Below are 53246 nucleotides of genomic sequence, written 5' to 3'. Positions count from 1 at the left end.
ACTCTTCCCGGCCATGATCCACATCCTCACTCAACGAGTGAGTCTCCATCAGACCCGGGGCGGTTCAGGCCAGAGTGCGCGGGTCTGCTGCACCGATAGGTGACAGTTCGGTCATGCGGCCTGACTGGCCGGTGGGGTCATGATGGTCTCGTACTCGATGGGGGTCAATCGGGACAGGCATCGTTGGCGACGCCGACGGTGGTAGGTCCGTTCGATCCAGGTGACGATCGCGGTTCTCAGGTGCTGGCGGGTCGACCAGGTCCGTCGGTCGAGGACGTTGTTCTGCAGCAAGCCGAAGAAGGATTCCATGGCGGCGTTGTCGCCGGCGGCGCCGACTCTGCCCATCGATCCGATCATGTGGTGCTGATGGATGACGCGGACGAACTTCCGTGATCGGAATTGTGACCCGCGGTCGGTGTGGATCACGCAGCCTGCCACGTCACCGCGTCGGGCGACGGCATTGCGCAGGGCGTTGACGGCCAGGCGAGATTTCATTCTTGAGTCGATGGAGTAGCCGACGATCCGCCTCGACCACACGTCCTTGATCGCGCACAGGTAGAGCTTGCCCTCGTCGGTGCGGTGTTCGGTGATGTCGGCCAGCCACAGCCGATTCGGACCGTCTGCGGTGAAGTCACGTTTGACGAGGTCGTCGTGGACCGGCGGCCCCGACCTACCGTCCTTGCCTCGCCGCGGCTTGCGGCTGAACGCGCTCCACCACCCCATGCCGGAGCAGATCTTCCATGCCGTGCGCTCCATCGGTTGTCCGGCAGCGCGGGCCTCGTCAGCCAAGAACCGATAGCCGAACTCCGGATCGTCACGATGTGCGTCGAACAACGCGTCCGCCCGGTATGCCTCGGCCAGCTCGGTGTCGGTGACCGGGCGGGCACGCCACCGGTAGTAGGGCTGTCGAGCGATGTTCAACACCCGGCACGTCACCGCGACGGGAATCCCGTCGGCGGCGAGCTCGGTCACGAGCGGGTAGAGCCTTTTCCCGGCGAGTTCGCCTGTGACAGATACGCCGTCGCGCGGCGCAGGACCTCGTTCTCCTGCTCCAGCAGCTTGATCCGCTTACGGGCTTCACGCAGCTCAGCCGACTCGGCCCGACTCGCACCGGGCTTGGTGCCTTCCTCGATCTCGGCTTGGCGCAGCCACTTGAACAAGGTCATCGGGTGAACCCCGAAGTCCTTGGCGATCTGCTCGACCGTCACGCCAGGCTCACGGTCACGAGCGACCCTCACGACATCGTCGCGGAACTCCTGGGGGTTAGGGCTTGGGCACAGCGACATCCTCCCAGCTCACCAACACGGCAAGCCAACTCAGATGTCACCTAACGGTGCAGCAGACCCTTCAGGGCCAACGCGCCGACACTGGCGGAGATCAGCAACCGATGGGCAGCCGCAGCACAACCGCAGAAACACCAGCGAGCGCGAGGCGCCTGGTGCCAAGCCAGAGTCCGATCACCGAGAGGTCGATGAGCGATACGATGCAGGATCTCGACGCTCCGCGGGGCGCACTCGAAGAGACGACCCCTTGACGTAAAGACAAGTGGGACTTGTCCCCAAGCGTCGTTATCGCAATTCACTGACCTGCAAGAACAGGGAACCTCCAGCACAAAGCGGGACAGTTCAGATTCGTTAAATGCGGTTTACCCACTAACGGCATAGTGAACTCTCCCGATTTTCTCCTTCTCCTTCAACCACCGTAGCCGCGATTCGGACAAACACAGCGGTCGAGCAACGCGCGCTCATGCCGAAAGCGGTAGATCACATCGGCCACAGGCAGCCGAGCGGCTCGTTCCACGCCCAGCTCTGCTGTTCCGGTTCACGAACGACCTTGTACGTGTGGACCGGGCCGGCGTCTCCCTCAGGCCGCTCCAATATCCGGAAGACCCTGATCATGCCTGGCTGGCAGTCGAGAACGCTGGGCGCGCCCTGCACCTTCCATTCGGGGTGGTAGATCCCGTCCCCGGCGCTGACGTAGTGGTTGTACTCGTAGCCAGGACACTTGTTGGCGGCGTTGTTGTTGGCGCAGAAGTGGTCATAGAGCGGGTAGATCGCGCCGGGCTGCGACGTCTGGTCCGCGTAGCCCCAGCCGAGGTCGGCCACCCAGTGGTCGTAGCGATCGCCCGGGAAACCCTTCTGCCGCAGGAGGAACCGGGGCACCGTTGTCGGCCTTGTACAGCGACAGCACCACCGCGCGGTGCGTCGGGTAGTGGATCACCACGGCTCCACCGTCCACCGGGGTGTCCGGTGGGGGTTCCTGGGCGTGCACCAGGTAGTCGCGGTGCACCAGGTCCGCCTGTGGGTCGCAGGTCAGGGGCGCGACGGCGGCGCACGCGGCCTCCGGCGACATGCCCACCACGTTCGGCACCCGGTAAAGGCTGCCCTTCGCCACGGTCAGTGCGACCACGTCGCCTGACCGCACCGTCCCGCCGGGCGGTGGCTGCTGCTCGTAGACCACGCCGGGTGGTTTGCCGGTCACCTGCTCGGTCGCGCCCTCGACCACCTGGCACCGCACCGTCGGGTAGGTCTGGGTGAGTGCCCCGCACGCCGTGGTGCCCGCCTGGTTGCTGTAGTCCGCGAGCAGCGCCTTGTCGTGGTAGCCGACGACGACCTCGTCACCAGTCGACGCCTCTTCCCCGTTGCCGGGGGTCTGTTGCTTGACCACGTCCAGGTCCTGCGGCGTGTCCTCCCGTGGCCGCGGTACGCACACCAGCTTGGCGCCCTCGATCAGGTCGCAAGCCGCGGCGCGGTACTGGCCGACGACGTCGGGTACGGCGGTCGGGCCGTACTGGCGGACGACGACCCTCGACACCTTGGGCACCCGGGTTCCCCGCGGGCGGCTCGACCGGATTGGTGGCGACGGTGTCCGCCCGCCCGCCGGTACCGACCGCCACCGGCACGCAGTTGAGGTCGGCGGCGCGGATGCGTTCGCGCGCTTCGGTCAGCTCAGTACCCGGCTCGATCGCGGGGACTTCAACGGTGGGGGCCGGTTCGGTGTCGGAGGGGCCCGCGAAGGCGGAGGCGGTTCGCTCCGCGGCGGCTGGTCGGGGGCCGGTGACTCCGTGGGCTCGTCCTGGTCGTCGGCGTCGCCCAGTCCTTGGGTGCCACTGAGGCCGGCTGCCTCGTCCTTGTCCGTGATGGTCGCGATTCCGTCCTTACCACCGTCACCGCGGCGCGGTCGAACTGGTCGTTCGCCCACACCTGGCCGGACCGCACCTCGAGTGAGAACGTCGGCGACTCACCGGCACTTCGACGTCCGGGAGGCTGCGACCGGTCCGGAGATCCCGGACGTAGAGCAGGTGCCTGCTGTAATCGGGGATGTAGGCCCGATCCCCTGCCTGCACCGGCTGCCCGAGTTCCTCGGCGGGGAGATCGGCGAACTCGCGCTGTGCACCGGTCTGCGCGTCCGCCGCGACGAGACCGCGCTCCTCGGTGTCCAGCACCAGCACCCCACCGGCCGGGGCCCCCTTGGCCGAGTCGAGCAGCACATCGTCGTCGCTCGCACACATCGCGCACGAGGCTGCCTCCACCCGTGCCCCCTCCTCCCGACCGCCGGATGACCCCCGATCGGGACCAGAGGCATGCTAACTCCAAATCGGGCACATGGGTTCGATACATGCGCCAAAGTGGCCACTCAGACACCCTGCGGATCAGGATTTGACTCTGACGGGCATGGCTCCGATAATCGCGAACACGTGTTCGATGACTGGCTTCCCTCGCCGCCGCATCGGTGAGTTGGAGAACCAGATCGCCGACGGGCAAGACTGCCACCCTGACGGGCCCTCGTCCGGAGCCTGCCAGGGATGGGGCCATCCTGACCGCGGAATTCCTCGCGGAGGCAGGAAACAACCTGGCCGTCAGAACGGCCTGCCCCGCCAGCGTGCCGTGCACGAGCATGACGGTCTTCGCGACGACCTCGGCGCTGATGGACACCAACTCGTCGGCGGTCGCGTGCGCGCCGAGGCCGTGGCGACCTCCCACGCGTTCACGGAAAACCCGTACCGGAAGCCCGCCGGTTCCCGATAGCTCAAACTCACCGCCGCGTTCGGCCTGATCCAGCAGCTTCGCACCAACCCCCAAGGGTCGCGGCTACGAACCTTTAACCAGATCGGGATGCATCGACTTCAACGCTGCATATAGCGCGATTCGAGAGATATCGCTGACCGGTGCCGCTGGACCACTTCCGTTCGATCCCGAGAAAGAGTGCGAGCGGAGCAGGTCGAGGCAGGACTCGCTGTTGAACGGGATCGCATCCAGTTTGACGTTTTCGCCCCGCCGGAAAAACGCCTTGACGCCGTTCGCGTCGATATCAGGCAGAATAGCGATAGTGATCAGGTTGACGAGCATTTCGGACCACTCGGTCGCAATCGCTACGAGACGCAGTTCAACGGCATCTGCTATACTCTCGGGAAGGTTGAGTTCATCACGTTCTGACAAACAACGCCTTGCGGTGCGACCCGGATGAGGGAGACCTTCTCCCTTTTTGTCCTGGTCCCAGTCAATGCTCTCGCCGACGGTTATCATCCAGGTCGACGGTTCGGTTGCAACATGACGCCCCCTGCGTGTGAGAAAGAGCATGTTGTCTTGCCCGGACAGGACGACCAAGTGAACGTCTAGCCGCCTCGGCATATGCATCAAATCGATCTGGCCGTCAAGCACTCCATGCTGGATGCGCGGCACTGAACGCTTCGTCGCCTCGGACAGCCAGTAGTCCGAGTGCGCCAAATCGAGGGTGAGAATATCACCTTGATCGATTACCGGCGCATGCCAGTCCATGAGGTGGGCTTTGCGACGGTTGGGTACCGGTGCGGCGCTGGATCTCATGTCGGCCAGGATGAAGGATGGTAGCGATCGCGAGTCCACGACCGATCCGGAGTCCTGGACTATAACGTCATCTAGGTTCAAACCCGCGTATCCACATATCGCGGAGTCGAGAACGATAGATCCGGCTACTAACTCCGCACCGAGGTTGATCGCCGTGGCGCCGATCTCGTTCGCCAAGCCAAACTCCCTCAAATCGACCGAGTGCGATCCCGTCTCTGTCGTATTCAACTCGTGCTGTTTGGCAACCGGTTGTCGCTGATCGTCCGTAATCGCGGCGAATATACGTTGGCGTTCTTTAGCCTGCTCGACGTCCGGGTTGTTAATGGACAGCCGCTGTCGGCCGATCCGCTGCCGCAGGTCCTGTATCTCGGATTCTACCATCCCTCGCCTCTCCTCGACCATGCGTGGCAACTTACGGGTCGCATCCGCCAAGCGCACCTCGAGTTCTGCGAGAACCCCTTCAGGTGTGATGGTCCAAGCAAGATGCTGACGAAGTCGGGCGAGTCCCAGATCGAAGTCGCTGAATTCTATGTACTGACGAGAACCGAGACGAAACGGCATCTCCGCGTCGGGGTCCAAGCGCAACGGGATGACGGGCTTCCTGTATTTTAGTGCCCGGCCCCATTCCTGCTTGCATACGGACTCGGGTTTGACGCTGTCGTGACTCATCACAAACAGCAACCCTCGACAGGTGCGCAACGCGTCCGCAATCTGTTCGTCCCAATCCTGACCGGGCCGGAGCGCACGTTGATCGAGCCAGACCGGATAGGATGGCGGGCCAGCCTCCAGAGCGTCAGCCAACCGTAAGGCGACCTCCCTCCCGTCCACAGACGAGTAACTGATGAAGAGGGGCCCGGCAGCCATGACGTCTCCTCAACTCTGATAGCGCAATCTAGCAAGGTTGCAGCTAGTCTATAGAAGCAGCGACCACTTCCTGTGTGCGAGCATACGTACCGGAGACTCAGCATCGGCCGAGGTCAGCGAAACGAGGTGTTCATGGTCGACGTGCCTGATCCGCTGTTCGGGCCACTGGAGATGGCGGCAGTATCGCAGGTACTCAGCTCGGGACAGCTTTGGCGAGGCAATGGGGCGGGCTGGGGAAGCGAGCGGGAATGGAGCGACGTCGCCGTCGCCGACCGTCTGGAAGATGCGGTCGCGGACAAGCTCGGCGTCCACTACGTCCATGCTGTGAATTCTGGTACGTCTGCTAACGAGGCCGCCATAGCTAGCCTGGGGCTCGCACCGGGCGACGAGGTGATCTGTCCGGCAGTCTCCCCTGTGTTTGTCCCGTTCTCGATTCTCGCCGCCGGATGTGTTCCAGTGTTCGCCGACGTCGATCCGGAGAGCTTGCTCGTAGATGCAAATACTATTGAAGCAGCCATCAGCGGTGGTACCCGCGCGGCGGTGGTCGTTCACATTTGGGGGATGCCGGCACCTATGTCCAGCATCATGGCGATGGCGGAGCGAACGGGCCTTAAGATCGTGGAGGACTGCGCACAGGGATTTGGCACGAAAATTTCAGGTAAGCCCGTGGGAAGTTTTGGAGATGCCAGCTGCTGGAGTTTTCAGCAGTCGAAGCACATTTCATGCGGCGAAGGCGGCTTTTTCGTTTCAAAAAGTGCTGAGGGGTATGCACGAGGAGTGCTGTACTCAAATGCTGGCATACCGAACTTTCGGTTCAACGTAGACGGTTTTCGGCCGGACAACGTCGCACCGGAGGCTCGCGGACACGTTCAATTCGGACACAACCATCGCATCAGTGAGTTGCAAGCGGCGGTCGCAATCGCCCAACTGTCCCGTATTGAAGAATTCAACCGACGACGAGCTGAACTGGTGAAGCTCGTCGTCGCACACCTCGAGCAACGGGGGAACACCACACTGCGAGTCCCGGCGGTGCTTCCGGATAGTAAGGTCTCATACTGGCGATACCCCATCTTGGTGCCAGCCGGGCGCGGGACGTTCAAAGGTGTTTCGTACCTCGAGCCAGTATTCACGCAGATGCACAAGGAACGAGTGACACCGTTCGGAGTCCCGATTCCCGAGTACGTCGGTTACGGCCGTGGCGAGTGCCCTGGCGCGGAGCTCGGAGTTTCTCAGACCCGTGCCGTACCAATTCATCACGGCTTGACAGACCGAGAGCTGCGAGACACACTAGACTTGTGCCTGGAAGGCTTATGACACATCTACGATGCTTTGGTCAATGATAGGGCTGCAGCGGAATGCGCAACCGCTTTGATGTGGTGATAATCGGTTCCGGTCCGGCGGGTGTTGCCGTCGCTGAACGACTCTACGAGATGAATGCTACGGCAACCATCGCAATCATTGAACGTGGCCCGTTTCTTTTGAGCAGTCACTTCTACGACTCGGGGGGATCGATTCATGATCGAGATCACTTCATGGCACGTCATCGTTTCTGCCCCTGGGATGGCGATCTGAGTCAAGGGGGCGCACTACTTCCCGCACTAGGCGGACGCGGGATTGTCGGCGGCAGCCAATTGCACCGGTTCTACGCAAACGATTTCACGTTGTGGAAGCAGGGACAATGGCGGATCGGGTGCGACGATTTGGATCCGTATTTCTCCGAGGCAGAGAAACGTTTGTTCGGTTCCACACGATGCGTGGGATATTCTCAGGACTACGCTTGTGCGGCGTTGGATCGGTTCGATGCACAACACCCTCCCTGTGGACCGGACCCTGGTGGCATTGATGGTTTGGATTTCGGCGTTGCCCACCGGAGTTCAGCGCGGCGAATCGCTGCACTTGTCGAAGTGGATAGCCTCTCCGCTCAGCCACGACTCTCAGTGTTCAGTGAGCTCATTGCAGCGAGGCTCGTACCCAGTTTCAGGCAAAAGCAGCGCATTTTGTATGCACGTTGCGTGCCCAGTAATCGATTGGACGCGAATGAGATAGACATCGCTGGTGACGTTTTTGTGCTTGCAGCCAGTCCGATCGAATCAGCGCGTCTGGTGCTCGCTTCGGAACTCGAAGATACGACTTCGCGCTCGTCGGCAGTGGGTCGATACCTGGCGGAGCACATATATTGCCGCGGCTACCTTGATTCGTCCGATTCTTCGGATCTCAATCAGGGACCAATCAATATATTTATTCCTCCGCCAAGTTTAGGCCTCGACGATCGCTACCAGATCGAAATCAGGTCGATGACTCATGCCGACCCTTCGCAGAAAGTCGTACGTATTACCGGTTCCGCCGCGATGGATCCTTCTCCGGAAAACCGCGTTTCAATCATTCCGGATCGCATGGACAGTTATGGCATACCGAGAGCGTTTACTTTTTTGCGGCCAACGGAAGCAGATCGGCGGCGCGTTTCGTCGATGTTTGCCATGCTGACCGAGGTTGCTTCGTCGCTTGGGGCGAAGTGGTTGTACCCTCCAGTCAGTCTCCCGTGTGGCGCGAGCTACCATGAGTCCGGCACTTTGCGGATCTCGTCGTCGGAACAGGAGAGTGCCGCGGCGGAGGATGGTCGCCTTTTCGGCACCTCAAATGTCTTTGTGGGCGACGGTGCGGCCTTCGCCAGCGTGGGGGTTGCGAACCCGATCTTGACCCTCACAGCGATGGGTTATCGGCTCGGCGATCGTCTCGCCGGAATCACGTAGCCCATCAGTCCGTGCCGTCTGCCACCCCCGCCACCACACTCACTTCCGGTGTCGACGACCCCGCGATCACTTACCGCGTCGTGGGTGGTGTCGCTCGACAACTCTGACCCCGTGGCCTTGCATAGTTCTCGCCAGCACCATCGAATTCCACCGCGTGCCGGCCATCCTCCTGCAGCATCACGTCACCAAGGCCGAGAAGCGTATTGGAAGGTCGCCGCCGACGTATCTCTCCACGCCAGTCCCTGTCTCCGCACATTTCCTGACCTACGATTCGACGCGCTCGTGTTGGTGGCAACAGCTGGCCGACAGACCGCCCTCGACACCCTTTCACCGATGCTCGTCCGTTACCTTCGACCCACCTCGGCCGTCCACCTATGCGGACGAAAGCGAACTCGGATCTTCGCTTCACGTTCAACGTCGCCGCGCACAAGATCGTCGTCTACTTCCCGAGCTATGCCCACAGCGAGCACGTGCAGCCAGGCCGTATCCCGGGCATGGTCGGCACTCCGACCCCTGAACAGCAGGTCATTACTGCGAATGTGAAAGAGCGCGTGTTCCGGGCATTCAGACACTCCCTCGAGATAACGCGAAATTCTTCTCCTTCCGGCTGGTTCGTCGGGTTGAGCGCGGAGAGATCTCCCACACTGTCGGCACCTCGACGGATGCTACACAGATCAATCAGCACAGGGTGCTGGGCGCTCTTCGATCCCGTATGGCATGAACGACTTGACACAGGCACGTCAAGCCGACGAGGAATCCTCAGTGTCGTTCGTGCCAAGTCTGGCCATCCACCCTTCGTTCTGGATGGAGATGATCCGCTCGCAAGTCACTACGAACTCCTCGTCGTCGAGGTGTCCGCCGACCGCACGGAGTGTCGTGAGCCGCTCCAGTTCGTCTGCCGTTCTGGTGAACTCGATCTGCTGGTACTCATACCGTGATGCTGCCGCGTGGGCAGTCACCGCGGCTGCGACCGTGGTGAAGACGCCGATCCATGCCGACACAGCTGTGGACGGCAGCACCGCGACCACCGCCGCCAACACGGCGGCCGCTCCGCTGAGCGTGACTTCGAGAACGTGGGTGAACTGGACCTTGCGGGCCATCTCCCGCGCCTTCGGCAGGTAGTAGCCGTCGAGTTGCTTGACCACACGTTCCTTCGCGTAGCTGTCGACGTCATGCACCGGAGGCAGCGAGCGATCGACCGGGGTCAGCCCGGTCGTGTGCCTGACGATGTCGTCAACACTGCGCATCAGGTCATCGAGTTCGTGTAGCGCCTTTTCGTCACGGTCCGGGCCGTCGAACGGCCGGGCCCCAGCGAGATAGGTGTACACATCGGCTTTGATCGCCTCCGACACCGATCGGGCCCTCGTCCAGTCCCGGACGACCGTCGGCGAGCCGCCCCGTCCTGCGAGTGAGGCCAGTGCCAGCGCGACCGCCGCGCCGGCCGCCAGCACGCGGCTCAGCGTGCCCTGCGCCTGCGCGGCCCCGGTGCCGAACACGGCACCCAGGACGATCAGCAGCAACGTCGCGGACCTGGCCCACGTGATCCTGACTTTGAGCCGGTTCGCGGCCTGGGACCAGACGCTCTGCCGCTGCCACAGCAACGTGATTGCGACATCCGAGTTGATCATGCGCACATCATGCTACGTGAAACCTTTGTTTCTCGATGCTCCATTTTAATGAATTTGACATGGATCGTAAGGAGCAGCCGACCGGCATGTCCCCACCCACAGCTACACAGGTCGCCAACAGCACCCAACCACAACTGTTGTTATCAAAACATGATACACGCAGTTTGCAGTCCCGATCTCCACCTCTGCTTCGCGTGTTCCTCGGCTTGGCCACCCGCATCACCACCTGGCCACACGTCACACGACTCTGCTAGGACCTCTTACAGGCGACGCCAGCGTACAAGCCGTCAAGCCGAGGCTCTTCCACGTCATCGGACAGGTCAGGCCGCCACTGGGAGGTGGTGACCAGGCCTGGCCCGATCAGCTCGAAGTCACCGAACAGGCGCAGCACCTCCTCCCGACCGCGGGGAACACGTTGCTCTGGGGACTGTTCCAGGATCGGTGTTTTCGGCCCGACACGCCGGGCGGAGGTCCGGCGGGATGGGCACTGTGAGTGATGACATCGGATCTTGTGAGTCCACGCAAGCGTGACAAGCCGGCGCGGGAGCTGTCGCCGGAGCAGGCCGCTGCGGCGGCGATGGTGGCCGAGGCCAAGGCGCGAGGGCTGGCGTTGACCGGCCCGGACGGCCTGTTGAAGCTATTCACCAAGAAAGTGCTGGAAACCGCGCTTAACGAAGAGATGACCGAACATCTCGGCCACGAGAAGAACCGAGCCGAACTCGAGCGCGAGTCGACGAATGTGCGGAACGGTAGCCGGTCCAAGACTGTGGTCTCGGATGCCGCGGGCGAGGTCGCGATCGCTGTGCCACGGGACCGGGAAAGCACGTTCGAACCCCAGATCGTGAAGAAGAGGCAGCGTCGGCTCACGGATGTGGATGAGATCGTGCTGTCGTTGTATGCGAAAGGGATGACCACCGGGGAGATCTCAGCGCACTTCGCCGAGATCTACGGAGCATCGGTCTCCAAGGAGACGGTCTCGAGGATCACTGACAAAGTCGTCGCAGAGATGAATGAGTGGGCCAGCCGGCCACTCGACGCCGTTTACGCGGCGGTGTTCATCGACGCGATCCACGTCAAGGTCCGGGACGTGTGCCGCTCGAAAGTCATCGTCGCTGGTAGAGCGAGGGCCTCAGCGTGTTGAGAGCATGTCCGGGTGATCGTGTCCCTGCTGTACAAGCTGACCCGGAAGCTGCTGACCATCCCGTCAGCGGTGCTGCGTAGCGAGGCGGCCAAGGACGCCGAACTGCTCGTCTTGCGGCACGAGAACGCCGTCCTTCGTCGGCAACTCGCGCGTCCGGTCCGCTATGAGCCCGCCGATCGGTTCTGGTTCGCTGCCCTGTCCAGGGTGGTGAATCGTCGCCGATGGCGGGAGGTCTTTCCGGTCAAGCCGGGCACCCTGCTCGCCTGGCACCGCAGACTCATAGCCCGTAAATGGGACTACTCCGCCCGTCGATGCACCGGACGCCCACCGACACGAGCGGCGATCAGATCACTCGTGCTGCGGCTCGCCAGGGAGAACCCACGATGGGGTCACCGCCGGGTCCAGGGTGAACTGGCTCGGCTCGGCCACCGTGTCGCCCCCTCGACGGTCTGGCAGATCCTGCATGACGCAGGTATCGACCCAGCCCCCCGTCGCACCGACCCGACCTGGCGGGAGTTCCTCACGCCCAAGCCGAAGGCATCATCGCGGCGGACTTCCTCCACCTCGACACCGCACTCGACAAACGGCTCTACGCGCTCGCGTTTCTCGAGCACCACACCAGGCGCCTGCACATCACCGGCGTCACGCCCCACCCGACCCGGGAGTGGGCGACCCAGCAGGCCAGAAACCTCGCCGCCGACCTCGGAGCCCGCATGGAAGCCCTACGCTTCCTGCTCCGCGACCGCGACGGCAACTACAGCCGGACGTTCGACGCCGTCTTCCACGCCGACGACCTACGCATCATCAAGAGCGCACCACAGGCACCGCGGATGAACACCTACTGCGAACGGGTCATCGGCACCCTCCGACACGAACTCCTCGACCACATCCTGATCACCGGCGAGAGCCACGCACGGTATGTCCTGAAGACCTACGAAGACCACTACAACCGGCACCGCCCCCACCAAGCCCGCGACCAGCTACCACCCGAGGCCCAGCAACACCCCGTCGCGGTACACGACCTCGACACCCAGAGAGTGCTCCGCACCCGCATCCTCGGCGGTCTCATCAACGAGTACAGACAGGCCGCCTGACCAGCAACGATGACTATTCGAGCGGCACAGGCCGAGGCCAAGGCTCGAGGGTTGGCGTTGACCGGCCCGGACGGCCTGTTGAAGTTGTTCACCAAGAACGTCCTCGAGACCGCGCTGAACGAGGAGATGACCGAGCATCTCGGTCACGAGAAGAACCGGGTCGAGCCCGAGCGTGAGTCGACGAATGTGCGGAACGGCAGCCGGTCGAAGACTGTGCTCTCGGATGCCGCGGGCGAGGTCGAGATCAACGTGCCGCGGTCGCCGCCGAAGCAGGGCGCGACCAGGACGACAAGCCTATGCGCACCGTCATGCGCCGCATACGACACAGTTGAATCCGACAGCTCACCAGCAGTCCGACGCCGTACCCGAAAGCACGCTCGGACGCGCGTGAGCGACACGCTGCCGCGATGTCCGAGTGGACACAACGACGATCCAGGCTGTAACTGTTGGAGCGCTCGGGCGCGTGTCGCAAACGTTGCAGGGCAGACCGACCGAGCGGGTGGTGACGGTGCTACGGGAGCTGATAGAGCCGAGCGATGTCTCCACCATCGGCTCGGGTCGCGGATGATCCGGCGTGCGGCCAACCAGGTGCAGGAGCTGGACGGGGCGGGTGGTGCCGCTGCTGCGCAAGACCGCCTTCTGGGCTTCACTTCCCGATGATCGGCAATTCCACCAGGTTCTCCGGCCACCTGAAGACGACCTGGCGCGCGTTCCCCGCGACCGACCGTGTAAGCGATTTAACGTACTCGTCGACGAGCTGAAAGTAGCCGCCGATCGCCTCGGACGACGAGGCGCCGGTGCGCACCATCAGCGCGGCACCGGACACCGAAGCCACCTCCTGCACTACTCCGGGGTCGGCGTCACCGATTCCCACCGAAAAGATCCGCGGACCGCCGGCAATGCTGCGCGTCTTCAACTTCTCCAACGCCGCCGACCAGGTGAACGACTCATCCAACGGCCTACCGTCGGACAGGAAAAACACAGCAGGCCGAAAGACGCGGTAGCTGTTGGCTTTCAGCGCGACCACGTCTTGGTGCAGCAGGGCGACAAGATGCTGGAACACGGCTGCGTAGTGAGTAGCGCCGCCAGCCAACAGCCGAGGGAAGGCCGAAATCCGATCGGCCGCCGTCAACGGCAGATCGACGGACACCGCGGAGGAGAACGATACGACGCCAAGATGCACGACATCGGCAAGCAAAGGGTCGGCCAGGATGTTCTGCCAAGCGTCGATCAACAGATCGTTCATAAGGCCCATGAGGGGGGCCATAGAAGCCGAGATGTCCACCACAAGGTAGACCGGTACAGCTGTGGAATCGGGGGAGTCCGCCATCTCATACCTCCTCGACGGGGAACGTGGCGCTACGCCCGTCAGGCGACTGCTGGTCGTGGTGGTCGATACGCGAGGCGCTCAACTGCCCCTGCTGCGACTCGTTCAGCCGGACCTGCTTGAGGACATTCCGGCCACTGCCAAGGCCAACCTGCACGGTGATGACATTGCCGCCGTATTGGAGTGGGGGAAGTACACCTCTGAATACCAGGTTCGTGGAGGATCCGCCCTTCATACGATGGGGCAGATCGCTCACGGTGGCCCCCAGCCAGTTCGTCCACGCGGCCTCGATGTCGACCTCGCTGCGGCCGGAGTTGACCACCTTGATCTGGAGCCACCACTCCCCACCGCGGTTCGCGATGTCGCAGTCGCTGATAGCGACCCGCGGACCCGCAGCTCGGTACGTCAGCACGCTGACCACGAGAGAACCGAGGCTGACCACGGCCGCTCCCATCGAGATGGCCAGGGGCAACCATGCTGAAGGCACTACCAGCCTCCCTGATTGTCCATCCGAACATCCGGCGAATCATAAAGCGAGCTCGGCGTGCCCTCACAGCTGGCATCCCTCAACAAGGCGTCTACAGACTGCAGGGGGACGTCAGCAGTTCAGCTGGCGCGACTCTCGACCACGCCCAGCTCTGGCGGCGGTCGGTGCGAGCTGTGAGTAAAGAAACAGTCTCACCGGCGCCACCCGCAAGGATCGATTCATCAATACGAATACGCGTCGATCGAATACGCGTGCCTGCCAGTACGCTGCCTCACTTGCTATGCCCAGACCTAGACATCCCGGCCGTCCGCCCGCCCCGCGGCGTACCAGTCCCGCACTCGGCTCCACACCCCGTGCCCGGACAGATAGGTGTTCGCCGCGACAACAATCGCGGCACCTAGGCCCACCGCCATAGCACCAAGCAGGACCTCCCCGTCGACCATCACCCATATCCCCACTAGCATCCACGCCGCCCCCGCGACCATCGCGCCCAGCCCGACAATCACCGGCCGTCGACGGCCGCGCCCCACGGCCATCCCCACCGCCCCGACCGCGATCAGGACCATCGCGACGGCGAGCAGAACGATGCCGTGCGCAGCCGCGAGCACTCCCATGAGCGCGAAGAACACGCCGAGCACATGGAGGACCGGCACCTGCTCGTCGTCCAACACCACCCGGATCACGTTCTTCGCGTCGTCGACGACCGTCCCGCCCCCCATTACCGCCGTGACGCCGAACAGCATGAGGAACACACCCAAGGTGATAGTGAAGATCCGCCCGCCGCCCGTCATCTCCGCCGAGATCCCTTCGGCCACGGACACGACACCCAGGCCCACCAAGACCACCGCGCCGAGCAACACCAGCCGGTCGGCCGGGTTCAAGGGGATCACTGTCGCAGCAAGAGTGGCGAGCGCCGCGACCAGCACGGCGATCCCCGAATGACTCGCGTTCACCAATGTGGCCGTGACCACGGCAGCCACTGCGATCAGCAGGCAGCCACGGACGACCCAGACCACGAGCGCGAAGCCCGGCTTAAACTCCCGCCGCAGCCACACGGCGGCCGCCAGGACCGCGACGAACGCCGCCAGGATGGCAAGGCCGCGGTACCCGATGTCGTTGGCGACCAGGTTCCCGCTGATGTCGACCGCGTACGCGCCGAGCCCGCCTGTTATGCCCGCGAGCAACGGCACGGCACGGGACCTCGGACGCGTCGACTGTCCCTCCGAACCTCCCATCGACCCAGATTACCGGGGCGAACGGGAATTACGGCAGCTTTCAAGCAAGCGCGCAGGCCCTCGCAGACCGAGGGCGCGGCGTGCACCAACCCAGCGGTCACAGTCCCGTGCCCGACACGTACTCGCCGGTCATCCGCTCCTCGTCGACCCGCTCGTCGTCGAGGCCCGCAGCGCGTTCCGCCGCCCCCGCCCCAGCGCGGCACCCGGACCGCCGAGTTCACCCCGTCGCCAGCGCCGACCTCACCGATGACGAGCTCCTCGCCGCGTGCGGGGAGCTGCGCACGGATCCGCGGCACCGAATAAGCCAAGCAGTCGGTTAGAGGCCGCCGACGTGGCGGCAAGGCCCGCTATACCTGCCTGCACCGGACGACGCCGAGGTCGCGCAAGCTCCGGCCTCCCGCTCTGACCGTCGCGGCCGGGCCCGCCGTCCGGCCCTAGGTCGTGGATGAACCGACTCGGCCTAGATCGGCGCGCGACGATAAGGTGAACCCAAAACGCCCCGGTGACGTTTCCGCGCGCGGTGCTGGACGAGTTGGGCAGCCAAGGGCTGATCGACTGGTCGCGCGCAGTCCTGGACGGAGCATCCGTCAGGGCCAAAAAAGGCTCTTGTGAGCTATGTGTGGGTGCGGTCAGGTAGTTCGGGGCGGTACCCACCCAGTGCCAGGAGCGCGAGGGAGATCAGGGCGTCGGGATGTTTGAATCCGAAGGCCAGGCGGGTGAGTAGCCGGATCTTTGTTCCGTACCGGGTTTGATGGCGACCATCAAGCCTGGATGATGAGGAGCAATGGCCCCACCGAAGAAGTACCCAGACGAGCTGCGTGAGCGGGCGACCCGGATGGCCGTGGAGGCCCGGCGGGACCCGGCGTCCGCGACCGGGGCGATCAAGCGGATCGCCGACCAGCTCGGGATCCATCCCGATGCGTTGCGGACCTGGGTCAAGCGCGCGGAGGTCGACGCCGGGGACCGGCCGGGCACCACGACCAGTGATGCGGAGCGGCTCGCGCAGCTGGAGCGGGAGAACCGTGAGCTGCGGCGGGCCAACCAGATCCTGAGGTCAGCGGCCAGTTTCTTCGCGGCGGAGCTGGACCGTCCGTCGCGATGAAGGTCGAGTTCGTCGACTCCCAGCGGGAAGAACACGGTGTCCAGCCGGTCCTGCAGGCGCTCGCGCAGACGCCCGCCGAGATCGCACCGTCGACGTACTACGCGGCCCGCTCCCGCCCGGAACCGGCCCGTGCGGCACGGGACCGGGAGCTGACCGCGACGATCAAGCGGGTGCACGAGGACAACTACGGCGTCTACGGGGCGCGCAAGGTGTGGAGGCAGCTGAACCGGGAGGGCGTCGACGTGGCCCGGTGCACGGTCGAGCGGCTCATGCGCGAGAGCGGGCTGCGTGGCCTGCTGCGCGACAAGTCCCCGCGCACCACGAGACCCGCAGTGGAGACCGGCAGGCCCGCTGACCTGGTCGAACGTGACTTCACCGCGACGCGTGTCAACGAGCTGTGGGTCGCGGACATCACCTACGTGCGCACCGCCGCCGGCTGGATCTACGCGGCGTTCGTGCTGGACGTCTTCTCCCGGATGATCGTGGGCTGGCAGGTCGCCACCAGCCTCTACACGGATCTGGCCCTCGATGCGCTGCAGATGGCGATCTGGCGCCGCCGAGCCAGTGGCGCGGACCTGGCCGGGCTCGTGCACCACAGCGACCGTGGCGTTCAGTACCGGGCGGTGCGCTACACCCAGCGCCTTGCCGAGGCTGACGCTGTCGCCTCGGTCGGCTCCACCGGCGACAGCTACGACAACGCGATGGCCGAAGCGTTCAACTCGTTGTACAAGGCCGAACTCGTCCGCAACAAGGGCCCGTGGCAAGGGATCGACGACCTTGAGATCGCCACCGTCGAGTACATCGACTGGTACAACAACCGACGCCTGCACGGCGAACTCGGACACCTGCCGCCCACCGAGCACGAAGCACTACACGCGATGACCCAGCCGGTCACCGCAACCCTGGAAACCAGCTAATCCAGTCTCCATCAAACCCGGTACTTGACACCGGTCGGCACGGTGAGCAGCTGGCTCTTAACCAGCGGGTTCGGGGTTCGAGTCCCTGGCGGCGATGCGAGACCAGCATCGGCACATCGAGGTCCCGGGCCCGCCACGACGGTCGGTGGGTGCCCAGATAGAACTTCGTCGCCGCACCATCCGGTGGGCGAAGCGCAGGGCTGCCAGCGTCAGGACGGTGGTCACCACCTTGCCCATGACCTGGCTGAGCACCGCGACGAAAGCTGCCGAAGGCCAGCGGGACGAACAGCAGGCTGTCCGCCACGCCGCCCACCACGTTCGACAACCCGACACCTAAGAGGCGCTGCCTGTTCTGGACGACGGACCACAGAACAAGACATCCGGCTGCTCGTCTTCGAACGCTGACTCAGCCGGGGAATTCGACCGCCGCGGCCGGGTCGACCTGGTCGCAAACGGGCTTGTCCTCAGGCCGCCTGATGTAGTCACAGGCGAACGAGTGATCGTCGGGCGTCCATAGATCGACCCTGGTGAAAACTGCGCCGTACTGCGGGTCAAGCGTCACCTCGGCGACCGGCCCCACAGTCTGGTCAGGTCGGATCGACTGCAGTAGGTGAGTGAGCGGGACGTCGATGACGATCGTCAGGGACTCGGCGGCTGTAATGAACCGCTGCGGAGAGAACGTGAGAAGGCGACGCCAGCTAAGCGACATGCCATCGAAGTGTCCGCGGCCGACCAGTGGCTGTCTGAACTCGGTCCCGCTCATGCGGATCGTGCCATGCACGCGGCTGGACCCGTCGTACCCAGGAGCACCGGCGTCCATGTCTCGCGAAACCACGAAGTGCCACGGACCGCCATCACCCCAGTCATGACCGTTCCTGACATCGTCCACGAACACGTCGATCTGCCGGATCAGCACGTCGTCCGGGTCGGTGTTGCGCACGGTCACCGTGATCCGGTCGACGTCGGCGGTAAACGAGTGCCCCACCGACATGACGTCGAGAACGCCCTGGTGAGAAGGCATCTCGTCTGTCGGCACGCCCTCCGGCATGACTGGAGCGTCCCATTCCTCCCCGTCGGGGGCAGGCGCGCGCCGCGACCGGTCTCCGGTTCCCGAGGTGCCGGTCGGCCCGGGCCAAGCCGTCCCGGCTGACGGCCGTTCGTGGGAGGGACTGGTGGTTGTCGTGCCACCGTGCGCAGGTGAGTCCCCCTCCGGCGTTTCTCCGGCGTGGTCCGCGTTCACCTCGGCGGCGGGCAACTTGCTGCCGGGGAGCGCTAGCACCGACGCGGTCAGCAGGAGGGTCGCCACGAGGGCGATCGTTCGCCGCACCTTCACCATCGGCCAGCGGAACTTCCTCAGCACCGGTGAGAACACCTGTTTCGGTAGAAGAGCGGGAACCTCCCCGCGCGGTGGGCGGACGTGACGGGGTTGTCGCGTCAGGACCCGCAACAGCCCTTCGGCACCGCTGTCGGTGATCGTCTCGATGATGAAATGACTGGCAGTGACCGGCTGCACGAACTCAGGAAGGTCGTCGGTCGACCTGCCGGGGAGAATAACCGGAAGGATCTTGCTCAACCACGTCTTACGGTCGCGATAAAGCAGTTCCCGGATGGCGGCGGCCTCGGCCTGCACACCGCGATGCTCGTCGCCATCAGCACTTCCGTCGCCGACAGCCCGGTACTTCGGCGACGCCACGACGATGACGAAGTCGGCGGCCCGAATTTCCCGCAGGGCCCAGGCATACCAATCCTGCCGGTAATCGGCGCGCCACAGGTCGAACTCGACGGCGATGCCGCTCGTCTCCAGCAAACGTGACAATTCAAGGACATCGGTCATGTGATTGTCGTCGTCGTGGGCATAACTCAGAAAGATCGTCGGCACTTCTGACCGGCCATCGTCAGACGTCATAAACCGTCCTACGCCGAGTTAGTCATGGCGGGACAAATGATAGAGCAAACGTACAACCACCTGACGTCACCCGCCGCCGGCGCGTCGGACCGGTGGTACTGATGCGGCCAGACCTGGTCGTGAAGCCGACCATGGACGTGGTCGCCAACATGGACACCGCGGCGACGCTGGCTTATCTGTCCACCGCGATCGCCGGGCAGATCCTCTCTGACCTGCCCACCGCCAAGGCCAAAGAGGTGCTCCGGCGAGGCACACCAACCCCACCGAGCCCTACACCGACCACTCCATGGACATCGGCGAGGCCGGCAACGGGGGGCAACCCCGCCGGGGACCAGGTGGTGAGACGTTGGGCGGCGGAGATTCTGCACAACCCGGTCGAGCCGCGCGTCCGGCCGTGCTGGCCAGCCGCCCGGCTAGTGTCGTCAGCTACTCAAACCGGACGAGCGGAAGCGGTGGAGCTGGCGGATTTCGAGACCGACCTGCTGGCCGGGCTGGTGCTGGCGCGTGCGTCGGCGGGCGTGTCGGACGACACGGTTCGCGGTGAGATCTCCAACCTGGAGCAGGTGCGCGAGTGGTTCGGCCGGCCGTTGTGGGAGATGGAGTCGGCCGATGCGGACACCTACTTCGGGCGGGTGTTGCGGCGCGCGGCGAGCGGGACAGGCACGCGCGGGCGGCAGCTTTGAGGACGTACTTCGCGTTCGTGGAGCTGCGGTACGCGGTCGAGTTGCACGGGGCGGGCCGGCTGACCCCGCATGTGCTGCGGCATTTCTGTGCGTCGCAGCTGTATCTGAACGGGATGGATCTGGTCGCGATCCAGGAGACCCTCGGGCACGCGTGGGTGGCCACCACGATGCGATACGTCCACCTCCACCGGGAGCACGTCGAGCAGGCGTGGCTGGCCGGGCAGGCGCGGGCGGCGGGCCGGCTCGAGGGGCTGGTCTGAATGCGGTGGAACATGCGCTTGGCCGCGGCGAACCGGGGCATCTGGAAGGCCTCGGAGCTGCAACGACTGCTCGCCGAACGCGGCCTGGTGATCTCGGCCGGGAAGATGTCCTACCTGTGGTCCGGGCAGCCGGCCTCGCTCAAGCTCGACGATCTCGACGTCATCTGCGCGGTGCTCGGCTGCCCGATCGACGAACTGCTGATCCCCGAACCTGACAAGGTCCCCCAGCCGGTGCGCGACGAGCAGCCGGAGGCCGCTTCGGGAACCGCAGCGGGCTCGGCGCCGCGGCCGATGCGGGTCGTGCCGCGTCGCCGGACGGTCGTTCCCTGCCACCAGCCTGAACGACGGTGGCGTGAGTGATGGTGGCGCGTGACGGTGCCGGGCCGAAGATCGCCCGGACCGTGACCAGCTGTGCGGAGTGCCTGGCCTGGGGCCTGACCTACGCCCGCGGGGTGTGTCTGGCTTGCTACAACTTCTCCGCACCCCGGTTCGGGCATCACGTCGGCGATTGCGGTGCTTGTCACAGACGGGTGCCGCTGAAGGACGGCTACTGCCGGTTGTGCTGGTGCCAGGCCCGCGAGGACCGCGCGGTGCTCGCCGAAGACGCGCGGTCGCGGGTCGTGCTGGCCCCGTATCTGCCGCAGGTGCGGTGGCACCAACTGTTCCTGGCCGGCATGACCCAGCGCCGCGTCCGCCCGCGCACCACGCCGCGCCGACACGGCGTGAAGGGCCGCCCTCCCAAGCCAGCACCACCGATCGCCGCCCGACCCAGCGTGATCGGCATCCAGTTGCTGCTGTTCGACGACCTGCCCGGCCGCGACTATCGCGCGGTGCGGGTCGACTTGCGCCGCCAACCCGCCCCGGACAACCCATGGCTGGCCTGGGCGCTGCACCTGGCCCACCGACTCGCCGAGGTCCGCGGCTGGGCACCCACCGTGCGGCGCGGCACGCAACGCACCCTGGTCCGGCTGCTGGCCCACCACACCGTTGGCGAGCATGTCCGTGCCTCGGACGTGCGCGCGGTCGCGTCCGGCTACAGCACCAACGCCGACTACGCGCTGGAGATCCTGCGCACGATGGAGCACGTGGTCGACAACCGGCCCACGACCTTCGACGCGTGGCTGGACGCCAAGCTGACCGGCCTCACCCCGGCGATCGCTCGTGCAACCGGCCGATGGGCGCGAACTCTGCACGACGGCGGCCCCCGCAGCCGGCCCCGATCCCCGCACACCGCTGCCACCTACCTGCGGCGGGTGCGTCCCGCCTTGGTGGACTGGTCGACCCGCTACGACCACCTGCGCGAGGTCACCCACGACGACGTGCTTGCCCGCATCAGCGGGCTGCGCGGCGAGGCACGCCGCGGCACCGACACCGCGCTGCGGTCGCTGTTCAGGTGGGCACGCCGCAACAGCGTCATCTTCCGCAATCCCGCGACCGGCATCCGACTGCGCAAACGGGACTATCCCGTCTGGCAACCACTGGTTCCAACCGACATCGCTGCTGCTATCGCCGCCGCGACCACCCCGCACGCTCGGATGTTCGGCGCACTGGCCGCGATCCACGCCGCTCGGCCCGGCCAGATCCGCGCCCTGCAACTCGACGACGTCGACCTCGCCGGCCGGCGCCTGAGGATCGCCGGCCACGAACGCCCCTTGGATGACCTCACCCACCACGTGCTGCGCGAGTGGCTGGCCTACCGGGCACACCGCTGGCCGAACACGGCCAACCCGCACCTGCCGCTCAGCAAGGAAACCGCGCTGGGCACGATCCGGTCAGCCATGCGTTCGTGCTGAACCTGCGCGGACTGCCGGCCACCGTCGAACGCCTGCGGATCGACCGACAACTCGAGGAAGCACTCACCGTCGGCTTCGACCCACTGCACCTGGCCGCCGTCTTCGGCATCGCCGAGACCACCGCCATCCGCTACGCCGCCAACGCGCGCGCCAACTCCTCGCAGACCCTCACGCCGCCACCGCTTCATCTTCAACGGCAACCCGAGCATCCACATGAGACACTGAGCGCCGCCGGGGCCTGAGTTCCCGCTGCGAACGCCTGAGTTCACGCGAACTCTGGCGATTCAAGGCGGTGCGGAAGACGAGGACGTCCTCGTGGGCGATCAGGTGCAGCGGGAGTCCGGCCTCGCGTTGCTTGCGGATGAAGTCGCGCTGGAAGAAGCTGCCGCGGGCGACGAGGTCGGTCTCGGCGGCGCGGGCGAGCAGTGCGACGTTGCGCTCGACCGGGATCAGGCCAGCCGCGCGTCCGCAGGCGAGGATCTTCGAGGGCAGGTCGATCAGCTCGGCGTGCTCGCGCCACGGGCGGATGGTGATGGCGATGTGCCCGCCGGGCTTGAGGAAGGTGCGTAGCGCGGCGAGGATGCGGGTGAACCCGGCCAGCAGCCGGTGGTGGCCGATGTTGGCGAGGTTGCCGCGGTCGAGGGTGTTGCCGTAGAGGTGGTGGTACTTCTGCACCCCCTCCCCCGGCGCGACCGACACCTGCCCGTGGGTCGAGGGACCGTAGGGCGGGGACGTCACCACCAGCGCTACCTGGCCGACGTACTCGGGCGGCAGGAGCGTCACGAGCTGGCGGGCGTCGCCGTGGAACACCCGCGCGTCGATCCCCTTTTCACCGCCGACGTCCTGCTCCCGCGCGACGTCGAGATTCGCGCGGGCGACCTTGACCCAGTGGGGTTCGTACTCCACGCCCACGGCGCGGCGACCGAGCCGGACGGCTTCGACGAGGGTGGTGCCGATGCCGCACATCGGGTCGAGCACCAGCTCGCCGGGCCGGGTGTAGTGGGTGACGGCGTGGCGGACGACCTCGGGCAGCATCTTGGCCGGGTGCGCGGTCGACTCGGGCGTGTACTTGTTCTTGCGCTGGGCGGCCGGAGAGGACTGCGCGGTCGTCCACACCGACACCGCAGGCGGCTACGAGCCGCCCTTCCACTCTCCGTTGTCCACAGAGTTGTCCACAGCGGTGGGCGGGGTATCGAGTGCGGCGATGAGCGCGTGCGGGATGCGCTGGGTCGGCTCGTCGCCGACCGCTGCGGCGGTGGGCGCGGAGGGCTCGGCGGTGGGCTGGTGGGTGGCGTCGTGGGTCACGGGCGTGCCTTCCTGGCGATGCGGTCCGGGTTGGGCGAGGGCGTCGTTCGGTGCGGGGTTGGGCGCGGTGTTCATCGGAGGTCTTTGGGCTGCGAGACCGCGTCCGAGGGCGCACTCGGCGACACCGAGGGCGTCGACTGGTGTGCGAAGACAAGGACGTCGGAGTGGATGCGCCGATGTGGGGCGGGCAGTCCGCGTACCGAGGCGCGGTGACGCGCACGTGCGTCGCCGTCGTTGGCCTGGCGGTCGCCGTGGACGCCGTCGGAGTGGGTGTCGGCGAGGTGGAAACGGCCGTCGCGGACGGGTGTGCGCAGGGCGACGATGTGCTGCAGGTAGAGCAGGTCGGCGTTCTGTCCCGCGGTCACCACCGCGCCCGTCGGGTCGGTCAGCTCGCCCGACGTCCAGTCACAGTGCGTGAGCACAACGAGGATGCCGCCGACCCGAAGCCGCCGCGCCGCGTAGAGCGCGATGAGGTCCGCGTTGTTGTCGTGACCGTGGTCGCCGGAGCGTTGCGGCGGCAGGCTGGTGACGATCAGGTCGGCGCTGCCCGCGGGTTCGGTCACCGCATCCGGGAGGGGCACCTCGACGGTGAGTTCCGGTGCGGTGGGGAGGGCCGCGGGAGCTGTGCCCAGCCCGCCGACGAGGTCGGCCCAGAACGGGCGGGAGGCCGGGGCGGTCGACGTCGGGTCGACCGGAACGCGCTCCACGCGCGCGGCGCGGTCGAGGCGTTCGACGGCAGCGACGGTGTCGGCCAGTTCGGAGTCCGACTCGGTGCCGGGGGCGCGGTCGATGACGCCGTCGGCACCGACCACGCTGAGCGTCGGGCGGGTGTGGTCGGGGGTGGGCCAGTCCAGCAGCATGACCCGTTCGGCGGGCTTGCTGAACGAGGTGACGATCCGTTCGACAAGGGCGGTGGGCCATGTGGCGTCGAGGTCGATCGGTGCGGTGCCGGCGGTCCAGACGGTCGCCGGAGTCGGGGTCGAAGCCGACCCACGTGACCGTGAGCGGCCGGTGCCGGTTGTGGACTTCGCGGGCTTGCCGGGGCTGACGCGGGTGGTGGTCGGAGCGGTCGGCCAGGGTCGGCGGTCACCGCCCCTGTGCCCGCCAGGGCGGGCCGGAGCCGGGTGCGTGGAGTCCGTTCGGGTAGTGCTGCGCCGTCGGGGCGAGCGGCGGGCGGAGTTGTCGGACTGGGTCACGGGGTGTCCCTTCGCCAGGGGTGGGTGCGCCTGTCGGTGCGAAGCGCTGATGACACCCCTGAACTCCGAAATACGACCCCGTTGGGGACACGCCCCGCCAACTTTTCTCAACCGAGCCCCACGGCCTCGAATAGCCCGAAAAGGTTCACACGCGCGAGCCCGCGCAGAGGGAGGCGGCGGGTCCAACAGAAGGGACCGAGCACCTTCCGATCCCGTCGGAGATCGCGGACACCACCGGCTGCAGCAGCGCGCGACGGCCCGCTCACCGCTATTACTAAACTAGTACCGAAGTAGTACCGGGAAACCATATTGCCAGCTAGAAGGGTAGTACCGGAAACGCCCTTTTGATCTTGACCGCGCGTGTTCAGTGATCCACAACGACGGCCAGAGTGGATCTTGTGACACCTGCGGCGCGGGTGCGATGATCGCCGGTACCTCTGCGGTACTAGTTCGGTACCAGTTTGGTTATCGATTGGTACTACCCGCTGTGGCGTCCTGGGCAAGTCGTTGATTCCGACTTGCTTTCGGGAGCCATTCCATGAGTTCACGTGAGGCTATTCCGCGCTCCGGTTTCGAGCGCGATTCCATGCCGTTGGACGCGGCGCGGTCGGCGTTCGAGTGAGCCGTTTCATCCTGGTCTGGATGTGTTGGCAGGTAACGCTTCTGGCTGGTCACAGGTTGGTGATCATCGGCGTGTCGGCGCCTGGACGTGGTGAAGCCCCTGGTAGCAGAGCTTTCGACCAAGATCGTTCTGCCAAGTGTCCAGGGGCTTCAGGTGTTGTTCTACCGTGCCGCGTTGCCGTTGTCACATCAGACCCTGACCTTCGTGTCCGGTCTGGTCCGCGTCCATCGTCGGGAGATCGGCACACCATGGCGGGCGCTCAACCCCGGCCAGCAGGCCCTGCTGGTGCTGGTCTACCTGCGTAAGGGCGAGCCGTTCGCCGAGGTCGGAGCCGGGTTCGGAGTGTCCACGACGACATGCTGGCGGTATGTGAACGAAACCGTCGAACTACTCGCGGCGCGGGCGCCGAAGCTACGGGACGCGCTGCGCAAGGCGAAACGTGAGGGCATGGCCTACGTGATCATCGACGGCACCCTGATCCCGATCGACCGGATCGCCGCCGACCGGCCGTTCTACTCAGGCAAACACAAGCGCCACGGGGTGAACCTGCAGGTCATCGCCTCGCCGGATGGGACCATCCTGTGGGTGTCCTGCGAGTTACCCGGCAGCACGCACGACACCGCCGCCGCCCGAATCTGGCAGATCCTGGCCGCGCTCGAAGAGGCCGGGCTGATCGCGTTGGGCGACAAGGGCTACCACGGCTACGACCAGACCAGCCAACGGGTGATCACCCCCTACAAGGGCAAGAACAAGCCCCAATCGCAAAAGGACGCCAACCGGGCCCACGCCCGGCTCCGCGGCCCGGGTGAACGCGCCAACGCCCAGCTCAAGTACTGGCGCATCCTGCACAAAGTCCGCGTCAGCCCACGCCGCATCGGCCGACTCGCCAAAGCCATCCACGTGCTACAGAACTACGAAACCACCGCAGGATGAAAAAGGCTCAGTGTAGGACCTCGACGCGGGCGCACTCGGAGAGGCGACCCCTTAACCTCAAGGCAAGTGGACTTGTCCCCCAGCGCCGTTACCACAATTCGCTGACCTGCGGAAATAGAGAATCCCCTGCATAAAGCAGGTCGGTTCATATCCGTTGAGTGCAGCTTACCCCAGTAACGGCATAGTGAACTCTCCCGGTTTTCTCCTTCTCCTGCATCCACAGACCGGCATCTGGCCGATGCCGCCGCTCACAGCCGGAACACGTGTTGCGGTGGGATGTGACGACCTGACGGCAGGCTGCCACCGGTGACCGCGGCACACGGACATCCGGTAGCCGCGTTCGGTGAGCCAGTCCACGACGTCCTGCGCGCCGTGGCCGTACCGGCGGGTGTGGCGTTCCTCGATCTCGACCAGCAGCGCGGGCCGGTGGCGGTCGATGGTGTGCGCGCCGCCCCGCAGAGCAGTAGAAAGGGCCGTCTACCTGCGTAGACGGCCCTTTTCCGGTCGGGCTGACAGGATTTGAACCTGCAACCCCTTGACTTACCGGGTCTATCGCGACCTGCGGCGATCCACACACCTCTCCCCTGTTGAACTGCGAAAACTCGCTCATCGTTTGCCGTTGGACGGTCAGCTCGAAGCGGCGCGGGTCCTGGTGGAAGACGCCCGGGACGGCCTCCTCAAGATCGCCAACTGTACGTGCCGTAAGGACGGTGTTCGGTCAGGACAACGTGCAGTTCGGCAGGACGATCATCACCTGGTCCGGGTCGTCCGGATCGTTGCCGTAGACCGTAATGGCTTCGGCCGTTTCCGTGCGGAGTGTCAGCTTTGCCCGGTTGTCCGACTCGGCGACGCTCAACACCCGGTTCGGCAACAGCAACTTGCCGGAGAACAGGATTGGCATGTCGTTCTTGCCAGCGACGTCGGCATGCTCCTGGCCCACCACGGTGACGGTGACCGGCCCGTCCACCGAGTTGCAGACGTTGACGTAGAGGGAATCGCCGTCCAGGTGCGTTGGCTGGGACGTGGGATCCCAGTCGTCGTGACCGGATTGGGTCTCCGCGTCCTCGATCGCCAGCAGGCCATGGTCGAACGGCACGGTGAACGACCATCCATCGCTCGCGAACATCGCCATCCCTCTCGGGCACTCGAACGACCAGGACTCCGCCGGTCACCTGGCAAGCTGCCGCACCATACCACCTTGCGATCTGGCACAGCCCGAACAGTGCGGGTAGGCGGTCTGCGGCGTCCCCGGCGGAACAAGCGCCGTCGGCGGCTGGTGATCGGGGATCCAGTTCCCGCTCTTGTTCCCTGACGAGGCCGCACCGCATGTGTGGCAACCGTACTTGTTCCCGGCGTCGTTGATGAGGTCACGAACCCCTGGCGCGTTGATGTTCCCGTTGACCAGACCGACACCTTCCTTGGCGTACGGGCCTGGACCGAGTGTCTGGTTCGCATAGTTTCCGGTGTTACTCGGCTTCAACCCCAACGGGTCGACCAGCGCGGTCGGCAGGTTGTCGACGTAGGAATACAGATTGGCTCCACCGGCGAACCCGAGCGGGTCCTCCGAGACGAACCGATGCAGCGTCGGGCTGTAGTAACGCGCTCGGTAGAAGTACAGCCCTGTGCCGTCGTCCTCCCTGCCGGTGAACCGATACGGGTTGCCGGCGACGTCGCCGGCGACGTACGTGCGGCCGAACGGCTCGTACGCATACGTCCCGACCGAACCCGTGTCCTCGCCAATCACTCCCGTGGTCGAGCCGAGAACGTCGGTCAGCATGCGGTAGTCCCCGTCGGCGGTATGCCGTAGCTGGAACCCGTCGACCTCACCGGTCGTGGTCAATGTGACCGCTCGTCCGCCGTCGGTCTCCCGCAACGGGTTCACCCCGTCGTACAGGTAGCTCGTGGTCGCGCCGGCGACGGTCCTGGCCCACCGGTTCCCATCCGGGCCGTAGGTGAACCTGGCCTCGATCCCTTGGCCGGACAACGACTTCAACTGCCCCTTGGCGTTCCAGCCGTAGCTGGCGGTGCCATCGTCGGTCAGGTTGCCGTCCGCGTCGTGGTCGATCCGCGTGGCGCCCACCGTGCGGACCCGGTTCGCCGCGTCATAGGTCGCCGAGCCGAAGGGCTCCGGCAGCACCGTCCGCGAATGCTCGCCGTCGGTACGCACAGGCAGGCCGGCCGCGTCGTAGGTGTACGACAGCTGACCTAGCCCGGAGGTGCCATCCTGGTAGGTGAGCGACGTGACCTGCCCGGCGTCGTCGTAGGCGTAGGTCTGTGACACGCCGGTGTCACCGGGAGCGCCCACCCGTTCGGGCAGACCACGTGCGTTCCGCGCGACCTCGGTAACAACGGCACCGCCCCGCTCGACCCTGGCGAGCAGGCCTGACGCGTCGTAGACGTGACGTGTCACCGGTTGACCGGAGACCGTCATCGTCCGGTCCCGCACAGTTGTACCGTAGGTGTACGACACCGCGCCGTGCGGCGTCGTCTCGGACCGCACCCGGTCCAGGCCGTCGTAGGTCCGGGTCAGCGTGCCCGCCACCGAGTCGTCAATCCCCGTCACGCGACCGGCATCGTCATAGCTGTAGGTCACCGTGCTCTCGGTGCCGAACCGGGATTCCTCACGGCGGTCCAACTCGTCCTGGTCGTGCTCGGTGACCACACCCCGGCGGCTGGTGTGCATGACCAGGTTGCCGTTCAGGTCGTATTCGATGGTCTCGTCCGCGCCGAGCGGATCGGTCACGCGCTCCGGCCGATCCATCTCGTCGTAGTCGAACCGCGTCTGGCCACCACGGGGGTCGGTCACCTTCGTTCGGTAGCCGTTCGCATTGTATTCGTAGGCGATGGTGCGGCCGAGCGGATCTGTGACCGCCGCGATGTCGCCCGCAGCTGTCCACTCAGTCGCTGTTGTCGCACGACGCGGGTCGGTCTCCACGACCGGACGTCCGAGCGCGTCGTAGGCGGCCCGGCTGACCCCACCGAGTGGATCAGTGGTCGTGATCGCGTCCGCGCCTGCGTAGGTCACCGACGTTGACTTGCCCACCGGGTCAGTCACTCTGGTGACGAGGCCCCGGTCGTCGGTCTCGTAGTTGGTGACCCGGTTGGCCGGATCGGTCACCGATTCCACGGCGCCGCGATCGTCCAGGTCGTAGACGGTCTGCTTGCCGTAGCTGTCGGTGTGTCGCGTCAGCTCGTTGTGCGGGCCGTTGTACTCCCACTTCTCCGTCCGCGCCTCCGCCGTGCCGGCGAGCAGGGTCATTTCGCGCACGAAACCGTGGGTGTCGTAGAGGTACGTCGTCCGCCGATTCAGCGGGTCGACTGTTGCCTTGCGACGGACGCCGCCGGCCTCGTATTCGTAGGTGGTGGTCTGGGCGAGCGAGGTTCCGTACGCCTTCGTGTCGGTGAGCACTGAGCCCGAGGGGTTGAACGTGAACCGGCGGACGTGGCCGCGGGGGTCGGTCATCCGCGTCTCGACGATGGCCTCGCCGGACTCGATGTACTCGAACGCCGTGATCCCGCCGTCGGCCGCGGTCTGGCGGAGGACCCGCCCCTTGTCGTCGTACTCGTTCAGCAGGTAGCGAGTGTCACGGGGATCGGTGATGGTCTCCAGGCGGCCCTCGGCGTCCCAGCCGTAGCGCGTCACGCCGCCGCGGACGTCGGTCACGGTGGTCAGGTGGCCGGTAGCGTCGTAGGTATACGACACCCGCCTGCCGATGTTGTCCTCGATCGCAGTCACCTTCGGAGGGTTTGCCTCGTCGTAGGTGAACCGGACCCACTTCCCGCTCGGCGAGGTGATCTGGGTGATCGGGCCGTTCGCCCGGACCTTGCCGTCGAACCCGGGTGGCGCGGTGGCGCGGGTGATGGTTGTCGCGTTGCCGAACTTGTCGCGGATCTCCTGGATCGGCGCCTCCTCGCCGATGGTCATCACGGTGCCGTCTCGCAGGGTCAGCTCCCAGCCGCTGTCCACCCAGCGCACAACGGAGCGGTCGAACTCCGTCGGGGTCGGGTCGGCCGCGAACACCGCGCCGGCGAAGTCCCTGCCCGGCGAGGTGCGGGTGTAGTGGACTTTGCTCCCATCCGGCTGGACCAGGTCGAACTGCTGGAAGTCGAAGTTGCCGATCTGGCCGGGCGACCACGGGAAGTGGCCGTAGTTGAAGCTGGTCCCGACGCCGAACGCGCGGATGTCGGTGTCGCCCTGCTGGTAGGTGCGGGTGATCTCGATCGGCATGATGTCGTCGATGACCAGGTCGGTCGCCTCGTCGACGAGCAGACCGGTCGCCGGGTCCACCGGGTCGCCGACCCTGGTGCCGTTCGGCCTGGGTGCCCGCGCCGCCGGGTTCATTCCGGGTACCGCGGTCATCGCACCGGTCAGCCGGTAGAACTTGACATCCTTGTCCGGCACGATCTGCTTGCCGTCCCGGGAGACGGTGCCATAGCCGTAGATGTGCCAGCCCTGGCGGTCCGGGTCGTAGTTCCAGAACTGGGTGCGGGTGCCCGGCGGCTCCTTGGTGTAGTTCGGGTAGATGATCGTCGCGCCCTCGGGGAACAGGTAGCCGCCACCCGGTTGCACGGTGAAGTACACCGGGACCTTGGTCGGCGGCAGCGGGAACGGCGCCCGGTCGATCGGGATCGGCGTCAAGCTCAGCTCGGTCGCCACCTCGCCGTCCGCGTCGCGCACCACGGTGCCCTTGGGCAGGTGCACCTCGAGACCGGGGATGGCGTCCGTGGTGAGCACGGTCTCCTCGGTCGTCGGGCTCGGCACACGCACCACCGACTTCGGGTCGATCTCCGGCAGGAACACCGTGTGCGGCAGCACCAGCATCCGTCCGGCCTCGACGTCGACGCCGATGTCGAACGCGGCGAACGTCCTGCCGGTCGCGTTCGTCCGGCCGTCCACGCGCAGCACCACGCGGCCGTCCGGGATGCCGGTCAGGGCGAACTTGCCCTTGGCGTCGGTGGTGACGCGGCGGTCGCCGACACTGACCGGGACATCGGCCAGCGGCTTGCCGGACGTGGAGCGCACCTCGCCGACGACACCGGTGTAGCCGACGGCGAACTCCAGCGGCCGGTCGCGCACTGGCGCCGGGTCGTAGCGGGTGGTCCAGTCACGGCCGTTGAGGTTGAGCTTGTCCGGCGCCCAGCCGTCGGTCTCCTCGCACGGCGTGGCGGCCGCGATGTCGGCCGGTGGCTCGTCCGCCTCCGGCTGGTCGGAGCCGGACGGGGCGGGCGCGAACTTCGCCGTCGGCGGGTCCGGCTCGGACCGTGGGCACACGGCGGTCGCCGGTGCGGGCCCCGGCTCCAGGCGTTGGCCGGTGGTGGCCGCCGCGGCGGTCGGCTGGCGGCTGATCGCGACGGCGATCGTGCCGGTGAGGTTCCCGTCGGGGTCGAAGACCAGCGTGTACGTGCCGGTGGCCGCGAGCGGCGCCGGCAGGTTGAACTGGTCGGAGAACATGAACCGGCGGCTCACCTCGACCACGCCGGACGGCGCGATCAGCTTGTAGTACGCACCCCGGTTGTCCGGAAGCCCTCGGGTGACGGTCAGGCGCAGCCGGTCACCCGCAGTGCCGGCGAAGGTGACCTTTCCGTTCTGGGCCAGGCGGTCGATCGTCATCGTCCTGGCGGATCCGCCGATCTCGGCCAGCCCGCCGTCCACTTCACCGGAGAACACCAGGCTCAGCTCACCGGTCGCGGGCAGTCCGTCCTGGGTGATCGGTTCGAGCTGGATCCGGTACTCGCCGTCCACCGGGAGCGTGGTCAGGTCGAAGCCGTACGGCAGCCCGAACGCCGCGGTGGTGTCCAGCGTGGTGCCGTCCGGTTTGGTCACTCGTGCCCTGGCGAACGGGATGTCCGGTGAGGTGTAGCCGAGGCTGAGCCGCTGCCCGGCCTGCCCGGTGAACCTGGCCACCAGGGTCTGTCCGGGGATCGGTACGGCCTGGGTGACAACCGGCCCGTCCAGTGCGATCACGCCGGCGTCGACCGGCTTCGACACCGCCAGCGTGACCGTGCCCGTGGTGGCGAAGATCGGCTCGACGTACAACCGGTACCGGCCGGTCTCCGGTAGCGCTGGGACATCGAACCTGCCGTCGAGCGTGGACGCGACCTGTCGGCCGTCGCTCGGCCGGTAAAGCCGGAGGCGGAAGGTGCCCGGCAGGCTCTTGGTGGGACTCAGGATCCGCAACGGCTCGCCTGTGACGCCGTCGTAGTCGTACCAGACTTCACGGCCGGGACGGTCGACGGTGACCTGGGTGAGCGCGTTGACCGGCAGCGGACCGGCCTCGACGGCGGTGGACAGCCACGCACGTGCCCTGCCGACGGCCTCCCAGCCGGTCATGAACAGGTTGTGCTCGCCGCTCATCCGGACCGGGACCTGCCTGGTCTCCTGGGTGCCGGTGCGCAGCTCGACCTGGTTGCCGTCCGGCTCGACCAGGATGCCGGTCGGATAGCCGGGCCTGCCGTTCTCTCGAAGGGTGTTCTCGGTGGAGGAGAACCGCAGGTTCTGGTTGGCGACGCCGGTGAACGGCAATCGCACGGACTGGCCTGGCCGGTTGATCTGGAACGGCACGCTCGGCCCGTCCACCAGAAGCTGGTCCGCCTCGAGCGCGCTGGACAGCCATACCTTGCCGAAGCCGAGCTCGCCGGGGCCGAACGTAACCGTCACCTTGTGGGTTCCGGTCTCCTCGGCCTGGAACACCATGGTCGGGACGTACTCGGTCAGCGACGCCCGCCAGATGTGTCTGCCGCCGTCCGGGCGCACGACCGCGACGTTGTAGACCTGCTGCGGCATGCTCAGGTCGGTCAGGCCGAGGCTCAGCCATTCGCCTTCGGTGGCGGTGAACGGCAGCTCGGCGGTCTCCTCGGACTGGTCGATGGTGAACGGAACCCCGGTGCCGTCGCGGGTCAGCCGGTCACCGGTCAGGTCGTGCGACGCGGTGATCCGGACCGAGCCCGCGGCGTCGTCGTCGGGTGCGACGACGATCGTGTACGTGCCGTTGTGGCCGAAGACCGGGATGTCCTGGCGCAATGTGCTGCCTGCGAACAGGTCGAGCGGGTCGCCCATGGTGCGGCGGGCGAAGTCACCACCGTGCGGGGTGAACATCCACATCGCCGAACGGACCGGGATCGTGTTGTTCTCCAGGTCCAGGTGGAGCCGCTCACCGACCTCGCCGTCGACCAGCACCAACGCGGCCTTGCCCGCTGAGATGGCGACCTCGGACGGGGTACCGAGCTGGATTCGGCCGCCGTAGACGAGGTCGTCGATCCGGAACCCGCGCGGGGCGATCAGCACGTCCGTCGCGGAACTCGTCTGTCCGCCCGGGGTCCGTACGGTGATCTTCCCGGAGTTCGCGGCCGCCGGTACCTCGACGGTCAGGCCGCGCGGGCCGGCCTGCAGCACGCGGGCCGTTGTCTGGTGGACGAGCACCACGTTGCGGATCGGGTCGGGATCGAACCCGGTGCCGCTGATGACGATCCGGTCGCCTGGGTTGGCCCGGTCGGCGGAGAGGCCCGCGATCGTCGGCGCCGACGTGGCGGCGGTGACCGAGAACGGTGTCGGGCTGGTGGCGCTGCGACCGTTCGCGGTGACCTCGACGTGGCCGGCCCCGGCGTCGGCCGGGACCACCACGGTCAGCCGGTTCGCCGACGCGGCGGTGACCTGAGCGGCGATCCCGTCGAAGGTGACCTGGTTGTTCCCGGCCGTGATGTCGAACCCGGTGCCGCTGATCTCGACCGTGCTGCCGACCGGGCCGCGGGCCGGGACGAGTGCGAAGACCGAGGCGGTGGCGGCGTTGTAGCGGTCGGTCCTGGTGAGGTTGCCTGCCGCGTCGTACCGGTACGCGGCTGCCTCGCCCGCGTTGTTCACCACTCCGACGAGCTGGCCCGCCGCGTCGTAGAAGTAGTCCCGGGGTCCGGCCGGGGCGCCGACCACGAAGACGTACTTCACCGGCGCGGACAGCACACCGCTCGCGGTGGCCTTGGCCCACACGGTCAGGGTCAGCTGACCGGAGCGGACCGGGGTGAGGGTGATCGTCGCGGTGCCGGTGCCCGCCGGGACCTCGGTCGGTGCGGCGTCGGTGTCGAGTTGGTAGCGGAAGGCGTCGGCCGCGACGGGGCCCTGGGTGCGCAGGGTGAACTCGCCGCCCTCGCCGACGCTCCCGTGCAGCTTGCCGTCGGCCGGATAGTCGGTGGAGGACACCAGCGGCGCGTCCGGTGTCGGCGCCGGTCCCCCGACCAGGAACGTGTACGTCACCGGCGGGGACGCCGCGCCCGTGCTGCCGATCGCCCACACCACGACGGTGTGCGTGCCCCCGGTCGGCGGGGTGATCGACACCTGGGTCTCGCCAGTGCCCGGGACGTCCGTTGCCTGACCATTGTTCAGCCGCCACCGGTACCCGGAGACCGGTGTGGTCCCGTTGGGGCGGAGGGTGAACATGCCGGCCTGTCCAGCGCCGCCGTGCGGTTGACCGTCCGCCGGGTAGTCCACAGAGGACACCGTGGGCGCGTCCGGCGGCGTCGCCTCGGCCACCTCGAAGACGTAGGTGGTCACGGCGGAGACGAGGCCGGCCGAGGTGAACGTCCGCAGCGACAGCGTCTGGGTCCCCGAGGTGGTCGGGGTGATCCGCACCGTCGTCTTGCCGGTGGCCGGGACATCCGTGCTCGGGCCGCCGTTGAGCTGCCACCGGTAACCGGCGATCGCGTTCGACCCGGTGGGCCGGAACGTGAAGGTGCCCTCCTGCCCCGGCGCACCGTGCGGTGCGCCACCGGACGGGTAGTCCAGCGAGGTCACCAGCGGCGCGCCAGGACTGCCCGGTGCGTCGGCCACCACGAACCGGTACGTCGCCGGTACGGAGACGAGGTTGTCCGTGCCGAGCGCCCGCACGGTCAGCGTGTGCTGGCCCGGGGTCGCCGGGGTGGCGTAAATCTGGACCTCGCCCGTGCCCGCGACGTCGGCCGGGGTGCCGTCGTCGAGCTGCCACCGGTAGCCGGTGACCGGCGCGTCGTCGTCCGGTGCGAAGGTGAAGCTGCCTGCCTGGCCCGGTTGCCCGTGCGGCTGCCCGTCCGCCGGGTAGTCCGAAGAGGACACCTGCGGCGCGGCGGGCGGGCGTGGCGGCTCGGCCACCAGGAACGTGTGGGTGGCGGGTTCGGACGCGAGCCCACCCGGGGTGAAGGTGCGCACGGTCAGTGTGCGCTCGCCAGCCGACGCCGGGGCGATGGTGACAGTGGTCTCGCCGGTGGCGGGCACGGTGACCGGCAGCTCCGTGTCGAGTTGGTAGGTGAACCTGCCGATCGGCACGTCGTCGCCGGGTGCGAGGACAAATGAGCCGGGCATGCCAGGGCCGCCGTGTGGCTGCCCGTCCGCGGGATAGTCCGAAGAGGACACCGTTGGTCGTGCCGGAGGTGTCGGCGCCGGGGTTCCCGGTCCGGCAGCGAACAGACTCGGCCGCGGAACCCGTTCGCCCGGCGCGAGGTCGCCGTGCCATTCGGTGGCGGCGCCGAAGGTGGCGCCGTCCGACACCGCGACCGTGGCCGTGGCGGAGTCACCTCGGGTGAACGCGACGACGTCGAATTTCCCGTCGCCGGTGAAGTCGCCGAGGCCAGGCAGCGCGTCCGGCGCGAAGCTCGCGTGCCATTGCCGTGCGGCGCCGAATCCGGCCCCGGTAGAAGTGGCGACGCTGACCTGGCCGTTGCCGAACGACACCACGTCGGCGCGGCCGTCGCCGTCGGTGTCCCCGACACCAGCACGGTTAGCGTCCGGCGCGAAGTTGTCGTGCCAGGTCGAGGTGGCCGCGAATCCGGAACCGCTGGACAGCGCGACGAGCACGTCGGCTGCCTCGCCTCCGGTGAACGCGACCAAGTCGTCCTTTTGGTCGCCGTTCACGTCACCGACCGCCGGCATGGCGGTGCCCAACGCGAACCCGGCGCGCCACTCGGTAGCCGCCGCGAAACCGTCTCCCGTGGACAGTGCGACGTGCACGGCGCCGTCATCGCCCCGGGTAGCACTGGCGACGTCGTCACGGCCGTCGCCGTCGAAGTCCCCTAACAGCGGTATCGCCGTACCGGCGGCGAGGTTGTCGTGCCAGGTCAGCACCTCGGTCGCGAACCCGGTGCCGGTCGAGAGCGCGACCAGCACGTCCGCCTCAGTGCCACGGGTGAACGACACCAGGTCGGCTCTGCCGTCTCCGTTGACGTCACCGGTCAGCGGGATCGTCGTGTCGGTGGCGAAGTCCTCGTGTCCGAGCACGCTCGGGTCGGCGAACCCGGTGCCGTCGGACAGCGCGACCCGTACCGATCCGTCCTCGCCTCTGGCGAAGGCGATCGCGTCGTCGCGGCCGTCGCCGTTCACGTCGGTCTTGGTGTTCCGGTAGTGGGACGGCTCGGCGACGACGAAGGTGTAGGTGGTCGCCGGGGAGGAGACACCGTTGGCGGTGAGCGTGCGAACGGTCAACCGTCTGGTGCCTGAGGCCGCGGGCGTCAGGTTGACCGTGACCTGGCCGGTCCCGGCCACCTCGGTCGGGCTTGGGTCGGAGTCGAGCTGGTAAACGTACTTGCTGATCGCGAAGCCGTTGCCCGGGCGGAATGTGAACGCACCGGCCTGACCGGGCGCGCCGTGTGGCTGGCCGTCGGCCGGATAGTCCGCAGAGGACACGATCGGCGCGGCGGGCGGAGTAGGCGGCGCGCCGTTGTAGGAGACCGCCAGGCGTGGCCGGAGCAGCACCTCGGTCGCCTCGTCGGAGTTGAACAACACGCGCTGGGACGCGACGGTCTCGTCCCGCAGCTTCACCGCGAACCCGAGATTGGTCGCCGGGTTGTTCACCCAGCCCTGAACCATGCTCGCGTTCTCCCAGATGTGCCAGGTTGGCCGGCTGGTGACGTCGGAGACGAAGTCGGCCCTTGCCGCGAGATCGCCGCCCGCCGCCGTCCACGCGGTTGCGGTGGAGGCCCGGCTCCACGTCGCCTGGTTCTCGACGAAACCGCGGGTCAGCGGGTGCCCGTCCAGGATCGCGGCGCTGCCGTCGGGTGGGTTGGCGTAGAACCCCCAGATCGACAGGTCCGCGTCCACAACCGTGGTGCCCGCCGGAACCGCGGACAGCCCGTTGAAGGCCATCACGGCCCTGGTACGACCGAAGGTGGTGCTGTTGTTGCCCACCATCAGCCAGCGCTGGCCGGTGAGCGCGTTCAGGTTGGTGGTCGGCTGGTTGGCCGAGAGCGTGGTGTCGGCGGCGGCGGAGAAGATCTGCCGCACCTGACCGGCCATCGGCGTGCGTGTCATCCGCGTGACGCTCGGGATCAGCTCACCACTGCGTGTCTTCACCGCGACCAGGTAGTGAAAGGCGTTCCACTCCAGATCCGGCCGGCCGCTCGGGGTTGGGGTCGCGGTGGTGTCCACGAACCTGGTTGCCCCGCCGCCGACCGCTGTGACCAAGGTGGACGCCGACGGGGTGAAGACCTGGGACACCGAGCGGTGAACCTGGTACTCGACGATGTCGTCGTTCGGGTCCGCCGGGTCGGGGTTCGCGTACGGCGTCCACACCAGCTCCGCGCCGGTGGCGTAGGTCTTGGTGATCGGCTGCAGCCCGGCGCCCGGACGGCCGAAGGTCAGGATCAGCTTGGGAAAGACCTCGGTGTCCCCGTTGTAGTCGAACTCGGCTGCCTGGTAGACGGCGCCGCCGTTCTCCAGGGTCTCGTTGGTCGACCGGACCGCGAGGCCGTGGTTGGGCGCGGAGCCGGACACCCAGGACTGCGCGATGGCCCGAACATCCCATTCGGACCACGTGTTGGTCACGTTGGCCTGCTTGACCGTGGATCCCTGGGCTGCGGCATACGCGCGGTTGAAACTGCTCCAGGTGACTGAGTTCTCTGCCCAGGCTGCAGTGATACGTCGCGTCTCCATGGTGACGTTGGTGGCGCCGTTATGCAGCTCGTTGTCGTAGTACATCCGCAGGCTGGCCGACGTCAGGCTGGACCCCGCCGGCACCACCGACAGGTCGAACTTGAGCAAGCTCATCGCCACACCGAACGGATCGGTGCCAACGGACAGCTCGTAGCGGGCACCGAAGTTGGTGGTCGGGGTGTCCGACCAGACCTGCGCGTCCTGCCCGCCGGTCGCGGTCGGGTCGATGATGATGGTCGGGTCGATCACCACCGGGTAGGCGCGTTCCGGCGCGGACAACCACGTCCTGTCCGCGCGCACCGTCACGGTGATCGTGTCGCCATGCTGCTCGACGGTCTGGGCGACCCTGTCGCTGCGCGCCCTTCTCCGGTCGGCGGACGAGTCGACCATGAACGGCGCTGGCATCGTGTACAGCGGTGGGCCGTCGTCGCCGAAGAACGCGATGGACCCGTCCGGCTGGGGTTCGGCCGTGACACCGTCCAGCCGCAGCGAGAACCGGTAGGTGGGATCCTTCGGCGGCGCGGCGAGGAGGATCTCCTCCTTCAGCGAGTCAGGCGTCACCTGGTACCGAAGATCCGCGCCGGGGAAGGCATCCTGGTAGGTGACCGTGTTGCCGTCGGCCAACGGCGTGATCCGGCGGGACGATGTCTGCAGGCCGAGTTCGACGCTGGTGCCGGCCATGGCGAAGCGGGTGAGCCGGTCAGTCCGGTCGCCGAACGCACTGGCGAAGGCATTGGTGTCGTTGCCGAGCACGTAGCCGTCCGCGGAGTCTTCCCGCACCGTGACGTCGATCGGCTGCCAGTCGCCGTCGTGGTCCCGGAAGTGTCGTGGCTGCGTGAACAGCTCAGCTTCCAGGCCCCCGTCGGACATCTCGAACACGCGCATCGCCGCGTCACGCCGCTCGACGAGCTCCCGAACCCGCACCGGCGGTCCGTCCGACGTATCGGGTACCGCAGTCCGGTCACCACCGACCGTCGGCAACGACGCCGGTACGGCTACGGCCACCAACACGAACATTGACACCAACAGGAAAAGTCTGGACAGCACGCCAAACCGTCGAGGCACGCGCACGTTATTCCCCCAGCGTCGTGGCCATATGGCCACAAACTCCCCCCGAGCCATGAAAAAATTTACCAACCGGCTACCGGATGGCATACCTCCGAACGGGCGCTTTGGGCGCTACTCGACCTCGGTGGCGCCCTTCAGACAGCCCAGCAAGGTCGATGTGGCCTGCTCGTCCGGCGCGATCTCCTCGGGCGTTCTCGCTTCGGGATCGCCGTCGACGAAGGCGGCGATGTCCTCCGGGGTGGCGTAGTTCAGATACCAGTCGGCAAGGCAGGCGGCCGTCGCGTCTGGAGTGTCCGCCGTCCGCGGGTCGGACTGGATCCTCGCAATGATGTCGTCCCGGCCCGGCGACGGATCCTCGCTACACGCCACAAGGGATCCGGCCAGCGCGGCGGCCACGAGGGTCGATCCGATTCGGGAGGCCATGGGCGGAGCCTAACCTCGGTAGGTCGCTGACAGGATCGACTGTTCGGAGCAGTGCCAGGTTCCGCCGAGCTTGTTATGGTCCAAACCAAGAGGGATGTGTCGGGGTGCACACGCGTCACGAACCTGGGGGTTACGTGTCTTCAGCACGCCGGTCGAGCCTGCAAGGAAGAATCCGAGGACGGCTTCTCGCCGCGGGTATCACCGTTGCGATATTGGCCGCGTTCGCGCCGATTCCCGCACAGGCCGCCGAAGGAAACCTGCGAGTTCCGGCAGGCGCCGAGGTCGTCTCCGGTCGCTATCTGGTGCTGCTGCACCCCGGAACGGAATCGGTCGACACCACCGCGGCGGCACTCGCCGCCCGGCACGGCGGCACCGTCGAACATGTGTACCGAGCGGCTCTGCGCGGCTTCTCCGTCGCCGCGACCGACCAGCAGGCACGCCGACTTGCCGCGGATCCCGCGGTACTGCTGGTGGAAGCGGACACGATCGTACGCGGCAGCGGGCTGCAGAGCCTGCCGCCGTGGCAGCTCGACAGGATCGACCAGCGCAGCACGGTCCTCGACGACGAGTACGCCTACCCGGACAGTTCCGGGAACGGGGTGACCGCCTACGTTATGGATACCGGCATCCGCACATCACACCATGAGTTCGATGGCCGGGCACAGGTCGGCTTCGACGGTTACGACGACGGGTGGAACGGGCAGGACTGCAGCACGACCGGGCACGGCACCCATGTCGCCGGCATCATCGGCGGCACGACCTACGGCGTGGCCAAGCAGGTCGAGCTGGTCTCGGTGCGCGTGCTTCCGTGCGAGAACTATGGTCCCAACAGCGTCATCACCGCTGGCGTCGACTGGATAACCCAGCACGCGGCACATCCAGCGGTCGTCAACATGAGCCTCGGCGCCCGCGGTTCGTCGACGGTCCTGGAGACCGCCGTCCGGAACTCCGTCATATCCGGAATCACCTATGTCATCGCCGCGGGTAACGACAACGTCGACGCGTGCACCTTCACTCCCGCCAAGGTGGCGAACGCGATCACGGTGGGGGCGAGCGACCCGATGGACGAGCGGGCAAGGAACTGGGGCCAGTCACCGACCGCCGCCGATGCCGGTTCGAACTGGGGAACCTGTGTGGACCTGTTCGCGCCGGGCCAGGCGATCGAGTCCGCGCACAACGCCACCGACGATGCCACTGTGACCCTCTTCGGCACCTCCATGGCCGCACCCCACGTGGCCGGCGCCGCCGCCCTGCTGCTGGCCGACAACCCGGCTCTGACGCCCGTCGAGGTGACCAACACCCTTCTCGCCCAGGCGACGGCCGGGGTGCTGAGCCCGACCGATCTCGGGACTGGCTCACCGAACAAGCTCCTCCACACCAACCCCACACCCCCGGCGGACTGCACGGTCTCCGACGACACCTGGCGACCGGTCCCCGACCTCGGCGAGACCTCCAGCACTGTCGAGGTCACCGACTGCCCGGGCACCGTCGCCGAGACCGCGAGCGTGCACGTCCGCGCCGAGCACCCGTTCCGCGGCGATCTATCGGTCACACTCGTCGCCCCCGACGGCACCGAACGAGTGCTCAAGGAGGCCGACGGCACCGACGTCGGCGTGGACCTCGACACGACGTACCCGCTCGCCGGTATGTCCACACTGGACGCCAATGGTCGATGGCGACTCGTGGTCCGGGACAACTTCGGGTTCGACGAAGGCGCTCTGCTCGGCTGGACGCTGACGTTGAGATGACCGTCGCCAGACGAACACTGCTCGCCGTCGTCGGCGCCGCCGGTCTCGCTGGCTGCGTCGCGCCGCCCGAGCCGCTGAATCGCGAAAACCCTCGACGTCGGCTCAGTCACCAACCCGGCGTGACCACGCCCGTTCTTCCGGAGACCGAGTTCGTCGCGTTCGACGTGACCACTCCGACCCGCGCCGCGCTAGCCGATGCCCTCCAGGCGTTGATCACCCCCATCACCGGTGCCACGACGACCATCGCGGTCGGTGCCTCACTGTTCGACGGACGGTTCGACCTCGAACGACCGAGCAGACTCATCCGGATGCCGACCTTCCGCAACGACGTACTGGACCTCCAGTGGTGCCACGGAGACCTGCTGGTGCAGCTCGGCACCGAGCACCGCGCCGCGATCGAACCCTTCCTGGCCAGCAGGCCACCGCACCTGACATCACGCTGGCGGATCACCGGAAACCACCGCGAACGCAACCTGTTCGGTTTCACCGAGGGCGCGGGAAACCCGGACCCCAACGACGACACCCTGATGAACCAGCACGTCTGGGTCCAACCAGGGGACGACGAACCAGCATGGTGCATCGGCGGCACCTACCAAGTCGTGCGCCTGATCCAACTGGCCATGCCGACCTGGGACGCCGAACCCGTCAACGTCCAGGAGAAGGTGTTCGGCCGCACCAAGAACACCGACGCCCCACTCGGCCAGTCCACAAGAGACGCCGACCCCGATTACCGGAGCGACCCCAGCGGCACGACCATACCGCTCGACGCCCACATCCGCCGCGCCAACCCACACACGCCGGAAAGCAAGAACCGTCGGATACTGCGTCACAGCCACACCTACCGCCGCTCACCGGACAATGTCGGCCAAGTCTTCGTCTGCTTCCAACGCGATCTGGAACGGGGTTTCGCGACCATCCAACGGCGCCTGGCAGGCGAAGCCCTCGAAAAGTACCTACTCCCGTTCGGCGGCGGCTACTACTTCGTCCTCCCCGATCCGGCGGACCTCATCGCGAGCCTGCGAAAGCACTCGTAGCGGTGCGTTCGGCGAGTGCCCGCTGAAGGACGGTGCGATCGGGCGAGAGTACTACCCACGCCCCCGCTAACCGACGAAGCCGTTACATACGGTAACAACAACTCTGGATTACCGCGAAATGCATGACATGGGGTCGTTTCAAGTTCGGATGGGAGATTCCTGGGGGATCGGAATCCGCCAAAACTCGTCCGACGCCGTCTCAACGAGGAGGAACGAGGCTTGTTGACCAGCAAATGTGCACATCGCCGCAGGTCAGCGGCTGTTGATCTACCTTGACACGGTAGAGGTCATCGTGACGGCAGCTGTCGTCGCACACACACAGAACGCCGCACCATCCCCAACTACGGCGGTAAGGAGCAGGCCCAGGATGTCGGTGGCAATGTGCCGCTTGCGGCCCTTGGTCTTCTTGCCCGCGTCGTAGCCAGCACTGGCGGTGGGCACGGTGTCGGCGCCGCGCACGGTCTGGGAGTCGATAATCGCGGCGGTGGGCAGCGGGTAACGTCCGGCGTTGAGGCGAACCAGGTCGCGTAGTGCATCGTGAGCTTGTTGCCACACACCGGTTTTGGCCCAAGGGCGGAAGATGTCGTAGATGGTCATCGCGGGCGGGAAGTCGCTGGGCAACTGTCGCCAGGCGATCCCACCGCGGGCCACGTAGAAGATCGCGTCCAGCACGATCCGGCGTGGGTGCTTCTCCGGTCGCCCACCTTTCCCGGTGGTGTTAGAGCATGTTTGAGATCTTCATGAAGCTGTGAATGTGCGTGGTCCGGGACGTGTGGCTGGTGTTCCGCGGGCGATGCGTCCATCGACGAACTGGCAGGGTCGGGCTACGCCCGCCTGACGATGGACCGGGTGGCGCGTCGCGCCGGCGTCGGCAAGAGCGCGATCTACCGGCGCTGGCCGTCCAAACAGGACATGATCGTCGAGGTGCTCGCCCGGCTCAGCATCCCGGCCGGCCCTGTCCCGGACACCGGATCCCTGCGCGGTGACGTGCGCGCGATGCTGCAGAGCGTCTTCGACTGGCTCACCGACCCGCGTATCCGGGCGGTCCTGCCTGATCTGATCGCCGAGTCCGACCGCAACCCCGTGCTCGCCGCAGCGGTGGCGCACCACGTCACCCGCCCGCGCCTTACCTGGTCCCGGACCGCACTGGACCGGGCGTGCGACCGGGGCGAACTGGCCGCCGACGACATAGACCTGGTGCAGGACCTGCTCATCGCACCAATCTTCTGGCGTGTCACCCACACCCGGCCGGTCGACGACCAGTACCTCGACCGACTCACCCAGCTGACGACCGGTGGCCGATGATGACACTGACGCGGTTTCCACGCGCATCTTCGGCGCCCCGAGCGCCGGAACACCCCAAGGGCCGGGCCACCACCCACCGTCGGCACCATCGCCCGCATCGTGGTCGACCGTCACCTCGACGCAACCCGCAGGATCCTGCCGCGCAGCACCTGACCAATTACGTTCATCGTACGCATTTCACTCATTCGTCGCATTGGCTGACGTGTCGCCGAAACAGTCAACCGCTTCCGTTGTTCCTCCCGAACGAGTCCTTGAAACGATCGACTTTCTCGACCTCTGAAAGCGTCGTCCATCGCACGCGCAGCCGCATCCATTGACGCCTCGGTCACAACATGATCCGCGTGATACACCCACACCGCGCCATGAGCATTGACAACGGTACGCACCCGCAACCCGGCCGCACGACACGCCTGACGGACAGCAGCCGCAGAAGATCGACAGCATCTCCATGTACGGGTCGCCGTAGTCGATGATCTGGCTCATGAAGTCGTAGAGGGTGTCGATGACGAACGTCTTGCGCTTCTGCTCCCCGCCCGTGGTGCGATGGGTGCGGTTGAACCGGAAGAGCGTCTGCACGGCGGCGACTCCGGAGAGTTTCTTGTCGACGCACATCGCAGAGAGCAGTACACCGCCTGAGCCTGTCATCGTCCGTGTGGCGCCCCCAGGTGACGCTCCCCGGCTCGTGCGCGGGGAAGCCGGGATGGCGCTGCGACCGATCACCGAGGTCTACGGCGGCCCGGCAGTGTTCACGTGCGAGGTGCCCGGCCTGCTGACCGTCGACCTCACCGACCACTGGATCGACATGCCCGCCGAGGTCGTCGCCCTGGTCGACCCCCGCCCACCGGAGTCGGCACTGGTGCCCTCCGGCACCCGCCTCCACGACTCGACCCTGGTCCGGACCGTCGCCACCCTCCGAGCCCAGCTCAACTGCCGAGGTTCACCGGGATCTCGCTCACCACGACCTCGCTGCCGTCCTGGGCCGATGCGTACCAGGCGATGACCTTGCCGGGGCCCACGGCGGCGACGGTGAAGCGCAGGGTGGTGTCGAACGTGCCGCGGGTGCCGGTGCCCGACGTGGCCATCACCGGCTGCTCGACCAGCGCCTTGCCCGCGGCGTCGGTGACGCGCAGGGAGAACTGGGCCTCGAACACGTTCGCCGACCCGTACACGCGCAGCGGGCTCGTGACGTTGGCGCCGAACACCGGGGACTCCACCAGGACCGCCGGAGCGAAGTCCTCGTAATCGCCGCGGGTCTGCGGGCGGTCGATGATCACGCCCTCGCCACCGAGCGCCGTGACCGGCTTGCCGTCCAGGCGCAGCTCCACCCGCTCCACCGAGCTGAACTGGGTGAGGGTGAACACCAGCTGGGCGAGCCTGCCCATCATCGAGAAGGAACCGCCGCCGGAGGCGTACTGCCCGGACAGGTCCACCGTCACGGTTCCGTCCGCCAGGTTGACCCCGCGCAGCCCGGTCCCGGCCGGCACCGTGCTGGACATCCCCGCCGCCTGCTCGGCCTCGCTGGGACCGGCGAGCAGCGCGCGCACCGCGGCCTCGGCGACACCGGGCCCTGGGAGGTCTCGGGAGGCGGGCACCAGCTTCTCGTCCCGCAGGAAGTACACCGAGCCCGCCACCACCACGTCGGGCTCGACGGTCGGGCTGTGCGCCGGGGTGGTGGGAGCGGCCGTCGTCGGGGTCGAGGTCGAGCTGCCGGTGGGGACTTCACTCGGTTCCTCCGTGCCCGGCTCGGGCGAGGTGCACCCGCTCACCACAACCAGCGCGGCGGCGAGAATGGCGGTCAGTCGTCGCATGTGACCTCCCTGTGTACAGCGGCACGCAAATCATGACGGGTGGACGATTCACCGGCGCGACCAGTTCCGCGCCCGAGCCGGTGAACCGCCTGCCGTGACGCCGCTCGCACTGGTGCCACTCCGGGTCACATCGATGGCGTGAGGCTGAGTGTGAGCCTGCTGGCGGAGGACGTGGCCTTCGTCGGATGAGTACGTAGAGCGGACCGGGGAGCCGTCGCGGTCCTCCGCGATTCAGCAGGCCATCGAGCTGCTCCGCGCGGCGGAGGTGGAGTAGGAGTACGCGCACGTTCGACGAGGCGAGCCGCGGCCTGGGACCGCGCGACCGGCGACGGCCTGTGAGGCGCGGCCACCTCTACTGGGTCGATCTCGACTCGGTCCGCAACTCCGAGGCCAACAAACGGCCGCGCCCGCGTCGAGGAACGTGGTGCCGACCGCGGCCAGGTCTCCGCGAGAGCGATATCGTCGACTTGCCGCTCATGCACGGACGCGATCTCCAGAAGCATGTCCACCGTACTTGTGCGGTCGTCTCCAGTCCCGGTAGTTCGTCGCCAGCAACCGCAGGACGTGCACGTACCGGGCGGAGTCGCCGAGGTCGTCGACGATGGACAGGGCGCCTAGCCACGCGGCCTCGCCTCCGCCCAATGGTCGTGGGCGGAGTGGACCTTCGCGCTGAGATCCAGCAGGTCGAGCAATCCCTCGAGGTCGCGGAGCGCGATCACAGCCTCCTCGCCGTGGTCGGCCAGCTGTCTGTACCAGCTCAGCGCATCCGCGTTTTCGCCCGCATCCTCGCCGGGATTTCTTGTGAGCGGGTGTGAGGTCAGGGTTTGCCAGACGGTCCGCGCGACGCGGAACGCGACTTGAACGTCTCGACCCGGTGCGGCTGGATGTTCCACTTGCGCCAGATCCTGGCGACACTGGCGAAGGAGATCCCCAACCGGTCGGCCATCAACCGTGCCGACCAGTGCGTCACGCCGAGCTCCGGTGGCGGCTTCCCCTTGTCCGCCAACGTCTCCGCCAGCACCGCGATCTCGTCGATCTCCGGCTTGCGGCCGGGTCGAGGCAGATCCACCAGAGCTTCGACACCCGCCGCGGCGTAACGGTCGCGCCACTTCAGCACCGTCGGCCGGCTCATGCCCATCCGTTCCGCGATCTCGGTATTCGCCACCCCATCGGCTGCCAGCAGCACCACCCTCGCCCGCCGCGCCACACCCGCCGGGGCGGTCGACGCACGCGTGATCGCCTCCAACCGCGCACGATCACCATCCCGCAACGGCAACGCCTGAGCCACATACATGGCGTGATTCTCCCGCAGCCACAGACGCAAATGAATCAACGACACGCGACACTAGTAGCAGTCCAGCGGCCCGAAGCGGCGGTTGCCATGGGGCACGCACTGCGGACGACCGTACTGGCAGTGGTTCGCGTGGAGCTTCTCGTACTTCGGCATCATCCTGTGGCTGCCAACGCTGCTCGTGCTCGCCGGCATGCTGTTGGGCGACGTGCTGCTGTACACGGTGGGGGTCCGCCTCGCGGCGATCGCCAGCTGGGGGGTGATGCTCCCGCTGGTCGGCCGGTTCGGCACGCGACCGTGATCGTGCTGTCGGCGGCGGCGGGCGCTGCTGTCGTTCGGCACCCTGCCCAGGACCGTGCTCCTGACGGTGAGCGGCTGCCTGCTGTCCTGCTGCCAGGAAGGCGGGTTCACGGCATCGTCCCGTTCACGCTCGACCTCCACCGGTTCGGCTGCGCGCCACCGGGGTCGGCACGGCCAACGCCGCCGACCGGGCTGCCGCCCCTGCTCGCACCGCTGCTGGTCGGCGCGCTGGCCGCGACCGGGCCGGTCTACCTGCAGTTCGTGTCTCGCCCGCGTCCAGGCACGCTCCCGCGAACGTGACGGCCAGGTCGACGCAGTTAAATCGAACCGGAGGCAAGGAAGTTGGACTGCTTTCATTTACCGCCGTACGATGAGAATCAGGCAAGTTTGTAGAGCTCACGGGATATCACAATCAACTACAAAGATGATCGCAGACATGGTCACGGTTCATTCATTCGTCGCTGTGCATCGTGTGCGTTCAGGAGAACTCGTAGTCCCAGTCGAGGTCCCACAGCCGCATCGTGGTGTCACTGCTCCCGGAGAGCACGCGGCTCGCTCCGGGGGTCATGGCCACCGACCAGATCCGGGCTGAGTGGCCGGTGAGAACGCGCAGGCAGGTCCCGGCTTCCAGGTCCCACAGCCGCACGGTGGCGTCCATGCTGCTGGAGACGGCGTGGCGCCCGTCCGGAGTGATCGTCACCGACATGATCGTGTCGGTGTGCCCGGTGAGAGAACGGACGCATTGCCCGGTCTCCAGGTCCCACAACCGCACGGTCCCGTCTCCCCCGGAGACGGCCTGACGGCCATCCGGGGTGATCGCCACGGACAGAACGGTGTCGGTGTGCCCGGTGAAAACTCCCCGGCAGCGGCCGCTCGACACGTCCCACCACCGCATCGTGCGGTCGAAGCCGCCGGACACGGCGTGACGGCCGTCCGGGGTCACGGCCACCGACCACACCCCGTCGGTGTGGCCGGTGAGGACGCGCAGGCATTGCCCGGTGTCCAGATCCCACCACCGCACCGTCATGTCCTTACCGCCGGACAACGCGTGGCGGCCGTCCTGCGTTAGCGCGACCAGGCTGACGCCATCGGTGTGACCGGTAAGGGTGAGCAGGCATCGCCCGGAGTCCAGGTCCCACCACCGCAGCGACGTGTCGTTGCTGCTGGACAGCGCGTGGCGACCGTCGTCGGTCACCTTGACGCAGACGACGGGTTCGGTGTGCGCGGAGAGTGTGCGCAAGCAGGTGCCGGTGTCCAGGTCCCACCACCGGACCGACTTGTCGCCGCCGCCGGAGACGGCGTGGCGCCCGTCCGGGGTGATCGCCACCGACACGACCGGCCGCACGTGCCCGGTCAGCGCACCGCGCTCCCGGGCGTCCAGGAAACCGGCACGCCTGCCGCCGTGGCCGACGTGTCGCCACATCGCCAGCAGCGTCGCGTCCCGCGCGAAGCCGGGGACGGTCCGCGCCGCGCGGAGTTCGGCCGCCGCCGCTGCGAGGTCGTCGCGGTCGAGCGACCGGCGAGCCTGCGCCAGCCGCTTTCGGAACTCCGCTGCCCGATCGGTCAGGTCGGTCGCGGTGGACGGGCGGCTGTAGCACCACGGCGCGACGGCGCCGCCTCCAATGGTCCACGTCCGAACGGTCTTGTCCCAGCCGCCGGAGACGGCGTGGCGCCCGTCCGCGGACACCGCCACGGACACGATCGCGTCGGCGTGGCCGGTGAGTGTGCGCAGGCAGCGGCCGCCGGTGAGATCCCACCACCGCACGGTGCCGTCACGGCCACCGGACACGCCGTACCGTCCGTCGGGTGTGATGGCCACCGTGTGCGCAGAACCGACATGCCCGCTGAGGTTCTGCAGACAGCGCCCCATGGACGCCGACTGGTCCCACAGCTTGACCTCGCCGTTCTCGTGTCCGCTCAGCAACTGCCCGCCGTTCGAGGTGATCGCCACCGACTTGACGTCCCCGGTGAGAGTGGCGAGGCAACGGCCGGTGGTCAGGTCCCACACGTCCGCGTTGGGCGGGCCGCAGGTGACGCCGAGCCGGGCGTCCGAGGTCAACGCGACGACGGAGGTGTTGTCGGCGTGGCCGGTCAGCGTGGTGAGCCAGCGGTTCGCCGACAGGTCCCACAGCCGCGCCATCCCGTCCTGGTAGCCGATCAGAGCGAACCGGCCGTCCGGGGTGATCGCCGCGGCCATGGCGCCGACGTCGAGCGTTCCCAGGAGCCTGCCGCTGTCCACCTCCCACCGGCAGGTCCTGCCGGCGGCGTCACAGGTGATGGCGTGACGGCCGTCGGGCGTCAGCGCAACTGAGGTGACCGCGTGGTCGTGGCCAGAGCAGCGACCGCACCTGGCGTTCCCGCCGCGACTTCTCCTTCCAACTCCTCGACCCGCCCCTGCCCGGCCAACAGCTCAGCCAACTGGGGCGCGGCGAGCCAGCCGCCGTTGTCGGCAAGAGAGCGGAGCAGGGTGAGCGCCTCGTCAACCTGCCCCTGCTCGGCCAACAGGGCGGCCAGTTCGAGGGCAGCATGCCTGTCGACGTTGTCGGCGCGGACGCGCAACTGCTCCACCTGCCCCTGCCCGGCCAACAGTGCGGCCAACCGGGCGGCGGCGAGCTCGTAGCCGCGGTCGGCGAGGTGAATCAGCTCCTCCAACTCCCCCTGCCTGGCCAACAGCTCAGCCAACCGGTACGTGGCGTACCCGTCGCCGTTGTCGGTCAGGAAGGCCAGCTGGTGGGCGGCATACCCGTCGCCGTTGTCGGCGCGGACGCGCAACTGCTCGGCGCGCAGGATGCCTTCGATGAGGACGTGGTAGCCCTGGTCCAGGGCGGAGCGGGCCACGAGCGATATCAGGCCGATGTTGGCGCCGTCAGGGACGTCGCGTTCCTTGAGGATCGTGCGGCGTATGACGTCCTGCTGGACCTTTCCGACCGCCGTCGGATTTTCAGTCCCGCTGACCAGTGCTTTCATGTGGCGTACATGTGCGGGACGTCGAGTTGAGTGCATCAGCTCTCGAGATGTGTGGCAGCTCGGAGGGACGCTGACACACCAACCGTGTGCCTTGCGTCGGTTGGTCAGGGTGACGATGCGGGCGTGGCCGCCGGTGGTAGCCAGGCGATTTGGATCAGGCTCGTGTTGCCCTGGCGGTCGACCAGCCAGCCGCGACCCGGAGGTTGCGCGGACGGGCGGATGGTGCCGAGCAGCGGGCCCTCGTCGCGGTCGCCGGACATCATCAGCCCGGACGTGCCGATCTCCCGCAGCCGCGCGAGGAACGGCTCGAACAGGCCGCGGCCCGCACCTCCGGTGCGGCGGGCGAGCACGACGTGCAGGCCGATGTCGGCGCCCTGGGCAACCAGCGGCAGCAATGCCATCAGCGGGTGTTCCTTGTGTGTCGCGACCATGTCGTAGTCGTCGACCAGCACGACGATCCGCGGGCCCTTCCACCAGTTGCGCGCCCGCAGCTGCTCTGGTGTGACGTCCTGGCCGGGCAGGCGCCGTGTCATCGCGTCGGCTACCTCGGCGAGCAGGCTCCGGCTGTGCGTGTCGTTGGTGCCGTAGCCGAGGAGGAACTCGTCGCCGATCTCGCCGAGCAGGCCGCGGCGGTAGTCGACCAGCAGGATCCTGGCCTGCTCCGGTGTGTACGCCTCGGCAATCCGTTGTGCCACAACGCGAAGGAAGTTGGTCTTACCGGACTCGGTGTCGCCGAACACCAGGAAGTGCGGGTCAGTTGCCGGCCAAAGGTACACCGGCTCGAGGTCCTGTTCGGCGATCCGATCGACAGCGCGTCGCCAGCCCCGCCGCGTGGCAGGCTCGCGAACTCGACCCGGTTGGGCAACATGCGCACCGGCGGCGCGCAGCGGCGCATTGGCCACTCCGTCGCGATCCGGTCGACCAGCTGCTTGACGCCGGCGGTCAGGTCGTCGGTGCGGGTGCTGCCGTCTACGCGCGGCAGACCGATCAGCATGTGGTGGCCCGCGTCGGTGATGCCCCGGCCTGGTACGTCGGCCGGCACGTTCGCCGCCGCCTTGCGGTTGAGGAACGAGTCAGCCGGATCGCCGAGCCGCAGCTCCAGCTTGGTGCCGAACAGGTCGCGGATGCCGGGTCGCAGGTCGAACCACCGGGTGCAGCTGACGACCACGTGTATCCCGTAGGGCAGGCCCCGGGTGGCCAGGTCGGTGATCTTCTCTTCGATCTCGTCGTGCTCTTTGCGTAGCGTCAGCCAGCCGTCCACGACCAGGAACACGTCGCCGTACGGGTCGTCGTCGAATTGGCCCTCGTGCCTGGCCCGCCGGTAGTCGGTCATGCCTTCGAGCCGGTGCTCGGCGAACCGCTCCTCCCGGACCCGCAGCACGCGCACGACGTCGGCGACCGTGCGGCGCACCACGCTGGCGTCCCGCCGGTCCGCAACGCCACCGACATGTGGCAGCGCGTGCAGGGCGCCGAAGCCACCGCCGTCGAAGTTCAGGCAGTAGAATTGCACCTGCAGCGGGGTGTGGGTGAGCGCGAGGCTCACAATCAGGGTGCGCAGCAGCGTGGTCTTGCCGCTCTGTGCCGCGCCGACCACCACCACGTGCCCCGCATCGCCGGACAGGTCCAGCACCAGCGGGTCCCGGCGCTGCTTCAGCGGAAGGTCGAGCACTCCGACCACCGCACGCAACGCACCGCGCAGTCCGGAGTCCTTCGTAACGGTGAATCCGCGACCGGGGTCGGTGGCAAGCGGCGGCAGCAGCGTAGACAGTGGCTCGGACTCCTCCAGCGGGGGCAGCCACACCGGATGAGCCGGCGTGCCGCGGCCGTGCATCCGGTCGACCAGGATCTCCAGCAGGGTCTCGCCGACCGCCTCGTCGTCGGGTCCCCAGGCGGCATCCGCCGCAGTGGCGTCGTCGGGCTCGGTGTACTCGGAGACGTCGTCCAGCAGCAGCACGCCGGCGCTGTCGGCGGACGGCGCCACGGCACCCGACCCGGCCGGCCGGTACACACCGGAGACGTAGGCGTCCCTGAAGCGCTCCATCGGCTCGGCGCCGACCTTGAGGAAGCCATGGCCAGGTGCGCGCGGCAACCGAAAGGCATCCGGCACACCCAGCGCCGCACGACTGTCCGTTCCGGAGAATGTGCGCAGCCCGATCCGGTAGGGCAGATGCCTCTCCAGACCGCGCAACCGCCCCTCTTCCAGGCGCTGCGAGGCGAGCAGCAGGTGCACGCCAAGCGACCGACCGATACGTCCCATCTGGACGAATATGTCGATTAGATCGGGCTTGGCGGACAGGAGTTCGGAGAACTCGTCGCAGATTACCAGCAAGGTCGGCACCTCGGCCAGCGGCGCACCCGCCGCTCTGGCTTGCTCGTAGTCGAGCAGCGACGCGAAGTTCCCAGCCTTGCGCAGCAACTCCTGGCGGCGCAGCAGCTCACCCTCCAGCGACTCGGTCATCCGGTCCACCAACGAGAGCTCGTCGACCATGTTGGTGATCACCGCGCTGGTGTGCGGTAAGGAGTCCAGCCGGGTCGTGAGCTCGAGTACGGTGTCTTGGTGATGCCAAACGGCAACGACGGTGCGGGCGCCGGCCTCTCCGGTTTCCGGGTCCGCGGCCTCTACTTGGTCACCGACCTGGATGTCCTCGATCGGCTTGACGCTGCTGTCCGCCATCAACACACCGGTCTCACCTGAGAAACTGCACGCCGTGCGTACCGCTGGTCCAGCGGGGGTCTTGTTGGCTACCTTTGCTCCAGTGATCAGTGAGGTGATCTCAGCAAGATCAGCTTGGTGGTGAGCGCGCTGGGCGGGGAGGCGTGGGGCGAGTGCGCCGGTTGGCCGGTACCGGTGAGATGTGGGCGGGGAGCTCCTGGTAGGACTGGATTTGCGAAGATCAAGTCCGAGGTCAGGGGCTCCCCGTGATTGCCTATCGTGCCATGCTCGACGTGCCGCGTGAACTCGCCCAGTACCTCAGCCGTCTGCTGCATGCCGAACGCCGCCGTCGTGGTACTCGCGCAAACAGCAGGGCGTTGAGCTGCTTCCGGCAAGCAGTGCTGGGTCTTCGCTGGTTCCGCCAGGCCGTCGATGTCACCGCGCTGGCGCGGGACCATGGGATCTCCCGTGCCACCGGGTACCGCTACCTCGACGAGATCATCGAGGTACTCGCCGATCAGGCACCCGACTTACACGAAGCTCTGGAGAAGGCCAAAGCCGACGGACTGGCCTACGTGATCCTGGACGGCAAGATCTTCTCCGCTGACCGCTGTGACGAGAAAACCCCGAGCGTCAAAGGGAAACAGATCGACCTGTGGTACTCCGGGAAGGCACACGAACACGGCGGCAACA

42 protein-coding genes and 4 pseudogenes are annotated in these 53246 nt (G+C 66.9%); 19 read left to right on the top strand and 27 right to left on the bottom strand.

Features of this window, described 5'->3' with window-relative positions; genetic code table 11:
- Positions 1-111: 111 nt before the first annotated feature.
- The 5 genes from ACFPCV_RS10770 to ACFPCV_RS10750 form a co-directional block, all read right to left on the bottom strand.
- A protein-coding gene (locus ACFPCV_RS10770; protein WP_378055946.1) for an IS3 family transposase occupies positions 112-1286 on the bottom strand; the annotation gives its coding sequence in 2 pieces (ribosomal slippage) (positions 112-990 and positions 993-1286; 1173 coding nt in all).
- Between the two features lie 477 nt (positions 1287-1763).
- Positions 1764-2105 (bottom strand): hypothetical protein, encoded by a 342-nt coding sequence (locus ACFPCV_RS10765; RefSeq protein ID WP_378055945.1) that lies wholly within the window; start codon positions 2103-2105, stop codon positions 1764-1766.
- Positions 2038-2823 carry a hypothetical protein gene (locus tag ACFPCV_RS10760; protein ID WP_378055944.1) on the bottom strand — a complete coding sequence of 262 codons (786 nt, stop codon included), beginning with the start codon at positions 2821-2823 and terminating at the stop codon, positions 2038-2040. Before ACFPCV_RS10760 ends, ACFPCV_RS10765 begins: the two co-directional genes overlap by 68 nt.
- A gap of 343 nt (positions 2824-3166) precedes the next feature.
- Positions 3167-3532, bottom strand: a complete 366-nt coding sequence (locus tag ACFPCV_RS10755) for a PQQ-binding-like beta-propeller repeat protein (RefSeq protein WP_378055943.1) — start codon at positions 3530-3532, stop codon at positions 3167-3169.
- Positions 3533-4091: 559 nt separating this feature from the next.
- A complete protein-coding gene (locus tag ACFPCV_RS10750; protein ID WP_378055942.1) occupies positions 4092-5690 on the bottom strand; it encodes a toll/interleukin-1 receptor domain-containing protein in 1599 nt (532 codons plus the stop codon).
- A gap of 132 nt (positions 5691-5822) precedes the next feature.
- On the opposite strand from ACFPCV_RS10750, the gene ACFPCV_RS10745 reads away from it, so the two are divergent.
- Entirely contained in the window at positions 5823-7004 is a 1182-nt protein-coding gene (locus ACFPCV_RS10745) for a DegT/DnrJ/EryC1/StrS family aminotransferase (RefSeq protein WP_378055941.1), read from the top strand.
- 41 nt (positions 7005-7045) lie between these two features.
- Complete coding sequence (locus ACFPCV_RS10740) at positions 7046-8440, top strand: GMC oxidoreductase (RefSeq protein ID WP_378055940.1); 1395 nt, start codon at positions 7046-7048, stop codon at positions 8438-8440.
- Positions 8441-9180: 740 nt separating this feature from the next.
- Here the strand turns inward: ACFPCV_RS10740 and ACFPCV_RS10735 are convergent.
- Together ACFPCV_RS10735 and ACFPCV_RS10730 are read right to left on the bottom strand one after the other, a co-directional pair.
- Positions 9181-10068, bottom strand: a complete 888-nt coding sequence (locus ACFPCV_RS10735) for a DUF4231 domain-containing protein (RefSeq protein WP_378055939.1) — start codon at positions 10066-10068, stop codon at positions 9181-9183.
- A 250-nt stretch (positions 10069-10318) separates the two neighbouring features.
- Positions 10319-10504, bottom strand: coding sequence for an SAM-dependent methyltransferase (locus ACFPCV_RS10730; protein WP_378055950.1), 186 nt, complete (start codon positions 10502-10504; stop codon positions 10319-10321).
- Between the two features lie 60 nt (positions 10505-10564).
- Between ACFPCV_RS10730 and ACFPCV_RS10725 the strand changes: the two genes are divergently transcribed.
- From ACFPCV_RS10725 to ACFPCV_RS10715, 3 genes and pseudogenes are all read left to right on the top strand, one after another.
- A complete protein-coding gene (locus ACFPCV_RS10725) occupies positions 10565-11209 on the top strand; it encodes an IS256 family transposase (protein WP_378055938.1) in 645 nt (214 codons plus the stop codon).
- A gap of 713 nt (positions 11210-11922) precedes the next feature.
- Complete coding sequence (locus tag ACFPCV_RS10720; RefSeq protein WP_378055937.1) at positions 11923-12303, top strand: integrase core domain-containing protein; 381 nt, start codon at positions 11923-11925, stop codon at positions 12301-12303.
- A 9-nt stretch (positions 12304-12312) separates the two neighbouring features.
- Positions 12313-12561 (top strand): annotated as a pseudogene (locus ACFPCV_RS10715) (transposase); the annotation flags it as partial.
- 388 nt (positions 12562-12949) lie between these two features.
- Here the strand turns inward: ACFPCV_RS10715 and ACFPCV_RS10710 are convergent.
- The 3 genes from ACFPCV_RS10710 to ACFPCV_RS10700 all read right to left on the bottom strand — a co-directional run bounded on the left by ACFPCV_RS10710 (position 12950) and on the right by ACFPCV_RS10700 (position 15307).
- Entirely contained in the window at positions 12950-13633 is a 684-nt protein-coding gene (locus ACFPCV_RS10710) for a vWA domain-containing protein (RefSeq protein WP_378055936.1), read from the bottom strand.
- 1 nt (position 13634) lies between these two features.
- Positions 13635-14072 (bottom strand): hypothetical protein, encoded by a 438-nt coding sequence (locus ACFPCV_RS10705; RefSeq protein ID WP_378055935.1) that lies wholly within the window; start codon positions 14070-14072, stop codon positions 13635-13637.
- 335 nt (positions 14073-14407) lie between these two features.
- Positions 14408-15307 carry a hypothetical protein gene (locus ACFPCV_RS10700; protein WP_378055934.1) on the bottom strand — a complete coding sequence of 300 codons (900 nt, stop codon included), beginning with the start codon at positions 15305-15307 and terminating at the stop codon, positions 14408-14410.
- 559 nt (positions 15308-15866) lie between these two features.
- Here ACFPCV_RS10700 and ACFPCV_RS10695 point away from each other — a divergent pair.
- Both ACFPCV_RS10695 and ACFPCV_RS10690 read left to right on the top strand, forming a co-directional pair.
- Positions 15867-15956 (top strand): annotated as a pseudogene (locus ACFPCV_RS10695) (IS5/IS1182 family transposase); the annotation flags it as partial.
- Between the two features lie 180 nt (positions 15957-16136).
- Positions 16137-17371, top strand: a protein-coding gene (locus ACFPCV_RS10690; protein WP_378055933.1) for an IS3 family transposase whose coding sequence is annotated in 2 segments (ribosomal slippage) — positions 16137-16416 and positions 16416-17371 — 1236 coding nt in all. Because the reading frame shifts where the segments join, the coding sequence is not laid out codon by codon here.
- 406 nt (positions 17372-17777) lie between these two features.
- Here the strand turns inward: ACFPCV_RS10690 and ACFPCV_RS10685 are convergent.
- Complete coding sequence (locus tag ACFPCV_RS10685; RefSeq protein ID WP_378055932.1) at positions 17778-19277, bottom strand: toll/interleukin-1 receptor domain-containing protein; 1500 nt, start codon at positions 19275-19277, stop codon at positions 17778-17780.
- 101 nt (positions 19278-19378) lie between these two features.
- Between ACFPCV_RS10685 and ACFPCV_RS10680 the strand changes: the two genes are divergently transcribed.
- Genes ACFPCV_RS10680 through ACFPCV_RS10660 form a run of 5 tightly spaced genes read left to right on the top strand, consistent with a single transcriptional unit; the run spans position 19379 to position 22255 of the window.
- Positions 19379-19960, top strand: a complete 582-nt coding sequence (locus ACFPCV_RS10680) for a magnesium and cobalt transport protein CorA (RefSeq protein WP_378055931.1) — start codon at positions 19379-19381, stop codon at positions 19958-19960.
- On the top strand, positions 19957-20220 hold the full coding sequence (locus ACFPCV_RS10675) for a tyrosine-type recombinase/integrase (RefSeq protein WP_378055930.1): 264 nt from the start codon (positions 19957-19959) through the stop codon (positions 20218-20220). The genes ACFPCV_RS10680 and ACFPCV_RS10675 overlap by 4 nt, the downstream gene beginning before the upstream one ends.
- A 12-nt stretch (positions 20221-20232) precedes the next feature.
- Complete coding sequence (locus ACFPCV_RS10670) at positions 20233-20580, top strand: helix-turn-helix domain-containing protein (protein ID WP_378055929.1); 348 nt, start codon at positions 20233-20235, stop codon at positions 20578-20580.
- Positions 20577-22013, top strand: a complete 1437-nt coding sequence (locus tag ACFPCV_RS10665) for an integrase (RefSeq protein ID WP_378055928.1) — start codon at positions 20577-20579, stop codon at positions 22011-22013. The genes ACFPCV_RS10670 and ACFPCV_RS10665 overlap by 4 nt, the downstream gene beginning before the upstream one ends.
- Positions 22007-22255 (top strand): hypothetical protein, encoded by a 249-nt coding sequence (locus ACFPCV_RS10660; RefSeq protein ID WP_378055927.1) that lies wholly within the window; start codon positions 22007-22009, stop codon positions 22253-22255. Before ACFPCV_RS10665 ends, ACFPCV_RS10660 begins: the two co-directional genes overlap by 7 nt.
- Here the strand turns inward: ACFPCV_RS10660 and ACFPCV_RS10655 are convergent.
- The 3 genes from ACFPCV_RS10655 to ACFPCV_RS10645 all read right to left on the bottom strand — a co-directional run bounded on the left by ACFPCV_RS10655 (position 22182) and on the right by ACFPCV_RS10645 (position 24514).
- Positions 22182-23135, bottom strand: a complete 954-nt coding sequence (locus ACFPCV_RS10655) for a TRM11 family SAM-dependent methyltransferase (RefSeq protein ID WP_378055926.1) — start codon at positions 23133-23135, stop codon at positions 22182-22184. The genes ACFPCV_RS10660 and ACFPCV_RS10655 overlap by 74 nt on opposite strands.
- 9 nt (positions 23136-23144) lie before the next feature.
- On the bottom strand, positions 23145-23318 hold the full coding sequence (locus ACFPCV_RS10650; protein ID WP_378055925.1) for a hypothetical protein: 174 nt from the start codon (positions 23316-23318) through the stop codon (positions 23145-23147).
- Positions 23319-23389: 71 nt separating this feature from the next.
- The gene (locus ACFPCV_RS10645) at positions 23390-24514 is read right to left on the bottom strand and encodes a hypothetical protein (RefSeq protein ID WP_378055924.1); all 1125 of its coding nucleotides are present in this window, start codon (positions 24512-24514) and stop codon (positions 23390-23392) included.
- 775 nt (positions 24515-25289) lie between these two features.
- On the opposite strand from ACFPCV_RS10645, the gene ACFPCV_RS10640 reads away from it, so the two are divergent.
- Complete coding sequence (locus ACFPCV_RS10640; protein WP_378055949.1) at positions 25290-26069, top strand: transposase family protein; 780 nt, start codon at positions 25290-25292, stop codon at positions 26067-26069.
- A 718-nt stretch (positions 26070-26787) separates the two neighbouring features.
- Here the strand turns inward: ACFPCV_RS10640 and ACFPCV_RS10635 are convergent.
- From ACFPCV_RS10635 to ACFPCV_RS10625, 3 genes are all read right to left on the bottom strand, one after another.
- A complete protein-coding gene (locus tag ACFPCV_RS10635; RefSeq protein ID WP_378055923.1) occupies positions 26788-27201 on the bottom strand; it encodes a hypothetical protein in 414 nt (137 codons plus the stop codon).
- A gap of 36 nt (positions 27202-27237) precedes the next feature.
- Positions 27238-38880, bottom strand: coding sequence for a DNRLRE domain-containing protein (locus tag ACFPCV_RS10630; RefSeq protein ID WP_378055922.1), 11643 nt, complete (start codon positions 38878-38880; stop codon positions 27238-27240).
- 255 nt (positions 38881-39135) lie between these two features.
- Positions 39136-39447, bottom strand: a complete 312-nt coding sequence (locus tag ACFPCV_RS10625) for a hypothetical protein (RefSeq protein ID WP_378055921.1) — start codon at positions 39445-39447, stop codon at positions 39136-39138.
- 212 nt (positions 39448-39659) lie between these two features.
- Here ACFPCV_RS10625 and ACFPCV_RS10620 point away from each other — a divergent pair, with 212 nt between their 5' ends.
- Both ACFPCV_RS10620 and ACFPCV_RS10615 read left to right on the top strand, forming a co-directional pair.
- Complete coding sequence (locus ACFPCV_RS10620) at positions 39660-41195, top strand: S8 family peptidase (RefSeq protein ID WP_378055920.1); 1536 nt, start codon at positions 39660-39662, stop codon at positions 41193-41195.
- A 119-nt stretch (positions 41196-41314) separates the two neighbouring features.
- Positions 41315-42229, top strand: a complete 915-nt coding sequence (locus ACFPCV_RS10615; protein ID WP_378055919.1) for a Dyp-type peroxidase — start codon at positions 41315-41317, stop codon at positions 42227-42229.
- A 267-nt stretch (positions 42230-42496) separates the two neighbouring features.
- On the opposite strand, the gene ACFPCV_RS10610 is transcribed toward ACFPCV_RS10615, so the two are convergent.
- Positions 42497-42784, bottom strand: a complete 288-nt coding sequence (locus ACFPCV_RS10610) for a transposase (RefSeq protein WP_378055948.1) — start codon at positions 42782-42784, stop codon at positions 42497-42499.
- Positions 42779-42931: pseudogene (locus tag ACFPCV_RS10605) on the bottom strand (transposase); the annotation flags it as partial. The gene ACFPCV_RS10610 and the pseudogene ACFPCV_RS10605, both read right to left, overlap by 6 nt.
- A gap of 99 nt (positions 42932-43030) precedes the next feature.
- Between ACFPCV_RS10605 and ACFPCV_RS10600 the strand changes: the two are divergent.
- Positions 43031-43534 carry a TetR/AcrR family transcriptional regulator gene (locus ACFPCV_RS10600; protein ID WP_378055947.1) on the top strand — a complete coding sequence of 168 codons (504 nt, stop codon included), beginning with the start codon at positions 43031-43033 and terminating at the stop codon, positions 43532-43534.
- Positions 43535-43711: 177 nt separating this feature from the next.
- On the opposite strand, the gene ACFPCV_RS10595 is transcribed toward ACFPCV_RS10600, so the two are convergent.
- The 4 genes from ACFPCV_RS10595 to ACFPCV_RS10580 form a co-directional block, all read right to left on the bottom strand.
- Positions 43712-44146 (bottom strand): hypothetical protein, encoded by a 435-nt coding sequence (locus ACFPCV_RS10595; RefSeq protein ID WP_378055918.1) that lies wholly within the window; start codon positions 44144-44146, stop codon positions 43712-43714.
- 114 nt (positions 44147-44260) lie between these two features.
- Complete coding sequence (locus ACFPCV_RS10590) at positions 44261-44461, bottom strand: hypothetical protein (protein ID WP_378055917.1); 201 nt, start codon at positions 44459-44461, stop codon at positions 44261-44263.
- Positions 44458-45342 carry a GerMN domain-containing protein gene (locus ACFPCV_RS10585; RefSeq protein WP_378055916.1) on the bottom strand — a complete coding sequence of 295 codons (885 nt, stop codon included), beginning with the start codon at positions 45340-45342 and terminating at the stop codon, positions 44458-44460. The genes ACFPCV_RS10590 and ACFPCV_RS10585 overlap by 4 nt, the downstream gene beginning before the upstream one ends.
- Before the next feature lie 817 nt (positions 45343-46159).
- Positions 46160-46636, bottom strand: coding sequence for a helix-turn-helix domain-containing protein (locus tag ACFPCV_RS10580; RefSeq protein WP_378055915.1), 477 nt, complete (start codon positions 46634-46636; stop codon positions 46160-46162).
- A gap of 82 nt (positions 46637-46718) precedes the next feature.
- On the opposite strand from ACFPCV_RS10580, the gene ACFPCV_RS10575 reads away from it, so the two are divergent.
- The gene (locus ACFPCV_RS10575) at positions 46719-46934 is read left to right on the top strand and encodes a hypothetical protein (RefSeq protein ID WP_378055914.1); all 216 of its coding nucleotides are present in this window, start codon (positions 46719-46721) and stop codon (positions 46932-46934) included.
- Positions 46931-47233, top strand: a complete 303-nt coding sequence (locus tag ACFPCV_RS10570; RefSeq protein WP_378055913.1) for a hypothetical protein — start codon at positions 46931-46933, stop codon at positions 47231-47233. The genes ACFPCV_RS10575 and ACFPCV_RS10570 overlap by 4 nt, the downstream gene beginning before the upstream one ends.
- A 178-nt stretch (positions 47234-47411) precedes the next feature.
- On the opposite strand, the gene ACFPCV_RS10565 is transcribed toward ACFPCV_RS10570, so the two are convergent.
- From ACFPCV_RS10565 to eccCb, 4 genes and pseudogenes are all read right to left on the bottom strand, one after another.
- The gene (locus ACFPCV_RS10565; RefSeq protein WP_378055912.1) at positions 47412-49172 is read right to left on the bottom strand and encodes a WD40 repeat domain-containing protein; all 1761 of its coding nucleotides are present in this window, start codon (positions 49170-49172) and stop codon (positions 47412-47414) included.
- 59 nt (positions 49173-49231) lie between these two features.
- Positions 49232-49900: a P-loop NTPase family protein gene (locus ACFPCV_RS10560; protein ID WP_378055911.1), complete on the bottom strand. Its 669-nt coding sequence runs from the start codon at positions 49898-49900 to the stop codon at positions 49232-49234.
- Positions 49901-50004: 104 nt separating this feature from the next.
- Positions 50005-50640, bottom strand: a complete 636-nt coding sequence (locus ACFPCV_RS10555; RefSeq protein ID WP_378055910.1) for a hypothetical protein — start codon at positions 50638-50640, stop codon at positions 50005-50007.
- A 134-nt stretch (positions 50641-50774) separates the two neighbouring features.
- Positions 50775-52388 (bottom strand): annotated as a pseudogene (gene eccCb, locus ACFPCV_RS10550) (type VII secretion protein EccCb); the annotation flags it as partial.
- Between the two features lie 449 nt (positions 52389-52837).
- On the opposite strand from eccCb, the gene ACFPCV_RS10545 reads away from it, so the two are divergent.
- The coding region (locus ACFPCV_RS10545; protein ID WP_465251558.1) for a transposase at positions 52838-53246 on the top strand (409 nt) is incomplete at its 3' end.

The sequence above is a fragment of the Actinophytocola glycyrrhizae genome, from assembly GCF_042653545.1.
Taxonomy (GTDB): domain Bacteria; phylum Actinomycetota; class Actinomycetes; order Mycobacteriales; family Pseudonocardiaceae; genus Actinophytocola; species Actinophytocola glycyrrhizae.
The sequence above is the reverse complement of the archived record's forward strand: the minus strand, read 5'-3'. Positions and strand labels throughout refer to the sequence as shown.

Coding starts and splice junctions, on each gene's coding strand:
- ACFPCV_RS10750 (WP_378055942.1), bottom strand. CDS start 5,690: ATGGCTGCCGGGCCCCTCTTCATCAGTTACTCGTCTGTGGACGGGAGG.
- ACFPCV_RS10745 (WP_378055941.1), top strand. CDS start 5,823: ATGGTCGACGTGCCTGATCCGCTGTTCGGGCCACTGGAGATGGCGGCA.
- ACFPCV_RS10740 (WP_378055940.1), top strand. CDS start 7,046: ATGCGCAACCGCTTTGATGTGGTGATAATCGGTTCCGGTCCGGCGGGT.
- ACFPCV_RS10735 (WP_378055939.1), bottom strand. CDS start 10,068: ATGATCAACTCGGATGTCGCAATCACGTTGCTGTGGCAGCGGCAGAGC.
- ACFPCV_RS10725 (WP_378055938.1), top strand. CDS start 10,565: ATGACATCGGATCTTGTGAGTCCACGCAAGCGTGACAAGCCGGCGCGG.
- ACFPCV_RS10720 (WP_378055937.1), top strand. CDS start 11,923: ATGGAAGCCCTACGCTTCCTGCTCCGCGACCGCGACGGCAACTACAGC.
- ACFPCV_RS10710 (WP_378055936.1), bottom strand. CDS start 13,633: ATGGCGGACTCCCCCGATTCCACAGCTGTACCGGTCTACCTTGTGGTG.
- ACFPCV_RS10685 (WP_378055932.1), bottom strand. CDS start 19,277: ATGACGTCTGACGATGGCCGGTCAGAAGTGCCGACGATCTTTCTGAGT.
- ACFPCV_RS10680 (WP_378055931.1), top strand. CDS start 19,379: ATGCGGCCAGACCTGGTCGTGAAGCCGACCATGGACGTGGTCGCCAAC.
- ACFPCV_RS10670 (WP_378055929.1), top strand. CDS start 20,233: ATGCGCTTGGCCGCGGCGAACCGGGGCATCTGGAAGGCCTCGGAGCTG.
- ACFPCV_RS10635 (WP_378055923.1), bottom strand. CDS start 27,201: ATGGCGATGTTCGCGAGCGATGGATGGTCGTTCACCGTGCCGTTCGAC.
- ACFPCV_RS10625 (WP_378055921.1), bottom strand. CDS start 39,447: ATGGCCTCCCGAATCGGATCGACCCTCGTGGCCGCCGCGCTGGCCGGA.
- ACFPCV_RS10595 (WP_378055918.1), bottom strand. CDS start 44,146: ATGTGCGTCGACAAGAAACTCTCCGGAGTCGCCGCCGTGCAGACGCTC.
- ACFPCV_RS10585 (WP_378055916.1), bottom strand. CDS start 45,342: ATGCGACGACTGACCGCCATTCTCGCCGCCGCGCTGGTTGTGGTGAGC.
- ACFPCV_RS10580 (WP_378055915.1), bottom strand. CDS start 46,636: ATGTATGTGGCTCAGGCGTTGCCGTTGCGGGATGGTGATCGTGCGCGG.
- ACFPCV_RS10560 (WP_378055911.1), bottom strand. CDS start 49,900: ATGAAAGCACTGGTCAGCGGGACTGAAAATCCGACGGCGGTCGGAAAG.